Here is a 54947-nt window from a genome sequence, read left to right as displayed (position 1 = left end):
TGATCGGGTTGGGCGAAACGCAGAAAGGCCCCGGAAACCGGGGCCTTTTGCAGAGGTCGACCAGGGAGGGGTCTAGGAAAGCGTTAACTTAAGCCAGCAAGTCCCGCAGCCGCGCCTGGGACTCCTCGGGGATTTCCGCCGAGCCGATCCGGCGGAGCAACTCCTCCATGGATTTGGGCGTCGGCGGCAGCGCCCCGGCAATGATGGCGGCGGCAAAATCTGCGGCGCGATTGCGTTCGGCCTCCATGGGCTGCTCGTCGGACGCCGCCTTCTGCTGCGGCAGCCCGCGGTCCCGGTCGCCCGGACGAGCGCTTGAGGGCGACTTCTGTGTGCTGTCGGGCAGCACCGTCCGTTCGCCCATGGCGGGGCGGTGGCGGTAGTCGCTCAGATGTGTTGTGCCCGATGAGACGGGCTCTATGGCGAGGCTCGTAACCATGGCCTTTCCCCGAATGCACCTATTCGGAGAAACCCTAGCCTCGCCCTCTTATAGTCGCGTAACCAGCGCGTTGCGCATTTGATTCAAATGCCTGGCGCTACAAGGCCCTGTTGATGGCGATACCCTTGGCCGACGCGGCCGGATCGGTTGCGACCTTGCCGGCTGAGCCATATGTCCTGGCACGGTTCTGCTGGCCGACCATGCGCGCGACATCGGTCAGCACATCTTCGGTAACCGTCTTGGCCGTGGCGAGGACCCTCAGGTTCTCCGCCATCTGGGTGGCGAGGCTTTCATGGCCGGCGCGAAGCCGCGCCAGAGCCGCGGGCGCTTCGGCGGTCAGGCGTGTGCCCTGGCGCTGGATGGCCCGGGCAAAGGTGACATAGTCCTGCGCCAGGCGCGCCTTGTCGGGGGTCAACTGCCCTGCCTGGCGCAGATGTCCGGCGCGGAGCAGGGTGGTCTCCTGGTTCATCACATCGACCAGGGCCGCCAGGGCCTGTTCGGCATGGGTGCACAGCTCTTCGGCCGGAAGGGCATCAAGAGCGGCAAGGCGAGCGGCAGCGGTCATTTTCCGTACACTCCGGAATTGGCAACAAGGTTGGTATGGGTCAGGCCCTGGCTGGCGTTGGCAGCTTCCTGCAGGGCGATCATCTGGCTCATGAGCTCGTCGGCGATGCCGACGCCACCGCTCTGCGCAATGGTGTTGGCGAGCTGCTCGGCTTGCATGGAGCGCCATGTCTCCTCGCCGAAGCCGCCGCCGAAATTCTCATCGGACTTGATCGAGGCGAACATTTCCTTGGTCAGCGTGTTGAGAAAGACGCCTTCAAGTTCCTCAGCCTGGCTGCGGATGCGTTGCAGCTGACTGGGCGGGAGGCTGGAGCCGGTCGCGGCAATCATGGGCATCACAGCACCTCGATCTCGGCCTGCAGGGCACCGGTGGCCTTGATCGCCTGAAGGATAGCAATCAGATCGCGCGGCGATATTCCCAGGGCGTTCAGCCCGTCGACCAACTGCTGGAGGGTCACCGATTCCTCGACGACCTGCAGGGCGGTGTCAGACTGGTTGACGTTGAGATTGGTGTTGGGCTCCACCGCGGTCTGGCCCAGGCTCAGCGGATTGGGCTGCACCACCTGCGGATTCTCGGCAATCGTAACTGTGAGATTGGACTGGGCGACGGCTACGCTGGACACGCGCACATCCTTGCCCATGACGATGATGCCGGAATTCTCGTCGATGACGATCTTGGCGGGTTGGTCGGTCTGGACGATCAACTGCTCGATGTCGGTCAGCAGGTCGACAATGTTCCCGTTGAAATTGCGGGGCAGGGTGAGGCGGACCGTGGCCGGGTCTTCCGGCACGGCCGTAGGAGCGCCGATGAAGTCATTGACCGCCAAGGCGATGCGTCGTGCGGTGGTGAGGTCGGGATTGCGCAGTGCCAGGCGCAGGGAGGTTTGCGAGCCGAGGTGGAAATCGATCTCCCGTTCGATCAGGGCGCCCGAGGAGATGCGGCCGGTGGTCGGTACGCCGGAGATGACGGCGGCCGCGTCGCCCTGGGCGCTGAAGCCATTGATCAATACCGGGCCCTGGGCGATGGCATAGACTTCTCCATCTGCGCCGAGCAGCGGGGTCACTAGCAGCGTGCCGCCCTGGAGGCTGTCGGCGTCGCCGAGCGCGGCCACCGATACATCCATGCGCGAGCCCTGTGTCGCGAAGGGAGGCAGATTGGCGGTGACCATGACGGCCGCGACATTGGCCGTGCGGACGTTTTCGCCCTGGGTATTGACGCCCAGGCGCTCAAGCATCGACTGCAGTGACTGCTTGGTGAAGGGCGAATTGTTGAGGCTGTCGCCGGTTCCGTTGAGGCCCACGACGAGGCCGTAGCCCACCAGCTGGTTCTCGCGGATGCCCTCCATGTCCACGATATCCTTGATGCGCGCGGGGGCGGCATGGACCTGGGCGATCGGCGCGACGGTCAATGCCGCACTCAGGATCGTGGCTGCGATGGTGCGAAACAGGCGCATAGGCATTCATCCCCGAATGATGCCGCCCCATCCCCATGGCGCGGCCTTCGCGGAGAGCAATGCCAGAAGCGTGCCAGTTGGGCGCTGATCGCGCAAATCGCGGATTTTAAACGCTTTTTCTGATCCCCTTGTGTGGCCGTTGCCGTTCTGGTCGTGGCGGGCTGCAATTCTTGCCGGGCATGTTAAGGGCTTGTTAACCCCGGTGGGCAGATTTTGCCGGTACCGCAAAGCCCAAGTGAGTCAGGACCCTTGCGCATAGACGCCACCAATCGATCCAGCGGTGTTGCTGGCCGGACCGCCGTCGGCAAGGCCGGCAGCGGCCCCGCTTTCGTGCCCGCCGGCGAGCAGGGCGCGGCCCGCGCCAGCAGCACGGCGCCGGTTGCGCCGGCGGCTGGGCTGGATGCGATCCTGGCGCTGCAGGCCGTGGGCGATTTCACCGAAAGCCGGCGCAAGGCCATCAAGCGCGGCACCAGACTGCTCGACCTGCTCGAGGAGATGAAGGCGGACCTGCTGGTTGGACGGCTGGGCCCGGAACGCCTGGATGCAATGGTGCACCAGTTGACCACGCTGCGTGAGCGGGTGGAGCCGGAAATTGACGCCGTGATCGACGATATCGAGCTGCGGGTGCGAGTGGAACTGGCCAAGCTCGGGCGCTTTCCCCAGATTTGATCGGCCGCGACAGGGCGATACGTCATCAAGATGTTGTGGCTTTTGGGCTATGTGCCTGACGCCGCGACAATTCCTCTCGTTAACGAGAGGTAACTTGTTTGCTTGCCCGGGCGCGGCGGGGCGCATATATAGGCCGCCAAGGGCGCATTGGAGTTGAGTCTGCTGATGTCTTCGGTTGAACTTACGGATTATCGACCCAGCGAGGACGAGCCGTTCATGAACCCGCGCCAGCGGGAATATTTCCGGAACAAGCTTCACGCTTGGAAGGACGAGATCTTGCGCGAAAGCCGCCTGACTCTCGAGAACCTTCAGGAAGAAAGCCAGAACCATCCCGACATGGCCGACCGAGCCAGTTCAGAAAGCGATCGCTCGCTGGAACTGCGGACCCGCGATCGCCAGCGCAAGCTGATCGCCAAGATCGACGCGGCGCTCAAGCGCATTGACGATGGCACCTATGGCTATTGTGAGGAAACCGGCGACCCGATCGGGCTGGCCCGCCTCGATGCCCGCCCCACTGCGACGCTGAGCCTGGAAGCCCAGGAACTGCATGAGCGGCGCGAGAAGGTCTATCGCGACGAATAACGTCCGCCGCACCGAAATGCCGAAAGCCCGCAGCAATGCGGGCTTTTTGTTTGGCTGGAAGGATTCGTGCTCGATGGTGCCGTCGCCCGCCGGGGCACAAGCCCAAAACCGGGCGGCGATCAGTTTCAAGGCGCGAAGCCCCGCTTGAACTCTACCCTTGTGCCGTGAAACAGGGTCTCTCCGACATTGAGGACGGAGTGCAGGTCCTGGGGTGGCATTTGCAGCACCAGCGGCATGTCGAAGGTCTTGGGGATGGGCAATTGCACCTCGTTTCCGGCCGCGTCGAAGTCCCGGAGGGGGGCCAGGCGGTCGATAATGAACAAAGATGGATAGCGGTGGTGGTGCAGCGGTTCGGGGGCGCCGGGGCGCAGTGTGACCGAGAGGACGCGGATGTGGTCGTCCTCGTAAAGCACGTCATGATTGTCCGGGGCGGCCGTCACCGCATCCTGGTCCGGGGACCAGTCGGCGGGTTGGTTCTGGCCCTGGCTGGCGTCGAGAAATGTCATGGCTGGTTCCTCCCTAAGAGAGCCGGCCAAAGGTGACATGCCCGGCTGGGCCGGTCCCAAAGCGGATGCAAAAAGTTCCAAAGCGCTATGCGGGCATCCCCGCCAGCCGGAGCCCGTCGAGGATCGGCTCGATCCTGCCCGGGATCATGGCGGGCTGGCCGGCGCGGATGCTGCCCAGCGTGACACGCGGCGACAGGCGCATGAGGTCGGCAAGGCGGCGCTGCGCTTCGGCCTGCCGACCCAGATGTGCATTTGCGGCGATCAGCATCCAATGGGAAGCATCGAAATGGGGATTGACCGCCAGCGCATGGCCGGCATGGGCCAAGGCCTGCTCGTATTGGCCGCGGATGACGTCAATCATGGCAAGGCCACACAGGGCGAAGCGGGTGTCGGGATCGAGCGGGGCCATGGCCAGCACGTGGCGCAGATGCATTTCCGCCTCTTCCAGCGTGCCGCAATGGACGGCCATGATCCCTGCCACGGCAGTGACAAAGGGGTCATTGCGATTGGTCCGCGCCGCCTCCCGGGCGACGGCAATGGCGGCCGGGTAATCCCGCCCCACCTGCATCAGGCACATGGCGCATTGCGCCGCCAGCCGGGCATTGCCGCGTGCATGCTGCAGGCATCGGCGGGTCAGGGTCAGGCACTGCTCGACATCGTCCGTCCCCAGCGGCTCCCAGCCCATGGTGTGACGGTGTTCGAGCGCCCAGGCGGCGTGGCAGAGAATGGCGGCGTTGTCGGGTTCGCTCTCCAGCGCCTGTTGCAAGAGCGCGAAGGCGCGTCGATTGGCGGGCTCCGACTCATGGTCGAGATCGGCCTTGGCGCGCAGGAAAATGTCATAGGCGGCGACGCTTGCAGGCCGCTCCTGGCGGGAGCGAACCAGTTCGCTGGCGCCGACCGAGGGAGCTACGCGGGCGGCCACCGCCTCTACGATCCGGTCCTGCACGGCAAAGACGTCGTCCAATTGCCCGTCGAAGCGCTCCGCCCAGATTTGCGTGCCGCTGACGCCATCCACCAATTGGGTCACCAGCCGCAGGCGCTGCCCGTCGCGCCGCAGGCTGCCTTCGAGCAGGTAACGCACGCCCAGATCGCGGGCGACGTCCCGGCTGTCCATGGTCCGGCCACGATAGGTGAAGGCGATGTTGCGGGAGATCACGGAGAGGCTTTGGAAACTGGTAAGGGCCGCGATGAGGTCGCTCACCATGCCTTCGGCGAAATAGCCCATATCGGCGTCCCCCTCGCCATGGGTGAAGGGCATCACGACCAGGCCCGGCCAGTCCGCATTTTCCGCGACTGAGGGACGGTCGAAGGAAAACCGGTAGCCCAGTGCGGGCACGGTAACGATCCAGTCGCGGCCGTCGTCGCGGCGCCCCAATAGTCGCCGCAATTGCGAAACCTGAACGGAAAGATTGGCTTCCTCGACAAACAGGCCGGGCCAGGCCCGATCCATCAGTCGGGGCTTGGACACCGTTTCGCCATTGGCCTCAGCAAGCGCGGCGAGAAGCAGGATGGCCCTTTGCCCGACGCGCACGACCTGGCCGGCCTGACGCAGGGTCAGACCGGCCAGATCGAGCTCGAAATCGCCAAACCTCACCAGGTCTTTCATGGCGCAAGGCTAGCGAGAAAGCCGCCGGTGGGGAAGCGATCAGGCCCCGCCGGTCCGATCCAGGTTGCGGTCGTGCAACGCCTGGACTTCCGGCGTCATGGCTTCGGCGAAATCGGCCATTTCGATCACCGGGCGAATATCGATGTCGCTGTCGGTGAACATGGGGTTGGGGCAGCGTTTCACCCATTCGACCGCCTCATCCATGTCGCGGACTTCCCAGATCCAGTAGCCGGCGACGATTTCCTTGGTCTCGGCGAAGGGGCCGTCGATGACCGAGCGGTTCGAACCGGAAAAATGCACGCGCTTGGCGTGTTTGGTGGCCTTGAGCCCGTCGCCGCCGAGCATGATGCCGGCATTGATCAGTTCCTCATTGTACTTGCCCATGGCCTCGAGCAGTTCGGTGGTGGGCATGATGTCCTGCTCGCTGTCGGCAGTGGCTTTGACGAATACGACGACACGCATTTCAGTCTCCTTGAGCACCGAGGGCGAAATTGCCCTTCTGCCGAGCCGACGAGTGGTCGCCAGGGGCTTCGACATTTTTCCCGGCCGATTTTCGCGCTTTGCCCGAGAAAAGCAAAGCGGGACCCGAAGGTCCCGCTGTTCTTGTACCTCTGGGGTGGAATCAGAAGCCGATGACGGTGGTGATGCCCGACTGGTTGTCGCCATTCTGCAGGCATTGGGCGTTGGTGGCCTCGCCGAACTGGAACAGTCCGCAGCTATTGTTGTTGCCATTCTGCTCGATGGTGCCGGTGTGGCCATTGCCTTCCTGCCAGATCAGGCCGTGATTGCCCGAACCGTTCTGGTTGAAGCCGGCCGAATTGCCCGAGCCGTTCTGGTAGCCATTGGCGCCGGTGGCCGACAGGCCCTGCATGAGCGAGAACATCTGCAGACCCATGCCGAGGGCCTGTGCCTGGTCGGGGTCGGTGGGGGTGAAGCCGATGGCGATCTGGCCGCCGGCCATAGCCGGGGTGACGGCCAGGCCAAGCATGGCGGCGGTGAGTGCGGTGGCGATGGTCCTGGTGAAGGAAGTGGTCATTCTGGTTCTCCCAAGTGGATTTGTCTGCGGTCCCTGAATGCTGGGTTTTCCAGCGCTTGACCGTGACCCTAGCGGGGGCGTCCTGAACCGATGCGGAGCACCTCGTTCAGACAGCGTTCAGCGCGGGCGAACGGACAAAAAAAGCCCCGCCAAGGCGGGGCAGTGGGGAAGGATGGGGGAGGCGCGCTCAGGTGAGCGTGGCCAATGGGGTTGAGCAGTCGAGCTGCTTGCCGTTTGCGGTGATGACGAAGTCGATGTCGACATCGGCGCCGGCATTGACCATGACCTTGCCAAGGGAAAGGGCGGTGCCTGCGGCGGCCGAGAACTGGCCACCCTGCCGGATATTGGTGGAGCCGCCCGCGCCCTGGCTCTTGAGGGCGAAACGGTATTCTCCCGAAAGGGCCGTGGGGCTTTGCAACACGCCTTCAATGGCGAGCATGCCGTGCTCGGTGACCGTATTGATGCCGCAGGCAAGGTCACTGCCCTGGGGGGACGAATTGGCGTTGGCCGCGGCGCCGGCAATGCCGAGGGCCGCGATGGCGACGAGGCCAATGCGAAGCGTTGAGTGAAACATGGGGAAGTCCTCCTCGAAAGGGGTGGGGGCCGGCGGGTTGCCGGCCCATGCGGGAGGCGTTACGGGCACACCTGCACGAAGGCGCTCACATTGTTCGAGCCGTGCTGCACCAGATTGGCATTGCAGCCATTGCCCACCTGCACGCCGGCGGCGACATTGCCATTGCCGTCCTGGGTGAGGATGGCGTTGTGATTGTCGCCGAACTGGCCGACTCCGGCCTCGTTGTTCCAGCCGTCCTGCCAGACATCGCCATAGTTGTTGTTGCCGTCCTGGCCGATGCCGGAGACATTGTTGCCGCCGTTCTGGTTGGAAATGCCGGTATTCCAGTTGCCGTTCTGGTAGGCGCCGAAGGTGTTGTTCCAGCCGGTCTGGCTGCCACCGACCGCATTGCCGAAACCGTATTGCTCGATGAACAGGCCGTTGGCCATTGCCGGGGCGGCGGCGCCGATGATGGCGGTGGCGGTCAGGGTGGTGATGAGAAGCTTGCGGATCATTTTGTCGTCTCCTTGCTGGGGCTGCGGTCCCTCCGACCGCGTTGTTGATGGAGACTGTTCTAGGGGAGTGATCCGGAACCGCGCCTGAAGCAGCGATTCAGACTGGGTTCATCAAGTAAAAGGCGACGGAAGTGATTCCGCCGCCTCTCCTATCCAGTTGAATTTGTTCAGAAACTATCTGCCGTAGCGGGACTTGAGGTGGGCCTTGAAGTGATCGGCATTGAGCGGTTCGCCGGTGGCGCGGGTGATCAGCTCGGGGGTTGAGTAGCGCGAGGCCTGAGACCAAACCTTATCGGCCCGCCACTGGTTGATGGCCGCGAAGTCGCCCTCGCGCATCTGCGCGCGCATGTCGGGGAGGTCCTTCTGCATGGCGGCGGCAAGCTGGGCGGCGATCATGGCGCCCAGCGTATAGCTGGGGAAATAGCCGAAGGCGCCGCCGGGCCAGTGCACGTCCTGCATCGGCCCGTCCTTGGGGTCGTTGATGGTCGAGATGCCAAGATATTCGGTCATCCGCGCATCCCAGGCCTCGGGGATCTGGCTGGCTTCGAGCTTCCCCGAGACCAGTTCCTGCTCCAGCTCGTAGCGCAGGATGACATGGAGAGGGTAGGTGACCTCGTCGGCGTCGACGCGGATATAGCCGCGTTCGACGAAATTGACCTCATTGAGCACGTCGGCAATGTCCCAGCCGGGGATGGCGTCATCGCCCAGATGCTGGTGCACCAGGGGCAGCATGAACTCCCAGAATTCCGGGCTTCTGGCGAGCTGCATTTCCACGAACAGGCTCTGGCTTTCATGCATGCCCATGCCGCGCGCCTTGCCCAGCGGCCAATGCGACCATTCCTTGGGCAGGCCCTGCTCGTAAAGGGCGTGGCCGGTTTCGTGCAGCACGCCCATCAGCGAGGGCAGGAACTGGTCGGTGCGGTAGCGCGTGGTCATGCGCACATCGGTAGGCACGCCGCCACAGAAGGGGTGGTGTGACACGGCCAGCGAGCCATGGGTGAAGTCGAACCCGACGGCGCGCATGGCGGCCAGGCCCAGCTCGCGCTGCTTCTCGATGGGGAAGGGCGCGTTGAGGGACTTGCGCGGTCGCTGCGCCAGGCGATCCTCCTGCACCGACAGGGCGGTGGGCACGAAGTCCTTGAGGAAAGTCTTCAAATCGGCAAAGACGGCGTCGATCTCGGCGGTGCGGTTGCCGGGATCATATTGATCCATCAGGGCGTCGTAAGGCGCCAGACCAGTCGCGGCGGAGCGCAGGGCCGCTTCTTCGCGCACGAGGCCGATGACACCTTCGAGCGCCGGCAGGAACGAATCCCAGTCGCCCTTGGCGCGCAGCTCGCGCCACAATTGCTCGGAGCGCATGGTGGCCGCGGTGCGGCGCTCGACGAATTCGGTGGGCAGGCAGGTGGCGTTGACATAGCTCCGCTCGAACTCGGCCAGGGCCCGCTGCTGGTCCTCGTTGAGGTCTTCGTTGCGTGCTGCATCGATCCAGTCGGCAATCTGCGGCGCGGTGGCCTGGGCGTGATACATGCCGGCCAGATTGGCCATGGCCTCGGCGCGCTTTTCCCCGCCGCCGACAGCCATGTGGGTCGCTTCATCCGCCCCGAGAATGCTGAGGGCATGTTCGAGCGCCTCGAGCTTGCGGCCGAGATCATCGAGTTTCTGGAAAGACATGGCAGGCTCCTGAATGGGACCGCCGATGTCTTTCATAGCTGGGTGAAGGGATCAAGACTTGGTGTCTGGTGGACCTTTGTCCGAGCGCTTGGCGCCCGCAGTGCCAAGGGCTACGCCAATGGCGATGCCAATGCCGACGCCCAGGGCGATGTTGTCCAGGGCTACGCCAATGGCGATGCCAATGCCGACGCCCAGGGCGATGTTGTCCAGGGCCACGCCAATCCCTGCCCCAATGGCGATACCCACAGCGATACCGGTCGCAAGGTTCATAAGCGTCCTCCTTGTCATGGCTAACCCATAGCGATGGAAGGTGGTTGCCGAAATGGGGAGAGGCGCAGCCGGGGAAGCTGCGCCTCGTGGGGGGTGGGGACCGAGCCTGGGACAGCAGGCCCCCGGGAGAAGGCCCGGCGCGTTCTGCGTCGCGGGCCGTGCCGTTCCGTTCTGGAGCGGCCGGGGTAAGCGGCGGCGCGGATGGGGGAGTGCGCCGCCGAGGGGAAGGCTGCCTAGAAGGGCAGGATGGCGTCCATCACCTGCTGGCCATAGCGCGGCTGCTGCACATCGGTGATCTGGCCGCGGCCACCGTAGGAGATGCGGGCTTCGGCGATCTTGGTGGAGGGAATGGTGTTGTTGGCCTGGATGTCGGAGGGCCGGACGATGCCAGCCACGATCAGGTCGCGGACCTCGAAGTTCACCCGCACTTCCTGCCGGCCCTCAATGACCAGATTGCCATTGGGTAGAACCTGGGTGACCACGGCGGCCACCGAAGTCTCGAGCGCCTCGCTGCGGTTCACCGAGCCATTGCCGGCGTCCTTGATGCCGGAGTTGAAGTCGATGGCGGCCTGCGGATCGACATTGAGATCGGCCGAGGAGGTGGCGTTGGAGAAGACGGCGCCGAACAGGCCGCCCATGCCGGCGCTGTTGGTGGAATTGCGCGAGCGCTGGGTGTTGTTGTTGATCTGGGCGCTGTCGTCGATGGTGACGAGGACGGTGAGGATGTCGCCGACGCGGTGGGCGCGCTCGTCCTTGAAAAAGCCCTTGGCCGAGGTGCGGTACAGCGAATTGGCCTGGTAGGTATCGGCGATCGGCTCGGGCATGGGCATGCGCACCGGCTGGTATCCAGCCGTGGTGGTCGGGTCGGCGATGGCCGTCAGCACGGGGGCCTGCCCGACATTGGCGAGGCGGTCCATGGTGTTACAGCCGGCAAGCGCGGCGGCCAGGGTCAGGATGGTGGCGATCTTGGCGATGTTCATTTTCATCTGTCCCTGAATTAGAGGCCGGCAAGGGTAATGGGGGCGGCGGTGACTTCCACCGCGCCCGGCGCCACCACGGTGGCGCTGATGACGCGGCGGGACACCAGGTTCAGGACCTGAAGCGGGGCGCCTTCGGCGGCGCCGGTGACGGCCTGGCCCTTGACGGTCAGGGTCATCGGACCCTGGCGGTAGTAGATGGTGACGAGGTCATTCTTGGCGACGGCGAGCGGCACGCTGACATCGCTGGCGCGCAGCAGCATGCCGTCGCGGCTCTGGCGGTTCAGCGCCATGCCGACCAGCTGGTCGAGGCCGGCTACGCCCTGGGCGTCGGCCTGCTGGATGGGCAGGGGGCGCATGACGATATGCTCGGGGCGCAGGACGGTGCCGGCGGGCAGGCCGGCCAGCAGGTGCGGCGCCTCGATGCTGATCTCGATGCTGCCCGAGATGTCGAGCGGCCGGTCGATGCCGGCAAGCTGGAAGCGAGCGGAGAAGGTGCCATTGCCGGGCAGGTAACGGAGATTGTCGAGGCGGGCCGGCACGCCGGTGGCCGCTACATTGATCGGATCGACGGGCGTGGCGAACAGGGTATTGGCGCTCATGCCTTCGCCCAGGATGCCGCGATTGCGCAGGTCTTCGGCGATCAGCCCGGCCAGCAGGTCGTGATCGACGACGGCGGCGGCGCGGGAAACGCGGACCTGAGCCAGCCCGTTGACTTCGAAGCGGGTCAGGCCGATGCGGGCGGTGGCCGAACGAATGGCGGCGAGGTCGACATTGCCGGTGGTGCCGGGCATTGGCGAGCGGAACAGGGGCTGCTCGGCCAGCACGCCGGCATCCTCGAACATGTCGCCGACGGTAACGACCGGGTCGTTGACGGTGACATCGGCGCGGAGCACCGGGGCAGCGAAGGCAGTCGTGGCCGAGAGGGACAGCGTCAGGGCCAGGACGAGGGAGCGCATTGTCTTCATCATCAGTCTCCTCAGCTCAGCTGGCTGGTGGCCTGCATCATCTGGTCGGCGCCGGAGATGACGCGGGCGTTCATCTCGTAGGCGCGCTGGGCGGCGATGAGATCGGCGATCTCGGTCACCGAGTTCACATTGGCCATTTCGAGATAGTTCTGGAGCAGGTCCCCGGCGCCGTCGGTATTGGGGACGCTGACCTGGGCCGGACCGCTGGCAGCGGTCTCGAGGAAGAGGTTGTCGCCCATGGATTCGAGGCCCGACTTGTTGACGAAGCGGGCGAGCTGCAACTGACCAATCTGGGTCGCGGTGGTGTCGGTGCCAATGAAGGCTTCGACGGTGCCGTCGGGGGCGATGGATACGCCGCGGGCATTGCCTGGAATGGTGATGCCCGGATCGACCGGATAACCACTCGAGGTCACCAGCGTGCCCTCCGCGTCGCGCTCGAAGGAGCCGTCGCGAGTGTAGCCGGTGCGGCCGCCGGGCAGCTGGATCATGAAGAAGCCTTCGCCGCGGATGGCGACGTCCAGCTCACCCTCGGTCAGGTTCACCGAGCCCTGGCTCATGACGCGCGGCGTGGAGACGGTGCGCACGCCCGAGCCGATTTCGAGCCCGGCAGGCACCAGCGTGCCCTGGTCCGAGGTCTGCGAACCGGCGCGGGTGATCTGCTGGTAGAGCAGGTCCTGGAACTCCGCACGCTGGCGCTTGTAGCCCGTGGTGCGCATGTTCGCGATATTGTTGGAAATGACTTCGACATTGCGTTCCTGGGCGCCCATGCCGGTCGATGCGATATAAAGTGCTTTCATGGCGGAAGGTCCTCAGGTTCAGGCGTTGGCGTCGCCCAGGCGCTGGATGGCATTGCGGCGCATGTCATCCTGCTTCTGGGCCAGGGAGGCAGCGGATTCGTAGGCTCGCTGCACGCGGATCATTTCGGCCATTTCGGTCACACCCGAGACGTTGGAGCGCTCGACGTGGCCCTGCATGGCACGGGTGGTGGTGTTGGCCTGCGGCTGGCCGCCGGAATAGAGGTTGAGGCCCTCGCGCTTGAGGTCCTGGGCATTGGCGAATTCGACAATGCGGAGCTGGCCCTTCGCGCCGGCGCTGGATGAGACCGTGCCGTCGCTGGCAATGGTGATGCCGACCTCATCGGGGCCGAACTGGATCGGGCCGCCAGTGCCCAGCACCGGATTGCCGGACTGGTCGACCAGCGTGCCCTGATTGTTGAGCTGGAAGGAGCCGGCCCGGGTCCAGCGTTCACCGCCGGCGGTCTGCACGGCGAAGAAGCCGTCGCCGTTAAGGGCGACGTCGAGCTCGTTGCCGGTCTGCACGATGGCGCCGCCGGTCATGTCATGCATGGTGGCCCAGTCCTGCACATAGGACAGGGGCTGGTCGAGCGAGGGAAAGTCATTGTCGCGGGCGACCGGCATCACATATTCCTCGAACAGGATCTGCTCTGCCTTGAAACCAGTGGTGTTGAGGTTGGCGATATTGTTGGCCACCACGTCCAGCTGGCGCTGCAGCGCGATCTGCCGACTGAGGCCGATGAGTTGCGCGTTCTCGATCATGACAATCCCCGGTTTGGTCCCCGAGACAGCCTGCTTCCCCAAGCCGGTTGCCTCACCCGTTTACTTTGCAGAAACCGTGCCAAGGCAACAATTTTAATAAAATCAATGACTTGAGAAATTGCGCCTGCTAACCAGCGGCAGACATTTCCGTCGCAATCGGCAAAAGCTGCCCGGCAAAATCTGCCGGTTCAGGGCACTTCGTAACCATTCGTTAACCAACTGCGCCTTAGCTGGACAGCAAGCCGGAATCGACCGGAAATGCAGGCGTTTGGTAGGGCCTATTCATGGCTGCGGAAGCAGAAGCGGGAACGGAAGCGCCGGCCAAGAAGGGCATTCCCAAGCTCTTCATCATCATCGGGGCGGCCGCCATCGTGCTGCTGCTGGCCGGTGGGGGGCTGTTCTTCTTCCTGTCGTCCTCGGGCGGCGGAGAGGCCGCTGCCGACGGGCATGGCGGCGCCGAAGCGGGCGCGGAAGCCCATGATACCTTTATCTTCAACCTGCCGCCGATGATGGTGAACCTCAATTCGGAGGGGCAGGACAGCCCCTCGTTCATGAAGCTCACCATCGCCCTGGAGGTCGCTGATGAACACATGATGACCGAAATCCAGCCGCGGCTGGCCAAGGTCATCGACGCCTTCCAGGTCTATATGCGCGAACTGCGCAAGAGCGACCTCGAAGGGTCGGCCGGTATCTACCGGCTCAAGGAAGAACTGCTGCGCCGGGTGAACCTGGCCATCTATCCCGCCCATGTGGAGAGCGTGCTCTTCAAGGAAATCCTGGTGCAGTAATGGCGGGGCCGAGCGATCAGGACAAGCTGAGCGACGACTGGGGGCTGGACGATATCGGCACGGCCGCCGATCCGGCCGCCGGCGCGGTGGTCGATGAAAGCGACATGAGCGAGGAAGAGCGCGCTGCCGCTGCCGCCGCCGAATGGGCCGCCATGCTTGAAGGTGGCGATGGCGACGGGGAAGGCGGCGCCGATCGCGTCCTCAACCAGGACGAAATCGACAGCCTGCTCGGCTTCGATGCCAGTGCAGGCAGCAATGTCGAGCTGACGGGCGTGCAGGCGCTGATCAATTCGGCGCTGGTCAGCTATGAACGCCTGCCGATGCTGGAGATCGTCTTCGACCGCCTGGTGCGGCTGGCGACGACCTCGCTGCGCAATTTCACCAGCGACAATGTCGAAGTGACGATGGATTCGATCTCCTCGGTCCGCTTCGGCGACTATCTCAATTCCATCCCGCTGCCGGCCATTCTCTCGGTGATCAAGGCCGAGGAATGGGAGAATTACGGCCTGCTCACGGTCGATTCCAACCTCATCTATTCGATGATCGACGTGCTGCTCGGCGGGCGCCGCATCGGCGGCAATATCCGCGTCGAGGGGCGGCCCTACACGACCATCGAGATGGCGCTGGCCCGCAAGATGATCGAGATCATCCTCGAGGACACGCATCGCGCCTTCGAGCCGGTGACCCAGATCAATTTCAAGCTCGAGCGCATGGAGACCAATCCGCGCTTTGCCGCCATTTCGCGGCCGGGCAATGCTGCCATTTTGATCGAGCTGCGCATCGAAATGGATGATCGCGGCGGCAAGATCGAAATCCTCCTGCCCTATGCCACGATCGAGCCGATCCGCGAACAGCTGCTGCAGATGTTCATGGGTGAAAAGTTCGGTCGCGATCCGATCTGGGAAGGGCATCTGGCCACCGAGATCTTCCAGGCCGATGTCGAGATCGAGGCCGTGCTGCACGAGCAGCAATTGCCGCTCTCCCGCCTGCTCAACATGAAGCCGGGCCAGACGCTGATGTTCGAGCGCAGCCCGAGCGATCCGGTGCGGCTACGGTGTGGCGATGTCGAACTGACCGAGGCCATCATGGGCCATATCGGCAATCATGTTTCCGTGCGGGTCACGCGCCCGCTCAACCCGCCCAAGGTCACCATGGCGGCCTTTGAGGCAATCGACGAGACGATGGAAGGACGATGATGTTCGGGCTGCCTCTTGGACTATTTGTGGAAGGCGCTGTGGCAATCCTGCTGGCCCTGACCATCGGCTATTGCGTCATCCTGAACCAGCGCCTCCAGCGCCTGCACCAGGACAAGGATGCGATGCGGCAGATGGTGGCGGACCTCGTCAGTGCCACCAATCTGGCCAACCAGGCGATCAAGGAGCTGAAGTCGACGGCGGTCGAGGCCGACCTGTCGCTGACTGCGCGCCTCGAAGAGGCCGAGCGTTTCGGTGTCGAGCTGGCAAACCATGTGACTGCCGGTACGGTGCTGATGGAGCGCATTGCCAAGATCACCAGCGTCGCTCGCCACAGCCAGGCCATCGAACCGGTCGAACCGCCGAACAAGGTGCAGAACGCGCTGCAGCAATTGTCCGAGCGCGTGCGTAGCCGCGGAGCGGCCGCGTGACCAATATCCGCCTGCTTCCGGTCGTCATCCTGGCGGTCGCCGCGCTCCTGGTGCTCAAGACCATCGGACTGGTGACCAATGGCGGCTATGTGCTGACCGGGGTGAGCATCGCTCAGGCGGCCGGCGGCGGCGGGTCGGGTGCAGCGCCTGGCGAAACGGTGACGCTTCCGGGCGAGCCGACCATAGAGGACGCCAGTCCCACCCTGAGCGACGGTACACCCACGCTGGGCGAGTCCGCGTCTGGCGCTGAAGGCCATGGCGCTCCGGCGGCCGAGCATGGGTCGTCAGGCGAAGGCGAGGCAGCAGCACAAGGCGATGCCGCCGCCGATGGCGGTCACGGTGAGACCCCCAGCAATGTCGTCGCTGCCGAGAATGCGTGCGACCCGCGACCCGTGTCCGAAAAGGGCGAGGAGGACACCAGCGAGGGCCAATTGACGGTCATTCCGGCGGACTGCCCGCCGCCCGGCGATGCCCAGCCGCTGATGCTGACGCCGGATGGGGTGACGCCGCTCGGCGCCGGAGGATCAACGCTCACCGAACAGGCACTGCTTGAGCGTCTGTCCAACCGGCGGACCGAACTGGACAGCTACGAGCAGGAGCTGGCGATGCGCGCCTCGCTGGTCGAGGCCGCGGAAAAGCGGATCGAGGAGCGGCAGCAGACCCTGGAGGCGCTCGAGGGGCAGATTGCCGCGCTGGTTGAACAGCGCAAGGAAATGGAGGAAGGCCAGTTCGCCGGCATCGTGGCCATGTATGAGACCATGAAGCCCAAGGACGCGGCCAACATTTTCAATGCGCTCGACATCGAGGTGCTGTTGCGCGTCGCCAAGATGATGAGCCCGCGCAAAATGGCGCCCATTCTTGCCGAGATGGACACGATGCGCGCCCAGGAGCTCACCGTGCGCATGGCCTCGGCCAGCGCCGACCCGCTCGACCAGATGGCACCGGAAGACCTGGCGGCGCTGCCCCAGATCGTCGGACAATAGGCAATTGCCGCCCATCCCCTTAGGGGGGTGTTAAGTACCCACCGCTAGGGTTGCACGCACAGGGCATCCGTCCGTCCAGAAGGCGGCGGGTCCTGGAGTGTTGTAACCCTCGCGTTTTGAGGATTTCGGGGCATTTCGTCCCGCCCCCAATCGCGGCAAGATGCGTCGGGCGGGCAGAAGGCCGGTGAAGACCGCAATCAAGTCAGGCTGGCAGCGGACATTCCTGTCCTTGGCTGCCGCAACAATGGTCAGCATGCTGACTGTTGTCGCGCCTGCTTTTGCCGTCGACCAGGGCCAGCTCTTTGCGACGGAAGAAGACGGTTTTGGCCGCCTGATCCTCAGTTTTCCGGCGCTGGACGAACTGCCGCCCTATCAGTTCAAGATCGACAACAACGTGCTTTCGGTCGAGTTCGAGGACCCGGTGGATATCATCCTGCCGGACGTTGCCACGACCATGCCGAATTATCTTTCGGTGGCGCGGCAGGATCCGGATGGGCGCGGATTGCGGCTGGGGCTCAAGCGCGGCTTCAATTTCAACCGTATCGAAGCCGGCGAGCAGCTGTTCATCGACCTTCTGCCATCGACCTGGCAGGGCATGCCGCCAGCGCTGCCCCAGGAGGTCATCGACGAACTGGCCGAGCGCGCCCGCCTGGCCGCCATCCAGGCCGAGCGCGACCGCAAGGCCCGCATGGCGGCGGAACTGGACCCCAGGGTCGATGTGCGCGTCGGCCGCAATGCCACATTCCTGCGCGTGCAGTTCGACTGGACGGTGCCCACCGAAGCGGCCTTCACCCAGAAGGGGGCGGTGGGGGCGGCCACGTTCGAGTGGCCCGTGGGCATCGATCTCAGTGCCTTGCTGACCAATCTGCCGGCCGAGCTGGTTTCGGCGCAGGCGGGTAGCTCGGCGGATGGCTCGGCCGTGTCGTTCATCTTTGCCGAGGGCGTGACGCCGCGCTTTTACGCCATCACACCCTCGCAATATGTGCTCGATATCGACATTGCCGGCCAGGGCCTGCCGGAACTGAGCCGTGCCGAATTGACCGCAGCGGCCGAGCAGGCGGCGGCGCAGGCGGAGGCGAATGCACCCGAGGAACCGCAGATTGCGGCCCTGCAGCCGGCCGCGGCCGAGACCGTAAGGCCATTCATCAATGTCCTGGGCAATACCGTCCGCGTGGTGTTTCCGTTCGAGCAGGACACGCCTGCAGCGGTGTTCCGGCGCGGCGATACGGTGTGGATGATCTTCGATACGGTCAGTGGCATCGAGCCGCCGGCCGGTTCGCCGGAAATGGATGATATCGCGCAGGATTTCAGCGTGGTTTCCTCGGGCGACACGCAGGTGGTGCGGATCGACCTGGCGAAGGACCGTCTGGCGACGCTGGGGTCGGAGGGCATGGCCTGGGTGCTGTCGCTTGGCGACATGATGTTGAGCCCGACCGAACCCATGGACCTGTCGCGGCGGCGCGATATCGAGGGCGATTTCGAAATGGTGGCGGACATCGTTCGCCCCGGCCGCGTGCACGAATTCCGCGACCCGCTGGTCGGCGACGTGCTGGAGGTTGTCACGGCCTTTCCGCCGGCGCGCGGCCTGACGCGAACGCTGGACTATGTGGACTTCTCCGCCCTGCGCAGTGTGCATGGGCTGGTGATCAAGCCCAAATCCGCCAATATCGAAGTTGCCATCAACAGCCCCGAGGCGGTGATCTCTGCCATTGGAGGGCTGACGGTTTCGGCCATCGATGCGCTGCGCAATACCGGTTCGGAAGCGCAGGAAGCGGCGCGCGCCGGCTATGTCGACCTGGGATCGCTCGAGCAGCGCAGCCCGCCGGCCTTTGTGGAAACACGCGACGCGCTGGAACTGGCAGCGGCGGCCAGCGAAGGGCGCGACCGCGACATTGCCCGGCTCAAGCTGGCCCAATATTTGGTTGCGAACCGGCTCGCGCTTGAGGCTGTCGGCGTTCTCAAGGTTCTGCAGGACGAACTCAAGGCGGTCGATCTGACCCGCGAGATTCGCAATACGCAGGCTATTGCCGACGTGCTTGCGGGACGGCCGCGCGATGCCCTGCAATTGCTCAATGCGGCCTCGCTGGACCAGGAGGTGGATGCCTTGTTCTGGCGCACCATCGCCCGGGCGGACACGCAGGACTATCGTGGTGCACGCTTCGACGCCATGCAGGCGCGCGCCATTGCCGACAGCTATCCCGAATGGGCGCGGAACCGCTTCCGGCTGGCTGCGACGCGGGCGGCGGTCGAGACCGATGATGCCGCGCTGGCCCAGCGCATGCTGGACTCCATCGACTTTGCCAGCCTCAGCATCGAGGACGCATCGCTTCATCACCTGCTTTCGGGCCGGATCGACGAGATCGAAGGCCGGAACCAGGAGGCGCTCGACACCTATGGGCAGGTGATCGCCTCGGAAGTGCGGCCGACGCGGGCCGAAGCGGTGTTTCGCACGCTGCAGCTGCTCGATAAGGAAGGGCGGCTGGACCTGGCCAAGGGCACGCAGACGCTGGCTGCGGAGACGCTCCTATGGCGCGGCGATGCGCTGGAAGCGGACATGCAGACGCTGCTGGCGCAGCTCTATTTCCGCAATGGCGATTATCGGCAGGGCTTCGAGACGGTGAAATCGGCCGTCGCCAATTACCCGGAAAGCCCGCCGGTCAATGCGCTGCGGGATCAGGCGCAGTCGATGTTCGCGGACCTCTTCCTCAACGGGCTGGCCGATTCCATCGGGCCGGTCGAGGCGCTGGCCATCTACTACGACTTCCAGCACCTGACGCCGCCGGGGGCCCGGGGCGACGAGATGATCCGCAACCTGGCGCGGCGCCTGGTGCGCGTCGACCTGCTGCCGCAGGCTGCAAGCCTGCTGCAATACCAGCTCGACAATCGCCTGCGCGGGGTGGCGCGCACCCAGATTGCCTCGGACCTGGCGGTGATCTACCTGGCCGACCGCAAGCCGCAGGATGCCATGCGGGTGCTCAACGACACGCAATTGCCCGGCCTGCCGGAGTCGCTGCAGCGGCAGCGGCGAATTCTGGAGGCGCGGGCCATGATTGATGGCGGCCGCGACCAGCTGGCCCTCGACCTGATCAGCAATATGGACGGCAAGGACGTCGAATTGCTGCGCATCGACGCGCACTGGAAGGCGCGGCGCTACAGCCAGGCGGGCGAGATGATCGAGGCCATCTACAGCAACGAGCCGGAGGGCAAGCCGCTCAACTATGTGGCGCGGATGAGCCTGATCAAGGCGGCGGTGGGCTATGTGCTGGCGGGCGACGATTTCGGCCTGTCGCGCCTGCGCGCCAAGTTCGGCGAACTGATGGTGGCGTCGCCCGAATGGCGGATGTTCGACTATGTCACCGGCCCGATCCAGGCGACAAGCCTCGAGTTCAAGCGGGTGGCCGCAGAGGTCGCGGCGGTGGACAGCCTTTCGGCCTTCCTCTCGTCCTATCGCGAGACCTATGCCGGCGAGGGTGCGCTGACCCCGCTCAATGCCAGCAAGCCCGATGCGGGGCTGGCGTCGCTCTAGAACTCCCGTTCTGATTAAATCAGAACGGGAGCTCTATCTCTTTGTTTTGTCACGCTTTCGAACCGCAAAAGTGGTGTCCACTTTTGCTGAAAGCGCTCTAGCCCGAAAAGCTGCGGACCAGTGAGCCGGCGACCAGGTACCAGCCGTCGACCAGCACGAAGAAGATCAGCTTGAAGGGCAGGGAGATGACGACCGGCGGCAGCATCATCATGCCCATGCTCATCAGCACCGAGGCCACGACCATGTCGATGACCACGAAGGGCAGGAAGAGCAGGAAACCGATCTCGAAGGCCCGGCGCAGTTCCGAGATCATGAAGGCGGGCACCAGCAATTGGAGCGGTATGGCCTCGGGCTCGGCGGGTGGCTCGGCTTCGGTCAGGTCGTAGAAGAGCTCGAGATCCTTGTCGCGCACATTGGCGCGCATGAATTCATGCAGCGGTGCGGCCCCGGCATCGAAGGCCTCGGCAAATTCGATCTGCCCGGCCATCAGCGGGGCGATGCCCTGCTCATAGCTCGCCTGCAGGGTGGGCTGCATGATGAAGAGGGTCAGGAATAGGGCCAGCGAGACCATGACCGTGTTGGGCGGCGCGGTCTGCAGGCCAATGGCCGTGCGCAGCAGGGAGAGCACCACCACGATGCGGGTAAAGCTCGTCACCATCACGAGGATCGAGGGCGCCAGCGAGAGCAGCGTGATCAGCCCGATGAGCTGGATCGCGCGTTCGGTCAGCGTGGTCTCGTCGCCGAAATCGATGGAGAGGTTCTGGGCGTAGGCGCGCCCGGTCAGGGCCAGCAGCACGCCCGTGGCGACCAGAAAAGGCAAGGCGCGCCGCCACAGGCGCGCGCGGGCCGGTTCAGGGTCGGTTGGCAGGGGTGCCGGTCTCGTGCTCAAGCGCGTCGCCTTCGCTCGCCTCGTGGTTCCCGTCCTCTTTAGCTGAGTCGGCACCGGGCACGGCCGAAATGTCCGGGTTATGCCCGATCACGGTGGGGTCCTGCGTGGTCACCGGGCGGAGCAGGCCCGTATGGCGCAGCGAACGGGTGGCCTTTGGGGCTGCCGTGGCGGGCGCAGGGGGCGTGGCGATCTCGGGCTCGGCCTCCACGGCGGGTTCGGTTGGACGCGCGGTGGCGAGGGCCGGCTTGCGGGCGCCGAGAGTGGGCAGGGTGCGTCGCGCCGGAGCGGACTGGGGTGCCTCTGCGGGGACGGGAATGCCGGTTTCGACCACCAGATCCTGCGGGCCGCCGATGAGGACGAGATGTTCGACGTCGTCGCGGCGGATGATCAGCAATTGCCGCTTCTGGTCGACCGACAGGGTGTCGATCACGGCCAGGCGGCGATTGCGGCCGCGGGCGACATTGCCCGAGACGTTCGACACGAGCCGGAGCAGCCAGGCCGCGAGCAGAATGAGCACCAGCACGATGCCCAGGGCAAAGATCATGGTCAGTATGGTGTTGCCGCTGCCGCCAAACAGGCCGGTGATGAATTGCACTGGCAAGGTCTCCAAGGGTATTCCGCCAAGACAAGGCACATAGCGCGATTCCGGAGGTGGCAATAGCGCTGAGGTGTCACAGGTCGGCACTTCCTGCCTATCGCGCCCGTCTTGTGCGCAAAATGCGACAGGATTTGGCCCTTCGCACCGGGTTGGTTAACGCTTGATTAACCATTCACCCGGCAAGAATTGCCCAATTGCAGCGATTGCGGGAGTTCGGCCCATGGGCCTCATGGACATGCCAGTCTTTTCGGCCCTGACCGACAAGATGCGCTGGCATCAGACCCGTCAAGGCCTGCTGGCCGAGAACGTCGCCAATGCCGAAACGCCCGGCTATCGCGGCCGCGATCTCAAGCAATACGACTTCGCCGACCGCCAGGGGATGATGCAGTCCTCGGCGATCGTCACCTCCGTGACGCAGCCCATGCATTTCTCCGCCTCTTCTGGAGAGGGGGCGGCCTTCGATGCGCAGCGCATGGCCAATTTCGAGATCACGCCGGAGGGGAACGGGGTGTCGCTCGAGGACGAGATGATGAAGGTCACGACCAATATGATGGACTATCAGGCCGCGACCTCGCTCTACCAGAAGTCCATCCGCATCCTGCGCGTTGCGCTGGGCAAGAACGCATAAGAGGTAGGCCATGGACTTCAACTCTTCGCTTCGCATCGCCGCCACGGGCCTGCATGCGCAGACGGCCCGGATGCGGGTGATCGCCGAGAACATCGCCAACGCGGATTCGGCCGGCACCAAGCCGGGCGAGGAGCCCTATCGCCGCCGCATCCCCACCTTCCAGACCAGTTTCGACGCCGATGTTGGCGGACGGGTCGTGGAAGTGGGGCGGCTGGCCTATGACATGAGCGACTTCACCTCGCGCTTCGAGCCTGGCCACCCGGCGGCCGATGCCAATGGCTATGTGCAATATCCCAACGTCAACACGCTGATCGAGACGGTGGACATGCGCGAGGCCCAGCGCAGCTACGAGGCCAATCTCAACGTGGTCACCGTGACCCGCCAGATGCTCGGGCGCACGCTCGACATTCTGCGCGGCTGATAAGATCGAGAGGGCGCCCAAATGGCCATCAATACCCCGTTCAACGCCGCGGCCGCCGCCTATGGCAATGCCAGCCGGCTGATCAACCAGGCCGCCAAGCCCAATGCAGACCTGACGGCCACGGCGCCATCGGCGGGCGGGAACTTCGCCGATCTGCTGGCCCAGAATGTCCAGGGCGTGGTCGACCAGGGCAAGGCGGCCGACCAGATGGCCATGGACATGGTCAGCGGCAAGGCCAATGTGGTGGACATGGTGACGGCGCTCAGCGAGACCGAAATGGCCATCGAAAGCATGGTCACCATCCGCGACCGGGTGATTTCCGCCTATGAGGAAATCATGCGGATGCCGATCTAGGCTGTTTGCGCACCCACTGCATGTCACCCCGGCGAAGGCCGGGGCCCATCCTGAGATGTAGGGGAAAACACAGCCGGCGGCGCAGGTCGCGATACCTCGGGATGGGCCCCGGCCTTCGCCGGGGTGACAGCCGGTGGTAGGCTAGTCAGCGAATCGAAGGACGATCATGACCGGCGCAGAAGTGCTCGACATTGCCAGCCAGGGGATATGGACGCTGATCATCGTGTCCATGCCCATGATGCTGGTCGGGCTGATTGTCGGCGTGGTCATCGCCCTGTTCCAGGCGCTGACGCAGATCCAGGAAATGACCCTGGTCTTCGTGCCCAAGATCATCGCCATCTTCGTGACCATGCTGATCACGCTGCCATTTCTTGGCGCCACCATGTCCGGTTTCATGGACCGGGTGGTCGACATGATCATCGTGGGCGGCTGACGCGGTGACGATCAGCCTGGACTGGCTGCCGGCCACCGCCTTTACCTATATCATCCTGTTCGCGCGCATCGCCTCGATGCTCATGCTGATGCCGGCGCTGGGCGAGCAGACCATTCCGGTGCGCATGCGTCTCAGTTTCGCGCTGGCCCTGACGCTGGTGATCTTTCCGCTTTTGAGCGGTGTCATACCGGCCATGCCGCCCAGCCTTGCGGGCATGGTGGGGCTGCTGTTCCACGAACTGGCGGTGGGGCTGATCATCGGCGCCATCGTGCGCATTACCGTGATGGCCACCCAGGTGGCCGGTACAATCGTGGCGTTCCAGACCGGCCTTTCCGGTGCGCTGGCGGCAGACCCCACGCAGGCCGGCGTCCAGGGCGCGGTGTTTTCGAGCTTCCTGTCCTTTCTCGGCATCACGCTGATCTTTGCCACCGACCTGCACCACATGGCGCTGGCGGCGATCTATGACAGCTACATGGTGTTCTCGCCCACCGACCCGCTGATGTTCGAGGATGCGGCGCAACTGGCCGTGCGCGCCGTCTCCAGCGCCTTCTCGGTCGGCGTGCAGATGGCTGCGCCGTTCATCGTCTTCGGCCTCGTGTTCAACCTCGGCTCGGGCATCCTGGCGCGGCTGATGCCGCAATTGCAGGTCTATTTCATCCTGACGCCGGCCAATATCATCGTCGGGCTGCTGCTGTTCGCGATCCTGCTGGCGATGATGATGGGATGGTATCTCACGGCGTTCGAGAACCATCTGGCGATGTGGAGGGGCTAGCTCATGTCGGATGACGCCCCCGAACAGGACTCCAAAACAGAAGACCCTTCCCAAAAGAAGCTCGATGACGCCCACAAGAAGGGCGATGTCGCCAAGAGCCAGGAGGTGACGACCTGGTTCATGCTGCTGGGCTCGGGGATCGTGTTTGCCATGCTCTCTCCCTGGATCAGCAGCCAGCTGAGCCAGTCGCTCAGCCTGATCATGATGAATGCCGACCAGTTCGACGTGGAGGGGTCCGGTTTCGCCGACTTCTTCAACGGAATGGCCTTCGCCATTATCGGCGTGGTGGTGGTGCCGCTGCTGGTGCTGATGGTGTGCGGCGTGCTGGCCAATCTGGTGCAACACCGCCTTGTCTGGTCGGTTGACCCCATCACCCCCAAGCTCTCCAAGGTCTCGCCCATTGGCGGCGCCAAGCGCCTGTTCTCCGCCGATGCGCTGGTCAATTTCGGCAAGGGGCTGATCAAGATCGTTATTGTGGGCGCCATCGTGGTGGCGGTGTGCTGGCCCGAGCGCGACCGACTCGACACGATGATGACGGCCGACCCGATCATGATCCTGATGGATTTCCAGGAGATCGGGATCAAGATCTTCGCCTCGGTGCTGGCGGTGATCACCGCCATCGCGGCTGCCGACTATTTCTACGTTCGCCAGAAATGGTGGAAGCGGCAGATGATGACGGTCCAGGAGACGCGCGAAGAATACAAGCAGATGGAGGGCGACCCGCATGTGAAGGGGCGCCTGCGCCAGTTGCGGCAGGATCGGGCCCGCAAGCGCATGATGGCCGCCGTGCCTGACGCGACCGTGGTCATCACCAACCCGACCCACTTCGCCGTCGCGCTCAAATATGACAAGTCGATGGCGGCACCCAAATGCGTGGCCAAGGGTGCCGATGCCGTGGCGTTCCGCATCCGTGAGCTGGCCAAGCAGAGCGATGTGCCGATCGTCGAAAATCCGCCACTTGCGCGTGCTCTGTTCGCCTCGGTGGAGGTCGACGAGACCATTCCGGGTGAACACTTCAAGGCGGTGGCAGAAGTCATCGGCTTCGTGATGCGCCTCAAGCGGCCGGGCGGCGGCTGGCGGCCGAGCGCGTAGCGTTCCCGTTGTCTGACTGAATCAGGAACGGCGCTCTATCTCCTTGTTTTGTTGCGCTTTCGAACCTCGAAGGTGAAATACACTCTGACTGAAAGCGATCCGGCCCTGGGGCGGGCGTCAAGCCCAAGGGCGGTATGGTCGGAGCGATGGCAAGAACGCCTCCATCCACGGCAAAAAGCCGCTTCGCACTCCCCTGCGGGCGGTCCATTTGCTAGACCAATCCTGATGTCCCGATTCGGGACGGCCCGAATTGCGCTGGAGCAGTAGAACCATGGCATCGACGCCGCTCGGCGATGACAGCTATCCCGAACCGGTCCTGGACGCGGGGCGCGGCGGAGCCGGGCTATGGCGCGTGGTCGTGCTCGGCCTGGTGCTGGTGGTGGTGGCCGTGGTGTTCTCGCTGTTCGGGGACCGAATTCCGTCCGAACTGGTGATGACCTTTGTGGGCGTGCTGGCCGTCGCCGGCGTGTTCTTCCTGTTTGGCCTGGCCGCGGGCCTGTTCCGCTTTGCCGGCAGCGAAGACCGGCGCACGCTCAGCCACGCGGTGGTCGACAGCCTGCCATTTGGCGCCGTGATCGCCGATCGGGAAGGCAAGATCACCTATGTGAACCATCATTATGGCAGTTTCCCCGGCGCCATGACCAATGGCGTGCCGGTGGGCGTGCCGCGCCTGTTTTCCGGCTATGCGGATGCGGGCGAGGCGATCTACCGGCTGTCGCGGGCGGCGCGCGACGGGCGCAGCGCCATCGAAGATATCCGGGTGCCCGGCGGGCTGGGCGGATCGCAGGCCGAGGCCAACCGGGTGTTCTGGTATCGGGTTTCGGTGCGGCCGCTGCCGCAGACCGATGATGCGCGCAAGCCGCTGGTGGCCTGGTCAGTCGAGGACATCACCCGCGATCGCGAGAACAATGAGACCGCGTTCCGCGATCTGCAGCGCGCCATCGATTATCTCGATCATTCGCCCTCGGGCTTTTTCTCGGCCGATGCGCATGGCCGCATTCAATATCTCAACTCCACCCTGGCCGACTGGCTCGGCTATGACCTGGCCGAATTCAATGCCGGGCAACTCGCGCTTTCCGACATCGTGCGCGGCGATGGCGCCTCGCTGCTGATGCGGGGCAGGGGCGACGGGGAAATCCGCACCGAGGTCATCGATATCGACCTCGTGCGCCGCAATGGCACGGCGCTGCCGGTGCGCCTGCTGCATCGCGCCGCGCGGCTGGCCGACGGGGAACTGGGTGAAACGCGGACGCTGGTGCTCGACATGTCGAGTGCGCCGGATACGGAAGAAGAATTGCGCGCCGCCGAAGTGCGGTTTTCGCGCTTCTTCAACGACACGCCGTTCGCCATTGCCACGCTCGATGGCGAAGGCCGTATCGTGCGCACCAATGCGCCGTTCGGGCGGATCTTCCATTGGTCGGGCGAGGACAAGAGCCTCGAATTGCAGCCGCTTGGCGACCTGATCGGCGAGGCCAGCCGGGACAAGCTGGTGCGTGCACTGGCGGACGCGACCGCACAGCGTTCGGAAGTCGAGCCGGTGGACGCGGTGCTCAGCGCCGAAGGCGACCATGCGGTGCGGCTCTATATTTCGGCTTCCGAGGTCAGCGCCGGTTCGCCCGAGCAGGTCAATGTCTATGCGCTGGACATGACCGACCAGCGCAAGCTCGAGGCCCAGTTTGCCCAGAGCCAGAAAATGCAGGCCGTGGGCCAGCTTGCGGGCGGCGTGGCGCACGACTTCAACAATCTGCTCACCGCCATTATCGGTTTCTCCGACCTGCTGCTGTTGAAGCACAAGCCGGGCGATCCCAGCTTTAACGAGCTGATGCAGATCAAGCAGAACGCCAATCGCGCAGCGGGCCTCACCCGCCAGCTGCTGGCCTTCTCGCGCCGCCAGACCTTGCGGCCGCAGGTGCTGGAGCTGCCGCTGATCGTTGACGACCTGACGGTGCTCTTGAAGCGCATGATCGGCGAGAAGAACAATCTCTCCGTCGAGCATGGCCGCAATATCTGGCCGGTGCGCGCCGACGTGGTGCAGCTCGAACAGGTGATCATCAACCTGGTGGTCAATGCCCGCGACGCCATGCCCAATGGCGGTTCGATCACCATTCGCACCGCCAATGTCACCGAGGCCGAGGCGGCGGGGATGAAGTTCGAGGGCATGGTGCCGGCCGACTATGTGCTGATCGATGTCGAGGATACCGGCACGGGCATGAGTCCGGAGGTGCTGGCCAAGATCTTCGAGCCCTTCTTCACCACCAAGGAGCTGGGCAAGGGGACCGGGCTGGGGCTTTCCACGGTCTATGGCATCGTCAAGCAGACCGAGGGCTTCATCTACCCGGTTTCGACCGTGGGCGTGGGCACGACCTTCAAGATTTTCCTGCCGCGCTATGTGCCGACGCCGGAAGAGGCGGCGGCCAAGGCAGCGAGCGCTGCAGCGCCGGCCAAGGACCTCACCGGCCATGAGCGCATTCTCCTGGTCGAGGACGAGGAAAGCGTGCGCGCCTTCTCGGCCCGGGCGCTCAAGGCCACCGGCTACGAGGTATTCGAGGCCGATGGCGGCGAGGAAGCGCTCGAAGTGCTCGAAGACCTCGACTACGAGGTCGATCTCATCATCTCGGATGTGGTGATGCCGGAAATGGATGGCCCGACCATGCTCAAGGTCATCCGCGAGAAGATGCCCAGGCTGAAGATCATTTTCGTTTCCGGCTATGCCGAGGAAAGTGTGCGCCGCGACATCGAGGACGACCAGAGCGTCGACTTCCTGCCCAAGCCCTATTCGCTCGACCAGATCAATTCCAAGGTCAAGGAAGTGCTGGGGCGAATGGACAAGAGCGAGTAGCCAATCGTCGGACCAAGTGGGACATTAGCTGCTGGTCAGGGCGCGTTTGTTCAGCACGTGGTGCTGTCACCCCACCCTCATTCCCTCCCCATCAAGGGGAGGGAGGCGCAGGGCCGAGGCGCCGGTGTTCATCGTCTCCCTCCCCCTTGTGGGGAGGGATCAAGGGTGGGGGTTCTCACCCAAGAGAGTTGAGGTCGTTCAATGACCGTCGTCCCACGCATCGAAGGCCAGGCCGAGCTCAATGTGCTGGGCGAGCCGCTGCAGCCCTGTTCGCATGATCCGCTGACCGGCTATTTTCGCTCCGGCTATTGCGCTGCGGGGGAAGAGGGCGCGGCGGTGCACCTGATCTGCATCGCGGCGACGGAGGCATTCCTCGCCTATTCGAAGAGCGTCGGCAACGATCTCTCGACACCGCGTCCGGAGTTCAATTTTCTGGGGCTGGTGGCGGGCAATCGCTGGTGCCTGGTGGCCGCGCGCTGGGCGCAGGCGCACAATGCCGGCAAGGCGCCGCGGGTGTTCCTGCGCTCGACGAACCAAAAGGTGCTGGACCTGATTCCGCTGGAATTTCTCAAGGCTTACGCGCTGGATTTGAACTAGAGCATTTCCCGTTCTGATTGAATCAGAACGGGAGCTCTATCTCTTTGTTGTGCCACGCTTTCGAACCGCAAAAGTGGTGTCCACTTTTGCTGAAAGCGCTCTAGGGATTCAGCCCTGTTCCGCCGCAAGCAACCGATCCAGGCTCCGGAAACTCATCTCCATGCCCTCGGCCATGCCCGTTGCGGCAACCATGTCGCGATGGGCGAGGGACGTGTAGGTCAGCGTGTTGAGCAGCCTGGTGCCGCGACCGTCGAGTTCGAAAGCGAGCTCGGCGCGATAGGCTGGGCCCATAACGCCGCCGTCGAACACTTCCTGGCTGTCGATATAGCGGATGGCGTCGATCTGGCTGATGTCGCCCGAGACCGCGAGGAAGCCCTCGCCACCGGGGCCGTGCCACTCGAAGCGATAGGAGCCGCCCGGACGGGCATCATAGGCGCAAACCGGCATGGTCCAGCCGTCGGGGCCGGTCAGCCAGCGGCGGATGAGGCTGGGCTGGGTGTAGCAGGCATAGACCAGATGCGGCGGCGCGGTGAAGCCGCGGGTAATGACGATCTGGGTGTCGGTAGGCGTTGTGACCGAGAGGGGATCGCCAAACTGCATCAGGAATGCTCCTAGTTTTTCCCCGCGGCGGCTTCGAGGCGCTGCAACTCGTCGAGGAGATCGTCGAGGCGGCCGAACTGGGCCTGCCAGTATCTGCGATATTCGATCAACCAGCCGGTGGCCTCTGCCAGCGGTTGGGCCTCGAGATGCACCGGCCGCTTCTGGGCGTCACGGCCGCGCGATACCAGGCCGGCCTTTTCGAGCACCTTGAGGTGCTTGGAGATGGCAGGCTGGCTCATGGCGAAGGGCTCGGCAAGGGCCATGACGGTCACATCGCCCTCCTGGGCCAGCCGCGCCAGGATGGCCCGCCGCGTGGGATCGGACAGGGCATGGAAGGTGGCGTCAAGGCGCGCCGCATTGCTCATTGCAGAGGAGTCCGTTACAAAACCATTCAGTTATTTGTACGGTTTTCGCGCTGGCCGGGTCAAGCCGTGCCGCCGGGTATGGGCGTGCCGGGGGCCAAGAGGCCCTCATCGGCCAATGTGCTCCACAGCGCGGCGGGAATGCGGATGTCCCACCAGTCGAGAATGCCGTCCAGTTCGGCCGGCGACCGGGGGCCGGGCAGCACATTGCAGACGGCCGGGTGGGTGAGGGGGAATTGCAGCGCGGCGGCGGGCAGGGGCACGTTGAACGCCTTGCACACCGCTTCGATGGCGCGAACGCGCGCGACGACATCGTCGGGGGCCTTGGCGTAGTTGAACGTGTCGCCTCCCACCAGAATGCCGGAATTGAACGGACCGCCGACCACCACCGAGGCCTTGCGCTCGATGCAGGTGGTCATGAAGGGCGCCAGGGCCGTCTGTTCGAGCAGGGTATAGCGGCCGGCCAGCAGGAACACGTCCCAGTCGCCCAGACCGAAGGCGTCCATGCACACTTCCCACTCGTTGACGCCCAGGCCAATGGCCTTGACGGTGCCGCCGTCGCGCAGCTCGCGCAGGGCCCTGTAGCCGCCGGACGCCAATTGCGCCCAGAGCGGCTTGTTGCCCTCGACGCCATGGGTCGCGGCGCCGATATCGTGGACATAGAGGATGTCCACCTTTTCAAGGCCCAGCCGCTGCAGGCTGTCTTCGTATGAGCGCAGGATGCCATCGTAGGAATAATCGTAGAGCTGGTCGAAGGGCAGGGGATCGACCCAATTGCCCTTGTCCTGCCGGTCGGGGGAGACCGGGGTGAGGCGCCGCCCCACCTTGGTGGAGATGATCGGCCGGGGGCTGGCCTCGCGTACCACCTCACCCACCAGATGTTCCGAGCGTCCCAGACCATATTGCGGCGCCGTATCGACATAGTTGATGCCCACTTCGAGGGCATGGCGCGCCGTGGCACGCGCCTGATCGGCAGGCACCGCCGAGAAGATGCCGGCCAGGCTTGCGCCGCCCAGGCCCAGCGTGGTCATCGCCAGATCGGTCTGGGCAACGCGGCGTTTCTCGAAGCTGCGCGCGGTCATGTCATCCTCCCAAATGCTTGGAAGACAACTGACATGTTAGTTGAACGGAGTAAAGACGGGAGCCGCAGATCGGGTGGCCGTCACCTGTAGCGGGACGGGACTTTTCAATCCTGCCGCCTGCGGGCGGCCCACACGATCAGCGCAATGCCCGCCAATATCGCAAACAGGACGATGGCGAAGCCGGCATAGAGCCAGAATATGTCCATGGTCAGATCTCCAGAGCGCTCCGGAGACCATAGGGCGGTACCGGCGGCGCCGCTTGACGGAAATCAAGGGCGCCGCAGGCGGCTCTAGTAAAGGCCGTTGATGATGACCGGCTTGTCCTCTTCCACCCGCACGGGATTGCGCAGGGGCAGGCCGAACTGGCTTTCCTCGATTTCGAAGACGTCATCGGGCTGGGTGGAAATGCCGTCGGCAAAGCTCAGCGTCGCCGTGCCGAACATATGCACGTGGACGTCGCCGGGCTGGCAGAACAGGTCATATTTGAAGTGGTGATATTCGAGATTGGCGATGGTGTGGCTCATATTGTCCTCGCCCGAAAGGAACGGCTTTTCCCACAGCACCTTGCCGTCGCGGAAGATGCGCGACATGCCCTCGATATGGCGCGGCAGGTTGCCCACCCGCAGTTCGGGGCCGAAGGAGCAGGCGCGCAGCTTGGAATGGGCGAGGTAGAGATAGTTGATCCGCTCGGTCACGTGATCGGAGAATTCATTGCCCAGGGCAAAGCCCAGCCGGCGCGGCTGGCCGTGCTGGTCGATGACATAGATGCCGGCGATTTCCGGCTCCTCGCCGGCATCCAGCGCGAAGGCAGGCGAGGGGATGGGATGGCCGGGATTGACCACGATATGGCCATTGCCCTTGTAGAACCATTCGGGTTGCACGCCCTTCTGGCCAGCCTCGGGCTTGCCGTTTTCCAGACCCATGCGGAACATCTTCATGCTGTCGGTCAATTCACCGGCGGGCTTTTCGCCATTGGCCTTGTGCATCGCGTCGCGCGTGGCGGCGGAGCCCAGATGGGTGAGGCCGGTGCCCGTGACATGGAGATGGGCTGCATCAGGATGGTCGATCGGGGCCAGAAGCCGACCCTCGCGGGCCAGCGCCAGCTTGTCCACGACCTCGCCCAATCCCTTGCCGTCGATGGCCGCCGAAAGACCGCCCTGGCCGGCCGCAAGCGCTTGCTGAACCAGGTCATAGACGGTGGTGACGCCGTTGACGCGGTGCGTCTGCCCCTCGCGGGTGACGGCGACGGCGCGGTTTCCCTTGTCATCGTAATACTGGATCAGGTGCATGGGGCGGTCCTTGGAAATGAAGTTGGCGCATAAAACGTCCCCGGCGCACAACTGTCCAGTCAAAAATCATACTTTTGAAGCGCTGCAGACGCGCGCGACAGAATCGCCCTATCAGCGCAGAGCGCGTCTCCGGTGTCGTTCGGGAATGTTCTCATTTTGTCCCTTGACGGGATCGAAACAAAATGAGAACAAATAAAGCACGGACAGAACACATCAGGCATCAGCCACTCTCGTTGCATGGGCCTCGGGAGCGTGAAATAAGGAGACAGCATTATGGCAGCTTCGCCGCTTCGCGTTGTTGAGGGTGGATCGATGGACAAGGACAAGGCTCTCGCAGCCGCGCTGAGCCAGATCGAGCGGAATTTCGGCAAGGGCTCGATCATGCGCCTGGGCGAAAACGCCGCCATCGAGGTCGAGGCGATCTCGACCGGTTCGCTCGGTCTCGACATCGCGCTGGGCATTGGCGGCCTGCCCAAGGGACGAATCGTCGAGATTTTCGGGCCGGAAAGCTCGGGTAAGACGACGCTGGCGCTGCATGTCATCGCCGAAGCGCAGCGCAAGGGCGGCATTTGCGCCTTTGTCGATGCCGAACATGCGCTCGACCCGGTCTATGCCCGCAAGCTGGGTGTCAATGTCGACGACCTGCTGATCTCCCAGCCCGATGCGGGCGAACAGGCCCTGGAAATCACCGATACGCTGGTGCGCTCCGGCGCCATCGACGTGCTGGTGGTGGATTCGGTGGCGGCGCTGACCCCGCGCGCCGAACTCGAGGGCGAAATGGGCGACAGCCTGCCCGGGCAGCAGGCGCGCCTGATGAGCCAGGCCATGCGCAAGCTGACCGGCTCGATTTCCAAGTCGAAATGCCTTGTCATCTTCATCAACCAGATCCGCATGAAGATCGGTGTGATGTATGGTTCGCCCGAGACCACCACGGGCGGCAATGCGCTGAAATTCTACGCCTCGGTACGCCTCGACATCCGCCGCATCGGCGCGCTCAAGGATCGCGAGGAGATCGTGGGCAACCAGACCCGCGTCAAGGTGGTCAAGAACAAGCTGGCGCCGCCGTTCCGTCAGGTCGAGTTCGACATCATGTATGGCGAGGGTATTTCCAAGACCGGCGAATTGCTCGATCTGGGCGTCAAGTCCGGCATTGTCGAGAAGTCCGGCGCCTGGTTCTCGTGGGATAGCCAGCGATTGGGCCAGGGACGCGAGAATTCCCGCCAGTTCCTCAAGGACAATCCCGAAATTGCGGCCACCATCGAGCAGGGCGTGCGCGAAAGCTCGGGCCTGCTGGGCGAAGTTCTGCTGGTTGCCGGAGGCGAGGACGACGCGAGCAGCGACGATTGATCCTCCCGATCCCATGCAGTGATTTGAGGCACCGGTTCACCGGTGCCTTTTTTCTTGTCTTCTGGACGCTGCAGGCGATGCCGCAATGCTGGACAGGTCCAAGTGCTGCGGGATAGAAAGCCCCGGAAATTAGTTCTTTGGGCGCGGACGCGCCCGCTCGCCATGAAAGCCTCTGCATGACCAGCGTAAACGACCTCCGTTCGAGCTTTACCGGCTATTTTGCCCGCAACGGCCATGAGGCCGTGTCGTCGAGCCCCCTGGTGCCGCGCAACGATCCGACGCTGATGTTCACCAATGCGGGCATGGTGCAATTCAAGAACGTCTTTACCGGCGTCGAAAAGCGCCCCTATTCCACCGCCACGACAGCGCAGAAATGCGTGCGGGCGGGTGGCAAGCACAATGACCTCGACAATGTGGGGTTCACCGCGCGGCACCACACCTTCTTTGAAATGCTGGGGAATTTCTCCTTTGGCGACTATTTCAAGGACCGGGCGATCGAACTGGCCTGGAACCTGCTGACCAAGGATTGGGGCCTGCCCAAGGAAAAGCTGATGGTCACCGTCTATCAGGACGATGACGAGGCGATGGCGTTGTGGAAGAAGATTGCCGGCCTGTCCGAGGATCGCATCGTGCGGCTCGGCGCCAAGTCGAACTTCTGGCAGATGGGCGATACGGGCCCCTGCGGACCGTGCTCGGAAATCTTCTACGACCATGGCGACAAGATCTGGGGCGGCCCTCCGGGCTCGCCGGACGAGGATGGCGATCGCTGGATCGAGATCTGGAACCTGGTGTTCATGCAGTTCGAGCAGCATGCCGACGGTTCGCGCACCGGCCTGCCGCGCCCCTCGATCGATACAGGCATGGGCCTTGAGCGCATCGCGGCGGTGATGCAGGGCGTGCACGACAATTACGACATTGACCTGTTCAAGGCGCTGATCGGCGCCGCGGCCAATGCCACCAATGCCGATGTCAATGGCCCGGGCAACCGCAGCCTCCGCGTCATTGCCGATCATTTGAGGTCGATGAGCTTCCTCATCGCCGAAGGCGTGCTGCCCTCCAATGAGGGGCGTGGCTATGTGCTGCGCCGGATCATGCGCCGCGCCATGCGCCATGCGACCCTGCTGGGTGCTTCCGAGCCGGTCATCCACAAGCTGGTGCCGACCCTGGTGCGCGAGATGGGCCAGGCCTATCCCGAACTGAGCCGCGGCGAAGCGATGATCGCCGAGACGGTGCGGCTCGAGGAGGGGCGCTTCCTCAAGACGCTGGGCCGTGGCTTGCAGATCCTGGAAGCCGAGACCGCCAATCTGGGCGAAGGCGCCGTGCTCGATGGCGCCACGGCCTTCAAGCTCTACGACACCTATGGCTTCCCGCTCGACCTGACCCAGGACGCGCTGCGTTCGCGCAACATTTCGGTGGACCAGGCCGGTTTCGACGCCGCCATGGCGCAGCAGAAGGCCGAGGCCCGCAAGAACTGGGCCGGTTCGGGCGAAGCGGCGACCGATACCGTCTGGTATGGGTTGGCGGATCGGCTCGGCCCGACCGAATTCCTCGGCTATGAGACCGAGACGGCCGAAGGCGAGGTCAAGGCGCTGCTGGTCGATGGCGCCGAGGTGGATGCCATTGCTGCCGGGCAGGAGGGCATCGTGGTGGTCAACCAGACGCCCTTTTATGGCGAGAGCGGCGGCCAGGTTGGCGATACCGGCCTCATCAAGGGCGAGGGGGTCGTGGTCGACGTCCTCGATACCGGCAAGCATCACGGGGTCTTCGCGCATAAGGTGAAGGTGAGCGAGGGCACGCTCCGGCTCGGACAGGCGGTGGAGCTGCTGGTCGATCACGATCGCCGTTCGTCCATCCGCGCCAACCATTCGGCCACGCATTTGCTGCACGAGGCGCTGCGCATCGTGCTCGGCGACCATGTCGCCCAGAAGGGCTCGATGGTATCGGCCGAGCGGCTGCGTTTCGACTTCGTGCACACCAAGCCGATGAGCCCACAGGAAATGGCCGAGGTCGAGGACATCGCCAATGCCATTATCCTGCAGAACACGCCGGTCGAGACACGGTTGATGGGTGTCGAGGAAGCCAAGGATTCGGGCGCCCGCGCGCTGTTTGGCGAGAAATATGGCGATGAAGTGCGGGTGGTCTCCATGGGCGAGCCCACGGGCAATGGTCTGGGGTGGTCGGTGGAGCTGTGTGGCGGCACGCATGTGCGGCGCACCGGTGACATCGGACTGGTGTCGGTTGTCTCCGAAGGCGCCGTGGCCGCCGGCGTGCGCCGCATCGAGGCGCTGACCGGCAATGCGGCCCGTCACCGCGGCAATGCCAATACGGCGATCGTCGCTTCGGCCGCGGGTCTGCTCCGCTCCGGGACGCACGAGGTGCTCGACCGCATCGAGGCGCTGCAGGGCCAGCTCAAGAGCGCCGAAAAGGCGCTGGCCGATGCCCGGCAGAAGCTGGCGCTGGGCGGGGGCGGTGAAGCCGCCGGCGCCAATGAGACCGTCAATGGCGTCACCTTTGTGGGGCGCGTCGTCGAAGGCGTTGCTGCCAAGGACATCAAGTCGGTGGTCGATGCGGAAAAGAAACGCATCGGGTCCGGCGTGGTCGTCATGGTGCTCAAGGGCGATGACGGCAAGGGCACGGTAGCCATCGGGGTCACCGATGATCTGACCAGCCGCTATGCGGCCGGCACGCTGATCAAGTCGGCAACGGCTGCTCTGGGCGGGCAGGGCGGTGGCGGCCGGCCGGACATGGCCCAGGGCGGCGGCCCGGACGGCTCCAAGGCCAATGACGCCATTGCAGCCATCAAGGCGTTGATCTAGGCGCACAGTCATAGCTGCAAGCAGGGCCCCGGGGTCAAACCCGGGGCCCTGCTTTTTGGGCTATTGCCCGATGCGGAAGAAGAAGATGCGCGGCTTCCAGCGGATGGGCGTCTTTTCCGTGAGAACATTGAGCAGCCCCGCCCCGACCACGATCAGCATGCCGATGATGGCAATCCAGTCGGGATATTCGCCGAAGAAGAGTGCGCCGAACAGGATGGCCCAGATCAGCTGGCTATACTGTACCGGCGCTATCAGGTTGGCCGGCGTCTGCTTGCTGGCCTGGATCAGCAGCAGGCCGCCCATGCCGCCCAGAAGGCCGATGCCCAGCAGCACGCCGAGCTGGGCAGGTGTGGGCAGCACGAAGGTCGGGGCCATGAGCGCGGCATTGACGATGGCCGAATAGAGCACCTGCAGCCCCACCAGGCTTACGCGGCGCTCCTTCTGGGCCACGTGGCGCAGCACGGTGGTGGTGATGGCGCCCATGACGGCGCCGAGCATCATCACGAAGTGCCCGGTTTCCAGGGCGCGCAGGCCCGGCCGGATCACCAGCACCACGCCCATGAAGCTGATGAACAGCAGCACCCAGCGATGCAGCGCCACGTGTTCGCGCAGGACCAGCACCGAGAGCAGCGTGACGAAGAGCGGGGTGGTAAAGCCGATCGAATAGACATCGGCAAAGGCGATGTGGGTGAAGGCATACATCACGCAGGCGGTGCCGGTAATGGCGGTCAGGCAGCGCAGATGCACCAACCAGGGATGATGCAGCTTGTAGGCATCGCGCCAGCGCTCGCCGCGCTTGGTCAGCATGGCCGGAATGATCGAGAAACTGGTGGTGAAAAAAGCGATCTCGAAGACCGAGAGGGCGGGGCCCGTGGCCTTGATCAGCGCATCGGCGACGGAAAAACTGGCATAGGCCAGAAAGGCAAGAACGACGCCGAGGGGCATCAACATTATCCAAATCAGAAAGGAGCGGACTCAAAGGGAGGTGTACACACCATAAAGGCCCGGCCGACGTCCGTCATTGGGACAAAACGGGGATTTGCACCGGCGCGGTCAAGGCTCTGCGGCCGATCCCGCTATGTGTCCAGGGGCCCAGACGACCAGAAAGCGATTCTTCTGTCGGTGCGGAGGTTTTCGGGCCAGACTGGCAGACAATCGCCGCGGGCCGCATGGCAAGTCTGAACCGACCGTTCATGCTGGCTTCATCGTCGGCGTGGCCAAGTTGCGCGCGGTCGCCGGGTCGTGGCGACGCCAAGTTTCTGGAGGGCTATTTTGATGAAGATACTGGGCAAGGCGATAATGGGTGCCGCTTTGGCGCTGGGGCTGGCATTTCCTGCCGCTGCGGCCGAAAAGGCCATCATCGTGCTGGATGGATCGGGCTCGATGTGGGCGCAGATCGAGGGAGAGGCGCGCATCACCATTGCGCGCGAAACGCTCGCCTCGGTGCTGGCCGAACTGCCGGCCGATCTCGAACTGGGCCTGATGACCTATGGGCATCGCGAAAAGGGCAATTGCGCCGATATCGAGATGCTGGTCGAGCCCGCGGCGGGCAGCGGCGCTGCCATTGCCGCGGCGGCGGACGAGATCAATCCCAAGGGGATGACCCCGCTCAGCGACGCGGTGCGCATGGCCGCCGAAGCGCTGCGGTTTACCGAGGAAAAGGCGACGGTGATCCTGATCACCGATGGGCTCGAGACCTGCGAGGTCGATCCTTGCGCCCTCGGCAATGAACTGGAATCTCAGGGCATCGACTTCACCACGCATGTGCTCGGGTTCGGACTCTCGGACGAGGAGGGGCGGCAGGTCGCCTGCCTCGCCGAGAATACGGGCGGGAAATATCTCTCGGCGCAGAATGGCGACGATCTGGTTGCGGCGCTGACCGAAACCGTCGCCGAGGTGGCACAGGCCGCGCCGGAGCCTGCGCCTGCGCCGGAACCAGAGCCCGAACCGGCGGCGCTCGAGACCAATTTTACCATCGAAGCCGTGCTGGCCGAAGGCGGCGAGCCGCTGACCGACGCCAATGACGATGGCTTTGCCTGGACCCTGCGCCAGGGCGAGGAGAGCATCGACTACGGCTATGACATTCCGAGCAGGTTTGTCGAACCGGGCGAATACGAGCTGGAGGTGCGTTATGGCGAGGCTGCCGTAACCCTGCCGGTCAGCGTGTCGGCGGACGAACTGGCCGCCCCCTATGTCGTGCTCAATGCGGGCGTGGTGGTCCTGCGGGCTTTTGCGGCTGAAGGCCAACCCGTCAGCGATGGGGCTGCGCTCAATGTCTACTATCCCGGCGGCGACACCTATGGCTATGGCGAGGGCACGTTCCGCATTCCCGCCGGCGAAATCACCATCAAGGCCAGGGTTGGCGAAGGCGAGGTTTCCGAGACCTTCACCCTGGCGGCAGGTGAAACCGTCGAGAAGGACCTGATTGCCGGCGTCGGCCTGGCAGTGGTCAATGCCGCCTATGTCGAGGGCATGGCGGTGGAGGACGGCGGCATGGCCGTAAATGTGTTCAAGGCCGCCAAGGCGATCGATGGATCGCGCGAGGAAGTGGGCTATGGCTACGGCCCCGGCAATGAATATCAATTGCCGCCGGGCGACTACGTTGCGGTGGTGCGCATGGGTGAAGCCTCGGTCGAAGTTCCCTTCACCGTGGCCAGCGGTGAGCGGGTGGAGGTGATGGGCATTCTCGAGGCCGGGGTCGTGGCCCTGACCATGCCCGAAGCCGATGCGTTCAACCTCTATGCGGCCAAGAAGGACATTCAGGGCAATCGTGCCGAAGTCGGCTACGGCTATGGCGGGGAATACCAAACCACCCTGCCGAGTGGCGACTATGTGGTGGTCACCCGCTATGCCGATGACAGTGTCACCGAGACCCCGTTCTCGGTGACAGCCGGGGAGCGGACCGAGGTCACCGTCGAAAAGGGCGCTGCCAAGTCAAAGACCAAATAGGTCAGGCCGGACGGAATGGAGAAGGGCGCCCCGGTGGCGCCCTTTTTTCGTCAGTCGTCAAAGCTCACATCGCCGCCGCTCGATGTATCCACATCGCGCTGCTGCGGATTGCCTTCGACCTCGATATCGCCACCGCTGGAGGCCGCGGCGCGAACCCGCTCGGACAGGCGGGCGCTGATATTGGCGCCACTCGATGCCTGCAGATCGCCGGACTTTGCCTCCAGGGCGTCGGCGCTGATATCGGAACCGCTGGACGCGTCCAGGTTGATCGTTTCGGCGGTGCCCGAGACGGAAATGTCCGAACCGCTCGACGCATTGGCATCAAGCTGACGCAGCCGGGCGTTTTCGAGGGTAATGTCGGCGCCGCTGGACGCATCGAGTTTAAGAGTGTCCGCGGCAATGCCGTTGAGCGTGATGTCCGCGCCGGAACTGGCCGATGCCGCGTGCAGGGCAGGCAGGGTGATGTCCAGCGTGACCGCATTGCCGCTGTTGAACAGCATGCCGACCAGGCCGCCTTTCAGGATGAAATCGAGGAAATTGCTCTCGATGCGGGCGACCAGCACGCCGTTCTCGACCCTGAGGTCGAGATTGTCGAGGGCATCGGCGCTGCGCGAATGGGCGCGGATGCTGAAGCTGTCCGCCAGCGACACATTGGCATCGAGGCCGGTGGCGATGTCCACGCCGGTAAAGCCGGACAGATCGAAGGTCTTTTCCTGGGCCTGGGCAGAGCCGGACAGGGCGAGGCCGGCAAGGCCGGCGGCAAGCAAGGCGTTCCTGGTTTTCATTGATGCGTCTCCCTCTATGCGCTCAATGGGAGATGGGTGCGCGCCTGCCAGGTTCAAGCACCGCCGGGGCGGTGAATTTGACGGCGCCACCCTTGATAGGCACATCGATGTGACCTAGAGGGCAACAAAAAAGCCGGGGCAGATGCCCCGGCTTGGTCTTTGGCAGGCCGGCTGGCTTACGCCATGGCCTTCTGCAGGTTCTGGTCAATGGCATCGAGGAAGCCCAGCGTGGTCAGCCAGGGCTGGTCCGGGCCGACGAGCAGGGCCAGGTCCTTGGTCATCTTGCCTTCCTCGATGGTGTCGACGGTGACCTTCTCCAGCGTCTCGGCAAACTTGGCCAGTTCGGCATTGTTGTCGAGCTTGGCGCGGTGGGCGAGGCCACGGGTCCAGGCGAAGATCGACGCGGTCGAATTGGTCGAGGTTTCCTTGCCCTGCTGGTGCTGACGGTAGTGGCGGGTGACAGTGCCGTGGGCGGCCTCGGCTTCCACGATCTTGCCATCGGGCGTGGCGAGAACCGAGGTCATCAGGCCCAGCGAGCCGAAGCCCTGTGCCACGATGTCGGACTGCACGTCGCCGTCATAGTTCTTGCACGCCCAGACATAGCCGCCGGACCACTTGAGCGCCGAGGCGACCATGTCGTCGATCAGGCGGTGCTCGTACCAGATCTTCTTGGCTTCGAACTTGTCCTTGAACTCGGCGTCGTAGATTTCCTGGAAGATGTCCTTGAAGCGCCCGTCATAGGCCTTGAGGATGGTGTTTTTGGTGGAGAGGTAGACCGGCACGCCGCGGGCGAGGCCGTAGTTGAAGCTCGAATAGGCGAAATCGCGGATCGAGTCGTCGAGATTGTACATGGCCATGGCGACGCCTGCGCCCGGGGCCTGGAACACTTCGTGCTCGATGACTTCGCCATCTTCGCCGGTGAACTTGATGGTCAGCGTGCCCTTGCCGGGGAACTTGAAGTCGGTGGCGCGGTACTGATCGCCAAAGGCATGGCGGCCGACGATGATCGGCTGGGTCCAGCCCGGCACCAGGCGCGGCACGTTCTTGCAGATGATGGGCTCGCGGAAGATCACGCCGCCCAGGATGTTGCGGATGGTGCCGTTGGGCGACTTCCACATCTTCTTGAGCTTGAATTCCTCGACGCGCTGCTCGTCGGGGGTGATGGTGGCGCACTTGATGCCGACGCCATGCTTCTTGATGGCATTGGCGGCGTCCACGGTCACCTGGTCATTGGTGGCGTCGCGGTTCTCGACCGAGAGGTCGTAATATTCGATCGGCAGATCGAGATAGGGATGGATGAGCTTGTCCTTGATCGCCTGCCAGATGATGCGGGTCATCTCATCGCCGTCGAGGTCGACGACCGGGTTGGCGACTTTGATCTTGCTCATCGAATTGCTCCCTTGCAAATGCTGTTTCGGGCCCTTGGCCGAGTTCGGCCGCCCGTATAGCACCGCCAGCGCAAAGCGCAAAGACGGGCTCGGCAAGGGGCCTTGCCGGATAGGGCGGAGCTATTTCGGCGGCAGCGACTTTACGAAGGCGTGGGCGCGGTCGATCCATTCGCCGAGCGCGAAATCCTCCTCGATCGCGTCGCCAGAGACCACCACGAAACCCGTCATGGTCTTGCTGCCCATGGTCATGATGCCGGCGCCGGGCAGGGCGAGGGCCTTGTCCATCCCTTCCTTGCCCACGCGCACCAGCAACGAGCCGTCCTTCATCGGGCCCACCAGCATGTTGCCCTCGAGCATGAAGGCAATGCCACCGAACATCTTCTGCTCGCGGATGGCGGCATTGGGCAACAGGTCCCGGATGCGGTTTGCCAGCTCCTCCGACGCCATGCTCATCTGTGTGTCTCCGGTCGGTAGGCGGAATGGTGGGGGATGTGGTCGTCGATCAGGTCCCAGCCGGCCTGGCTGCGGGCAAAGATCAGCTGGTTGGGCACGTACCAGTCGTTCTGGCCGGCAAAAAGACCCACCGGAACGATGCGGAAGGCTGGAGCACGCGACGACTCGGCGAAGATGGTGGTGCCGCATTCGGGGCAGAAGTGACGGGTGAAGTTCGCCCCCGAATCAGCTGGCCGCACGAAGCTTTTGGTTGCTCCGGTGACTTTGGTTGCAGCCACTGGGAACAGAACGATGGAGGAGTGTCCGCTGCCCGACGCCTTCTGGCAGTTCTGGCAGGCGCACTGGAACATGGAGACCGGGCGCCCCTTGATGGCGAGGGTGACCGCGCCGCAATCGCAGCTGGCCGCGAGATCGAGTTCAGGCAGGTCATGGGTGCTCATGGGCGGCAGGCTGGCATGCGGCTCGCGGGGCCGCAAGCACTGCTTGCCAAGTGGCGTTCGCAGGGTGACAGTGCCGCGCCCGGGGAGGGACCATGGCGCTGCATCCCGATTTTCCATTGACGACCGACCGGCTGCGCCTGCGACCCTTCACCCGGGGGGATGTCGATGCGGTATTCGGCTATCGCGGTCGTGAGGATGTGGCGCGCTATCTCTTCGACCCGCCGCTCAGCCGCGAAGAATGCGCCCTGGCGATCCAGCAGCGCACCGCCCAGACCGGCTTTGCCGAGGAGGGAGATCGGATCGTGCTGGCCGTCGAAACGCTGGACGATGGGAAGCTGGTGGGCGAGGTGTCGCTGATCTGGCGGTCGGTGGACGCGCGCCAGGGCGAGATGGGGTGGATTTTTCATCCGGCGTTCCAGGGGCGGGGTTATGCCAGCGAAGCCGCCAATGCCATGCTCGACCTTGGCTTTACCGGCGGCGACCTGCATCGCATCTTTGCCCGCTGCGATGCACGCAACGAACCCTCCTGGCGCCTGATGGAGCGCCTGGGCATGCGCCGCGAAGCGCATTTCCGCGAGCACGCCCTGTTCAAGGGCGGGTGGGACGAGGAATTCTACTATGCCATCCTGCGCAAGGAATGGCTCTCGCTCCGTCATTCCGTCGCCGACTGAGGGGCCGTCAGCACACCGTCAAATTGGCAAGATATTCTCCCGTTCCGCAGGAACCGGACTCGGCCAGGCACGTTTCCGGCTTGGTGCGTTCGGGATGCTGGGAGGAAGCCGGATCATGTCGTCATTGCGTCTGCCTGTGGAAACCGACCGCCTGCTCCTGCGCCCCTTCGAACGTGGCGATATCGAGGCGGTCGGCCGCTACCACATATTGCCCGCCGTGCAGCGCTACATGGTGCGCCCCACCCGCTATATCGAGGATGTCGCTGCCGCCATCGCGATCATGCGCAAGCAGGTTGAGCTGCACCGGCCCGGCGACACGCTGACCCTGGCCATGGTGCGCAAGGGGGACCACCAGCTGGTCGGGCAGGTGAGCCTCAACTGGTCCGACGCAACCGCGGGGCAGGGCGAGGCCCGTTTCGCCATCGACCCCGCTGAGAGCGGCAAGGGCTATCTCACCGAGGCACTGACCGCGCTGTTCGACCTTGCCTTCGATCATTTCCGCATCCACCGGCTGATGGTACGCTGCGATGGGCGCAGCCATCATTCCATCAAGCTGATGCAGAAGCTCGGCATGCGGCTCGAGGCGCATTATCGCGAACACGCCCTGTTCCAGGGGGAATGGGACGAGGAGCTGCATTTTGCCGTGCTCGACCGGGAGTGGCGCCCCAGCGCCAAGGTACACCACCTGCCCGTGCGTGACCGCGTCGCCTGATTTGCCCGAACGCCGCATTTGGGCTATGTCGCCGCCAGTTTCAGCGGATTGACGGCATATGGCAGGCACCGACAGCTCACTTCCCATCACCCTGGCACCGACTCCGGCCATTATCCTGTGCGAGCCGCAGCTGGGTGAGAACATTGGCGCCGCCGCCCGTGCCATGGCCAATTTCGGGCTTTGGGACCTGCGCCTGGTGCGCCCGCGTGACGGCTGGCCCAATGAAAAGGCCATCGCCTCTGCGTCGCGCGCCGACCATGTGCTGGAGCGTGTCCGCGTTTTCGAAACCCTCGAAGAGGCCATGGGCGATCTGACGCTGGTCTATGCGACCACTGCCCGTTCGCGCGATATGCAGAAAGAGGTCTATGGGCCGGAAGAGGCCTCGCAAGCCATGGCCGCGCATATCGGCACTGGGCAGAAGGCGGGCCTGCTGTTCGGTCGTGAGAAGTGGGGCCTGCTCAATGACGAGGTGGCCATGGCCGATGCCATCGTCACCCTGCCGGTGGAGGCCGCCTTTGCCTCGCTCAACATCGCCCAGGCGGTGCTGCTGATGTCCTATGAGTGGCGCCGGACCAGCGAGGCGGGAAGGGCATTGCCCTTTGGCGACAATCTGGCGGAGGCCGCGCCGCGCAGCGAATTGGTTGGCCTGTTCGAGCATCTCGAAGGCGTGCTCGACCAGACCGGGTTCTTCACCACGCCGGACAAGCGTCCCAGCATGGTCAACAATCTGCGCACCGCGCTCACCCGCGGCCGTTTCACCAGTCAGGAAATCCGCACCCTTCGCGGGGTGATCTCCTCCATCGACCGCCGCCACGAGCGGCCCAATCCCAACCGGATGAAGAAGATCGAGGACACCGGGGCGGAGGAGTAGCGCAGCCTTCTGAGATCACCTTCCACCCGGCAATCACGTCGGGCAGAAGAGGTTCATCTCTTTCCCCTTTGACCCTTCATCGCCGAAATGCGATGAGCGATGCACCATGAGTGCACCCGCCCCTTCCGAGCCCTCCAAGCTCGCCTTCACCTATATCGGTTTCCGCTTTTTCTGGCTGACCACGCTATTGGTCAGCTTTGCGGTGCAGATCATGTCGGTCTCCATCGCCTGGCAGATCTATGATGTCACCGGCAATGCCTTCCTGCTGGGGCTGGTGGGGCTCTGCCTGTTCCTGCCGGCGCTGCTCCTGATCCTGGTCACGGGCCTCACCGCCGACCGCTTCAACCGGCGTGGCATCATGGCGGTGTGTCTCAGCGTCGAATTGCTCTGTGCGCTGGGTTTCCTGGCCCTTGTCAATGTCGAGGCGCATGAGGTCTGGCCGATCTTCGTCATTCTCGTCGTCCTGGGCACCGCCCGGGCCTTCTGGGGCCCCGCCGCGCAATCACTGGCGCCAAACCTGGTTCCCCCCGAAGCCCTCTCGAACGCCATCACCATCAACGCCTCGGCCTGGCAGTTCGCGTCCATTACGGGTCCGGCCGCGGGCGGGCTGCTCTATGGTCTCTCGCCCAGTTTCGCCTTCGGCACCGGGGCGGCGCTGCTGATCTGCGCCGTCGTGACCGTGCTCCTGATCCCGCGTCCCGCCCGGCGGGAATCGCATCAGGCGACGAGCCTTGAAACCATGTTCGGCGGCTTTCGCTACATCTTTTCCAACAAGGTGGTGCTGGGCGCCATTTCGCTCGACATGTTCGCCGTGCTGATGGGCGGGGCCGTGGCGCTGCTGCCGGTCTATACCAAGGATATCCTGCATGCCGGCCCGACCGAGCTGGGCCTCCTGCGCGCCGCCCCGGGCATGGGCGCCATCGTCATGGCCTTGTGGTTGACCCGCTTCCCGGTGCGCGACCATGCGGGCAAAATCCTGTTCCTGTTCGTGGGCCTGTTCGGGGCCTTCACTGTCGTCTTCGGCTTCTCGACCACTGTCTGGGTGTCCATACCGGCGCTGGCGCTGGTCGGCGCCTCGGACATGGTCAGCGTCTCCATCCGCGAGACCATCATGCAGCTCTGGACACCCGAAGAGGTGCGCGGGCGCGTCAATGCGGTCAATTCCGTCTTCATCGGCGCCTCCAACGAGCTGGGCGAGTTCCGCGCCGGCACGGTGGCGCATCTGCTTGGGCCGGTGCCTGCCGTGGTCATTGGCGGTTTCGGCGCCATGGCCGTGGCCGTTATCTGGAGCCGCATCTTTCCGCAATTGCGCGAGCAGCGGCATATCGACAAGCGCATGGCCTGAGCCTGGTGCCGCCGACTTGACCGCCGTCAAGACGGCAAGCCCTCTCGCGCATCAAGCTCGTCAGGCATCGTCAACCGGGGCCGCGTGGTCCCTGGATCGGTGCGTGATTGACGAGGAGGCTCAATTGCGACGAACAAGTCTGGCCATCGCTGGCGTTATGCTGGGAATGATGGCGAGTGCATCCATTGCCCAGGATACCGGGATTGGTTCCGATGCGTACACGGCCGCCTGCGCCGTCTGTCACGGATCGGACGGAAAAGGCGGCGGCGAATTCGCTGACATCCTGACCGTGAAGCCACCCGATCTGACGGTGCTGCGTGCCAATAATGACGGCGTGTTTCCCTATCTCGATGTCTTCCAGGTCGTGGATGGTCGCACAACCATCCGTGCCCATGGGACATCCGCCATGCCGATCTGGGGAAACACCTTCAAGCAGGAGATCGGTGAGTCTGCCGGGCCTTTCGGCTCCGAACTCCTGGTGCGCGCCAGGATCACCGCCCTGGTGGACTATATCGAGTCTATCCAGCAATAGCGGCAAAGGGCGCGCCCCGGCGTGCCCTTCGTCCTTGACTCCCCGGCCTCGGCCCTCTAAGACGCGGCCACCTATTCCGGCCTTCGGGCCCATAGGCGCACCCGGGATTCTCTAAAGGGAGTCTGTCGGTCCTGGTGAAAGCCAGGGCAGAGGAGGGCGCGATCCATTCAACCGGTCCCTGGGACGCATGGCCTTTTCCAACGAAGGGTCTGCGACCGTTCGGGGCCAAGCTTATGAAAAGGATACGCGATGTCGAAGCGTCATTCCGTAAAGTACAAGATTGACCGCCGCCTTGGCGAAAACATCTGGGGCCGTCCGAAGTCCCCGCTCAACGCTCGTGCCTATGGCCCCGGCCAGCACGGCCAGCGCCGCAAGGGCAAGCTGTCGGACTATGGTCTGCAGCTGCGCGCCAAGCAGAAGCTCAAGGGCTATTACGGCTCGATCACCGAGAAGGGCTTCCGTCGTCTCTATGACGAAGCCAACCGTCGCAAGGGCGATACCGGCGAAAACCTGATCGGCCTGCTCGAGTCGCGCCTGGACGCCATCGTCTACCGCGCCAAGTTCGTGCCGACCGTGTTCGCTGCCCGTCAGTTCGTCAGCCACGGCCACATCCTGGTCAACGGCAAGCGCGTCAACATTCCGTCCTACCAGGTCAAGGTCGGCGACAAGGTCGAGATCCGTGAGCGCTCCAAGCAGCTCACCGTCGTTCTCGAGGCCGTTCAGCTCGCCGAGCGTGACGTTCCGGACTATGTGGAAGTCGACCACAACAAGATGACCGCGACCTATGCCCGCGTCCCGACCCTGTCGGACGTGCCCTATCCGGTCCAGATGGAACCGAACCTGGTCGTCGAATTCTACTCGCGTTAATCGCGACGACGAAGCTACCGAATTGGAAAGGGCCGCTCCTTGGGAGCGGCCCTTTTTTTGCCGGGTCGAAGGTTGCCCATACGGACACCGCCTCGGGTCCAAGCACGCTCTGTTGTCCCTGCAAGCGCGGTTCCGGCCTCGGACGTTGTCGCAGGTCGCTCCAGCAATTGGCGTTCGTTTGGGCTGGTGCTCGGGGCGGGCCACGGACGGGCAGGTGTGATGGGCGGCTCCCACCAACACCAACAAACAGGCCGCCCCGAAGGGTGGCCTGTTTCGTTTCGAGGGACCTAGATGGTCGCTTCTTCGCCAAGCTCCTCCTTGATGGGCATCTGGTCCTTGGGAATGAAGCTCTCGAAGCGCTTGAGGCGCATATAGATCGACTGCAGTTCCACGATGGTGGTCCAGGCCCGGGCAAAGAACTGGAACGAGCTGGCCACCTGGCCGAAGGCCTGCTGGACCTGCTGATAGATGCCCAGGGTGATCGTGCCGGCCAGGATCGAGGGTGACAGGGTCAGGAGTGGCACATAGCCGGCCACCTGAAGGTAGGCGTACCGCGCCAGGTTGAAGTAGGTGTAGTGGAAGTACAGCCGGAAGTAGTTGCGCTGCACGTTGGCGAAGAGCTCGCGGAAACTGGGGGGCGCGGCGCGCTCCTCATTGTCCTCGCCATAGACCAGCTCCTTGCGCAGGGCCGCTTCCACCTTCTGGTTTTCGAAATTGAGGCCAGGCAGGCGAATGCCCACGATCCACAGCAGCCCCGTGCCAAAGGCGGCAACGACCAGCGCGACCCACACCAGTCCACCGGGGACGTCGCCAAACACCGGCAATTCGGTGATGTGCTGCGACAGGCCCCACAGGATGGGCAGGAACACCACCAGCGTCAGGAGCGAGTCCAGGAAGCTCGTGCCAAGGTCTTCGACGATGGAGGCGAAGCGCATGGTGTCTTCCTGGACGCGTTGCGCTGAGCCTTCCACGGTGCGGACCTTGCGCCAATACTCCATGTAGTAGGAGGTCATCGCCTTGCGCCAGCGGAACACGTAGTGCGAGTTGAAAAAGGCCAGCATGACCAGGAAGATGATATTGGGCAGCAGCACCGCCATCAGGGTGATCACATAGGGCCAGTAGGTCTCCGGCGCGACCGAGCCCGGATTGCTCAGGGCGCCCTGCAACACGTTGAAGAAGCCGCCTTGCCAGTCGTTGATGAAGGCGCTGAGCTGGACCTGGCTATAGGTCGCCAGGAACAGCACCGAGCTTCCGACCACGCTCCACCAGTACCATTCGTTGCGCTTGTAGAAATACCAGAAGGCACAGAAGGCCGCCGTGCAGAGCAGGATGTACCAGTATTCCCAGATGCGCGATCCATTGAGAAAATTGGTGTCCTCGGTGACACAGTTGGCGGCAACGGCCGCCGCCTCGGGAATGGCTGCCTGTTCGGTTGCTGGCGCCGGTGCCGTCGGGTCCGTTGCCTGTGGGCCGCCTTCGGGGGCAGGCAGGGCGTTGGGATCAGGCGCGACTGGTGTTTCGGCCATGGGCACCTGGTCGGGCGAGCAGATCGCCGGGGCCAGGAAGCGATCGATACTGATCACGCCGCGCACGGGTTCTCCGGCCAGCTGAAAGATCAGCGTGGTCAGCAACATCCACAGGACGGCCGAGGAGAAGAAGATTTTCGGATCGGGGAAGAAGGAGCGGAACACCGGGAGACTCCAGGGTGTCGAAAGGGTGGTGTCATCTAACTGTGGCAAACGGCTTAAAACAAGGACGGGAAGTTAAGCTTTGGTAAGGTTCTGCCGTTGTCCCCCGGGCGTTCTTGCGTTCCGTCCGCAGGCGCTGCAGTCGAGCCCGATCCCAAACAAGAAAGTGGCACCGGCCTTCCCATCCGGCCACGGGGACGGTATCAGCTACGCAAACGTTCCAAAGAGAGTTTCGCCATGACCTCGGTGATGGAAGCCCCCGCCAAGGCGGACGACGACGCCGACACCGGTGCCCACCCGATCTATGCCCATGCGCCGCGCTCGGTGGAGTTCAACAAGCTGCGCAAGCGCCTGATCCGCAATACCCGCGAGGCGCTGGACAAGTTCGGCATGGTGCGGCCGGGGGAGAAATGGCTGATCGCCCTGTCCGGCGGCAAGGACAGTTATGGCCTCTTGGCGCTGCTGCTGGATTTGAAGTGGCGCGGCCTGCTGCCGGTCGAACTGCTGGCCTGCAATCTCGATCAGGGGCAGCCGAACTTTCCCAAGCATATCCTGCCCGAATTCCTGACCGGGCTCGGCATCGAACACCGCATCGAATACCAGGACACCTATTCCATCGTCACCGACAAGCTTCCGGCCGGCGCGACCTATTGCTCGCTCTGCTCGCGGCTCAGGCGTGGCAATCTCTACCGCATCGCGCGGGAGGAGGGGTGCACGGCGCTGGTGCTCGGCCACCATCGGGACGATAGCCTTGAAACGTTCTTCATGAACCTCTTCCATGGCGGCAAGCTCGCGGCCATGCCGCCCAAGCTGGTCAATGACGAGGGCGATCTCGAAGTGCTGCGCCCCCTCATCTATTGCGCCGAAGAAGACCTGCAGCGCTTTTCCGATGCAATGCAGTTTCCCATTATCCCTTGCGACCTCTGTGGTTCGCAGGACGGGTTGCAGCGCAATGTCACCAAGGCCATGCTGACCGACATGGAACGCGCCATGCCAGGGCGCAAGGATGTGATGATCCGCGCGCTGGGCAATATCAATCCCAGCCATATGCTCGACCCGCGCCTGTTTGATTTCGCGGGCCTTTCCTTCAAGCCAAAGGACGCCTGACGCCATGAATATCGACCGCCTCGCCGCCATCCTGAAACAGGCTGCGCAGGAGGAGATCATGCCGCGCTTCCGGCGGCTGGACGAAGGCACGATCAAGACCAAGACCGGCGCATTTGACCTCGTCACCGAGGCCGATGTCGGCGCCGAGCGGGTCATCACCGCCGCCATCAATGCGCATCGCCCCGATGCCATCGTCATCGGCGAGGAAGCGGTTTCGGCCAATCCGAAATTGCTCGATACCAATTTCGAGGATCGAATCGTGATCTACGTCGATCCCGTTGATGGCACTGCCAATTTTGCCGGCGGGCTGCCGCTCTTTGCGGTCATGGCATCGGTGGTTCAAAATGGCGAGACGGTTGCCGGCGTGATCTATGATCCGGTGGGCGACGACGTCGTGATGGCCGAACGCGGCTGCGGCGCCTGGCAGGTCTTTCCCGATGGCCGCACGCTGCGGCAGACCTTTGCTGCGGCAGTGCCGCTGGCAGAAATGGGGGGCCTTGCCTCCACGGCCTTTCTCCCGCCGGAACAGCGCCGCGCCGTCATGGGCAATCTGAGCCAGGTCAAGATGACCGCGAACTATCGCTGTGCCGGGCACGAATATCGCTATGCGGCCGGCGGCAATGTGCATTTCATGATGTATGCCAAGCTGATGCCCTGGGACCATGTGGCCGGTGCGCTGATCATGCGTGAGGCGGGCGCGCATGTGGCCAAGTTCGATGGCTCGCCCTATCGCCACACCGATCTGGATGGTGGCCTGCTGGTGGCCTCGGACGAGGAGAGCTGGAACGCGCTGCGCCGCGAGGTTTTTGCGGTCTAGGATTGTCGAAGGGCGCGATGCTGGTTCGTCACATTGGCAGTGACCACAGGAGAACCATATGTCCTTTCAGGCCTATCTCGACGCCGTCGAAACCAAGACCGGCAAGACGCCGCGCCAGATCGTCGAAGAAGCGAAGTCGAGAGGTTTCGATGATCCCAAGGTCAAGGCCGGCCAGATCCTGGATTGGCTCAAGGCGGATTATGCCCTGGGCCGCGGGCACGGCATGGCGCTGGTGCATGTCATCAAACGCGGCCCCGAGATCGACCTGAAACATGTCGGCACCGCCGGTGTGCACCGGGATGAGAGCAATATGCTCTGGCTCGACGGCGCGGCAACTAGGCCGCGCTGAGGGCCCGCGCTGCTGCCTCGATCGCGCCTGATCCGTGGGGGATGCCCAGCGCGCACAGCCCTGCCTCCATGGTGCCGAGCACACCCATGACCATATGGGCGTTGACGTGACCCATATGGCCGATGCGCAGATAATCGCCATAGGCCGGTTCCTGCGGCAGCGCCATGCCAAGGCCGATGCCCAGCGTCACCCCGGCTTCGGTCTCGAGCCAATGCCGCAGGCGGCCGGCGCCGCCATTGGGAATGGTGGCGGCGGTGACGGAATGGCCGCGTGCCTCCGGCTCGGCCACGTTCAGCCCGATCCCCGAGCCGTCCGCGCCCCAACTGGCAAAGGCCGCCCAGATGGCACCGGCCAGCCGCTTGTGTCGTGCCCACGCGGCCTCCAGGCCTTCCTCGTCGAGAAGCATCTTGAGCGCTTCGTGCAACCCGTAGAGATGCTGGGTCGGTGGCGTGCCGCCGAAATACTGCCAATAGGCTTCGGCATGGACGCGCGGGGTGATGCTCCAATAGGGCGTCGCCAGGTCGGCTTGTTGCGCGGCCGCAAGCGCCTTGTCGGAGAACCAGAGCAGGGCCAGCCCCGGCGGCAGCATCATGCCCTTCTGGCTGGCCCCGATCAGCACGTCGATGCCCCAGTCGTCCATGCGCAGCTCGTCGCAACCCAGCGAGGCAATGGCGTCGACTGCCAGCAGCGCGGGGTGGTCCGCCGCGTCGATGGCATTGCGGATGGCGGCCAGGTCGTTGCGAGTGCTGGAGGCCGTATCGACATGGGTGACCATGACATATTTGATCCGCCGGTCCTTGTCCGCCCTTAGGGCCTCTGCGATCCGGACCGGATCGGCGGGCCGACGGCCGAAGTCGAGCAATTGCACGTCCACGCCCATCCGTGCTGCCGCGTTCGCCCAACCCATGCCGAAGACGCCACTGGCGATGGCCAGCGCCTTGTCGCCGCGCGAGAACATGTTGGTCAGCGCCGCCTCCCAGCCGCCATGGCCGTTGGCGATGTAGATGGCGGCATGGTGCCGCGTGCCCGCCAGCCGCTTGAGCCCGGCGAAGACGGTGTGGGTGATCTCGATGATGTCGCCCTCATAGATATTGGGCGAGGCGCGATGCATGGCGTTGAGCACCCGGTCGGGAATGACCGAGGGGCCCGGAATGGCGAGATAGGTACGACCGGCGGTGAAGGACATGGAGAATCCAGGAAGGCGGGACCGGGTAAGACTATCCGGCCGGTTGGCTCTGGCAAGCGGGGCGTGTGCATGGCGGCTTGCCACGACTCATAAGTCTGTGCTTATGTGTTGGTCATGAGCGAAACAGAAATCTTCAAGGTCCTGTCCGACCCCACGCGCCGCGCCATTCTCGAGCGGCTGGCCGCCGGCGAGATGACGGCCACTGACCTGCGGGAAGGCTTTGCCATCACGCAGCCGGCGATGAGCCAGCATCTGGCGGTGTTGCGCGGGGCGGGGCTGGTCACCGAGCGTCGCGCCGGGCGCTATGCGCATTACCGGGTCGACCCGGAGGGTTTCGCGCCGCTGCATGGCTGGCTGGCGCGCTACAAGGCCTTCTGGCCGGGCCGCATAGAGAACTTGAAGGACGTTCTGAGGGAGATGGATCAATGAGCGACGAGGACGAAATCGTGTTCGAGACGGCTCTGGACGCCCCGCCCGAAAAGGTCTGGCGGGCGCTGACCGTGCCCGAATATCTCGAGCGTTGGCTCGATCGGCCCGCCAATACCGAGATCGACCGTGTGGCGTCGGATGAGAACCGCTCCCTCACCTATCGCTGGCGCGAAGCGGTTCCCGGCGCGGCGGGGCCAGAAGAAAGCTTCGTCACCTTCGAACTCACGCGACAGGCGGACGGTGGCACCTGGTTTCGCCTGACGCACCGGTCGGCCGCCGCTCCGGTGGCAGCCAACACCAATGAACCGGGTCCTGCGACGCTGATGCGCGCCGCCTGACCGCTTCGTCACAAGCCCACACCGACAGAGCCCAAGGAGGTCGCCGATGCGCGATATGATGCAACTCGTCCCCATGGTCGTTGAAAATTCCAGCCGGGGCGAACGCGCCTTCGATATCTATTCGCGGCTGTTGCGCGAGCGGATCATCTTCGTCAACGGCCAGATCGAAGACAACATGGCCTCGCTGGTCAGCGCGCAATTGCTGTTCCTCGAGGCCGAGAATCCCAAAAAGCCGATCTATCTCTATATCAACTCGCCCGGCGGCGTGGTGACATCGGCGCTGGCCATGTATGACACGATGCAGTTCATCCGCGCGCCCGTCGGGACGCTGTGCATGGGCATGGCAGCTTCGGCGGCGACACTGATCCTGGCGGCCGGCGAGGCCGGGCAGCGCGCCGTCCTGCCCAGTGCCTCGATCATGCTGCACCAGCCCTCAGGCGGGTTCCAGGGCCAGGTGACGGATATCATGATCCATGCCGAGGAGAGCCTCCGGCTCAAGCGCCGCACCAATGAAATCTACGCAAAGCATTGCGGCCGGAGCTATGAGGAGGTCGAGACTGCGCTGGAGCGCGATCGCTTCATGGCTCCCGAAGAGGCCAGGGCCTGGGGCCTCATCGACCATATCTATGCCGATCGCTCCCAATTCGAGCTGCCCGCGACCGATGGCGAGGCCTAGCTGGTCATCCCAAACGACGGACCACGCGGCCGGGCCGCGTGGTCGCGATCACAGGATCGACGCAGACGCTAATGCGCCTCCATCACCGGTTCGCCCTTGGGCCCGGCATATTGTTCGCCGACGCCGAACAGGCGGCCCTTTTCGGCAATCAGGATGAACACCAGGGCTATCGCGCCCATGGAGAAATAGCCCGCGGCGGCCGGTATGGTGGTGCCGTTGAAGAGCTGGCCGATATAGCCCCCGATCAGCGCACCGCCCACTGTCTGGATGAAGCCGAAGACCGAGGCAGCCGTGCCGGCGACCGCGCCCAGCGGCTCCATCGATAGCGAATTCATGTTCGAGGCGGACCAGCCGAAGGAGAACATGATGATGCACAGAAGGCCGAAGAACAGCCAGAGCGGCAGGAAGCCGGAAAGCGCAAAGGCCAGCCAGATGCCCGACACGCCGGTGAAGGTCAGCATGGCCCCGTGCGACAGGCGCCGCATACCCAGGCGCCGCACGACCCGGGAATTGGTGAAGGACGACACCGCCATCAGCCCGGCCATGGCGGCAAAGGCCACCGGGAAATAGACGCCCAACCCGTAGATATCGACATAGATCTGCTGGGACGAGCTGATGAAGCCGAACAGCGCCCCGAACAGGAAGGTGCCGGCGAGGCCATAGGAGATGGCGACGCGGTTGGTGAAGACGATGCGGAAGCCTTCGACAACGCCCTTGAGGCTCAGGGGGCGGCGCCGGTCGAGCGGCAGGGTTTCGGGCAGGCGGAAGAAGGTCCAGAGCCAGAAGGCGAGGGCGAGCGAGCCCATGAAGATGAAGATGGCCTGCCAGGGTCCGGTCAGCAGCAGGATCTGCCCGATGCTGGGCGCCAGGACGGGAATGGCCATGAACACCATGAAGACCAGCGACATGACCTCGGCCATCTCGCGGCCCGAATACCGGTC

Annotated in this window: 60 protein-coding genes (1 of these 60 only partly in view); 30 read left to right on the top strand and 30 right to left on the bottom strand. The window is 64.1% G+C overall.

The features are described 5' to 3' along the window. Positions 1-88: 88 nt before the first annotated feature. From K1X15_RS11560 to K1X15_RS11545, 4 genes are all read right to left on the bottom strand, one after another. A complete protein-coding gene (locus tag K1X15_RS11560; RefSeq protein WP_220303751.1) occupies positions 89-436 on the bottom strand; it encodes a hypothetical protein in 348 nt (115 codons plus the stop codon). A gap of 97 nt (positions 437-533) precedes the next feature. Next, a complete protein-coding gene (locus tag K1X15_RS11555; RefSeq protein WP_220303750.1) occupies positions 534-1001 on the bottom strand; it encodes a flagellar protein FlgN in 468 nt (155 codons plus the stop codon). After that, the gene (locus tag K1X15_RS11550; RefSeq protein ID WP_220303749.1) at positions 998-1336 is read right to left on the bottom strand and encodes a rod-binding protein; all 339 of its coding nucleotides are present in this window, start codon (positions 1334-1336) and stop codon (positions 998-1000) included. Before K1X15_RS11550 ends, K1X15_RS11555 begins: the two co-directional genes overlap by 4 nt. Then, positions 1336-2454, bottom strand: coding sequence for a flagellar basal body P-ring protein FlgI (locus K1X15_RS11545; protein ID WP_220303748.1), 1119 nt, complete (start codon positions 2452-2454; stop codon positions 1336-1338). The genes K1X15_RS11550 and K1X15_RS11545 overlap by 1 nt, the downstream gene beginning before the upstream one ends. 249 nt (positions 2455-2703) lie before the next feature. Between K1X15_RS11545 and K1X15_RS11540 the strand changes: the two genes are divergently transcribed. Together K1X15_RS11540 and dksA are read left to right on the top strand one after the other, a co-directional pair. Then, entirely contained in the window at positions 2704-3123 is a 420-nt protein-coding gene (locus K1X15_RS11540) for a flagellar assembly protein FliX (RefSeq protein ID WP_220303747.1), read from the top strand. A gap of 165 nt (positions 3124-3288) precedes the next feature. Continuing rightward, positions 3289-3705, top strand: a complete 417-nt coding sequence (gene dksA, locus K1X15_RS11535) for an RNA polymerase-binding protein DksA (RefSeq protein ID WP_220303746.1) — start codon at positions 3289-3291, stop codon at positions 3703-3705. Between the two features lie 125 nt (positions 3706-3830). Here the strand turns inward: dksA and K1X15_RS11530 are convergent, their stop codons facing one another. The 12 genes from K1X15_RS11530 to flgF all read right to left on the bottom strand — a co-directional run bounded on the left by K1X15_RS11530 (position 3831) and on the right by flgF (position 13360). Then, on the bottom strand, positions 3831-4211 hold the full coding sequence (locus K1X15_RS11530) for a hypothetical protein (RefSeq protein WP_220303745.1): 381 nt from the start codon (positions 4209-4211) through the stop codon (positions 3831-3833). A gap of 85 nt (positions 4212-4296) precedes the next feature. After that, the gene (locus K1X15_RS11525) at positions 4297-5817 is read right to left on the bottom strand and encodes a winged helix-turn-helix domain-containing protein (RefSeq protein WP_220303744.1); all 1521 of its coding nucleotides are present in this window, start codon (positions 5815-5817) and stop codon (positions 4297-4299) included. 39 nt (positions 5818-5856) lie between these two features. Then, positions 5857-6279, bottom strand: a complete 423-nt coding sequence (locus K1X15_RS11520) for a YciI family protein (RefSeq protein WP_220303743.1) — start codon at positions 6277-6279, stop codon at positions 5857-5859. Positions 6280-6439: 160 nt separating this feature from the next. After that, positions 6440-6853, bottom strand: coding sequence for a curlin (locus K1X15_RS11515; protein ID WP_220303742.1), 414 nt, complete (start codon positions 6851-6853; stop codon positions 6440-6442). A 187-nt stretch (positions 6854-7040) separates the two neighbouring features. Continuing rightward, positions 7041-7427, bottom strand: coding sequence for a curli-like amyloid fiber formation chaperone CsgH (csgH, locus tag K1X15_RS11510; RefSeq protein WP_220303741.1), 387 nt, complete (start codon positions 7425-7427; stop codon positions 7041-7043). Positions 7428-7486: 59 nt separating this feature from the next. Beyond that, positions 7487-7921 (bottom strand): curlin, encoded by a 435-nt coding sequence (locus tag K1X15_RS11505; RefSeq protein WP_220303740.1) that lies wholly within the window; start codon positions 7919-7921, stop codon positions 7487-7489. 174 nt (positions 7922-8095) lie between these two features. Continuing rightward, positions 8096-9592, bottom strand: coding sequence for a carboxypeptidase M32 (locus tag K1X15_RS11500; RefSeq protein WP_220303739.1), 1497 nt, complete (start codon positions 9590-9592; stop codon positions 8096-8098). A 51-nt stretch (positions 9593-9643) separates the two neighbouring features. Further along, positions 9644-9862, bottom strand: coding sequence for a glycine zipper domain-containing protein (locus K1X15_RS11495; RefSeq protein ID WP_220307655.1), 219 nt, complete (start codon positions 9860-9862; stop codon positions 9644-9646). A gap of 233 nt (positions 9863-10095) precedes the next feature. After that, the gene (flgH, locus tag K1X15_RS11490) at positions 10096-10842 is read right to left on the bottom strand and encodes a flagellar basal body L-ring protein FlgH (protein WP_220303738.1); all 747 of its coding nucleotides are present in this window, start codon (positions 10840-10842) and stop codon (positions 10096-10098) included. A 17-nt stretch (positions 10843-10859) separates the two neighbouring features. Further along, on the bottom strand, positions 10860-11810 hold the full coding sequence (gene flgA, locus K1X15_RS11485) for a flagellar basal body P-ring formation chaperone FlgA (RefSeq protein ID WP_220303737.1): 951 nt from the start codon (positions 11808-11810) through the stop codon (positions 10860-10862). A gap of 8 nt (positions 11811-11818) precedes the next feature. Next, positions 11819-12604, bottom strand: a complete 786-nt coding sequence (gene flgG, locus K1X15_RS11480) for a flagellar basal-body rod protein FlgG (RefSeq protein WP_220303736.1) — start codon at positions 12602-12604, stop codon at positions 11819-11821. Positions 12605-12622: 18 nt separating this feature from the next. Continuing rightward, positions 12623-13360, bottom strand: a complete 738-nt coding sequence (flgF, locus tag K1X15_RS11475; RefSeq protein ID WP_220307521.1) for a flagellar basal-body rod protein FlgF — start codon at positions 13358-13360, stop codon at positions 12623-12625. Between the two features lie 287 nt (positions 13361-13647). On the opposite strand from flgF, the gene K1X15_RS11470 reads away from it, so the two are divergent. The 5 genes from K1X15_RS11470 to K1X15_RS11450 all read left to right on the top strand — a co-directional run bounded on the left by K1X15_RS11470 (position 13648) and on the right by K1X15_RS11450 (position 20284). Beyond that, positions 13648-14151, top strand: coding sequence for a flagellar basal body-associated FliL family protein (locus K1X15_RS11470; RefSeq protein ID WP_220303735.1), 504 nt, complete (start codon positions 13648-13650; stop codon positions 14149-14151). Then, the gene (fliM, locus tag K1X15_RS11465; RefSeq protein ID WP_220303734.1) at positions 14151-15347 is read left to right on the top strand and encodes a flagellar motor switch protein FliM; all 1197 of its coding nucleotides are present in this window, start codon (positions 14151-14153) and stop codon (positions 15345-15347) included. The genes K1X15_RS11470 and fliM overlap by 1 nt, the downstream gene beginning before the upstream one ends. Before the next feature lie 38 nt (positions 15348-15385). Then, a complete protein-coding gene (locus tag K1X15_RS11460) occupies positions 15386-15775 on the top strand; it encodes a DUF6468 domain-containing protein (RefSeq protein WP_220303733.1) in 390 nt (129 codons plus the stop codon). Continuing rightward, entirely contained in the window at positions 15772-16758 is a 987-nt protein-coding gene (locus K1X15_RS11455; RefSeq protein WP_220303732.1) for a MotE family protein, read from the top strand. The genes K1X15_RS11460 and K1X15_RS11455 overlap by 4 nt, the downstream gene beginning before the upstream one ends. A gap of 184 nt (positions 16759-16942) precedes the next feature. Continuing rightward, entirely contained in the window at positions 16943-20284 is a 3342-nt protein-coding gene (locus tag K1X15_RS11450) for a tetratricopeptide repeat protein (RefSeq protein ID WP_220303731.1), read from the top strand. Between the two features lie 97 nt (positions 20285-20381). Here K1X15_RS11450 and fliP read toward each other — a convergent pair whose 3' ends face one another. Then, positions 20382-21173 carry a flagellar type III secretion system pore protein FliP gene (gene fliP / locus K1X15_RS11445; RefSeq protein ID WP_420828339.1) on the bottom strand — a complete coding sequence of 264 codons (792 nt, stop codon included), beginning with the start codon at positions 21171-21173 and terminating at the stop codon, positions 20382-20384. Continuing rightward, a complete protein-coding gene (locus tag K1X15_RS11440; protein ID WP_220303730.1) occupies positions 21136-21768 on the bottom strand; it encodes a flagellar biosynthetic protein FliO in 633 nt (210 codons plus the stop codon). The genes fliP and K1X15_RS11440 overlap by 38 nt, the downstream gene beginning before the upstream one ends. Before the next feature lie 223 nt (positions 21769-21991). Here K1X15_RS11440 and flgB point away from each other — a divergent pair, with 223 nt between their 5' ends. The 8 genes from flgB (at position 21992) to K1X15_RS11400 (ending at position 28907) form a co-directional block, all read left to right on the top strand. Next, a complete protein-coding gene (gene flgB / locus K1X15_RS11435) occupies positions 21992-22399 on the top strand; it encodes a flagellar basal body rod protein FlgB (RefSeq protein WP_220303729.1) in 408 nt (135 codons plus the stop codon). A 10-nt stretch (positions 22400-22409) separates the two neighbouring features. Continuing rightward, positions 22410-22820, top strand: a complete 411-nt coding sequence (gene flgC / locus K1X15_RS11430) for a flagellar basal body rod protein FlgC (RefSeq protein WP_220303728.1) — start codon at positions 22410-22412, stop codon at positions 22818-22820. A 21-nt stretch (positions 22821-22841) separates the two neighbouring features. Beyond that, positions 22842-23174 (top strand): flagellar hook-basal body complex protein FliE, encoded by a 333-nt coding sequence (gene fliE / locus K1X15_RS11425; protein WP_220303727.1) that lies wholly within the window; start codon positions 22842-22844, stop codon positions 23172-23174. Positions 23175-23340: 166 nt separating this feature from the next. Next, positions 23341-23607 carry a flagellar biosynthesis protein FliQ gene (gene fliQ / locus K1X15_RS11420; RefSeq protein ID WP_220303726.1) on the top strand — a complete coding sequence of 89 codons (267 nt, stop codon included), beginning with the start codon at positions 23341-23343 and terminating at the stop codon, positions 23605-23607. 4 nt (positions 23608-23611) lie between these two features. Continuing rightward, positions 23612-24379, top strand: coding sequence for a flagellar biosynthetic protein FliR (gene fliR, locus K1X15_RS11415; protein ID WP_220303725.1), 768 nt, complete (start codon positions 23612-23614; stop codon positions 24377-24379). A gap of 3 nt (positions 24380-24382) precedes the next feature. Beyond that, positions 24383-25471, top strand: coding sequence for a flagellar biosynthesis protein FlhB (flhB, locus tag K1X15_RS11410; RefSeq protein ID WP_220303724.1), 1089 nt, complete (start codon positions 24383-24385; stop codon positions 25469-25471). Positions 25472-25742: 271 nt separating this feature from the next. Continuing rightward, positions 25743-28310 carry a cell cycle histidine kinase CckA gene (cckA, locus tag K1X15_RS11405; protein WP_220303723.1) on the top strand — a complete coding sequence of 856 codons (2568 nt, stop codon included), beginning with the start codon at positions 25743-25745 and terminating at the stop codon, positions 28308-28310. A 201-nt stretch (positions 28311-28511) separates the two neighbouring features. Continuing rightward, complete coding sequence (locus tag K1X15_RS11400) at positions 28512-28907, top strand: DUF2237 family protein (protein ID WP_220303722.1); 396 nt, start codon at positions 28512-28514, stop codon at positions 28905-28907. A gap of 108 nt (positions 28908-29015) precedes the next feature. Here the strand turns inward: K1X15_RS11400 and K1X15_RS11395 are convergent, their stop codons facing one another. From K1X15_RS11395 to araD1, 4 genes are all read right to left on the bottom strand, one after another. After that, on the bottom strand, positions 29016-29507 hold the full coding sequence (locus K1X15_RS11395) for an SRPBCC domain-containing protein (RefSeq protein WP_220303721.1): 492 nt from the start codon (positions 29505-29507) through the stop codon (positions 29016-29018). An 11-nt stretch (positions 29508-29518) separates the two neighbouring features. Beyond that, on the bottom strand, positions 29519-29872 hold the full coding sequence (locus tag K1X15_RS11390; RefSeq protein WP_220303720.1) for an ArsR/SmtB family transcription factor: 354 nt from the start codon (positions 29870-29872) through the stop codon (positions 29519-29521). Positions 29873-29931: 59 nt separating this feature from the next. Further along, complete coding sequence (locus K1X15_RS11385) at positions 29932-30951, bottom strand: aldo/keto reductase (protein WP_220303719.1); 1020 nt, start codon at positions 30949-30951, stop codon at positions 29932-29934. A gap of 290 nt (positions 30952-31241) precedes the next feature. Beyond that, positions 31242-32240 (bottom strand): AraD1 family protein, encoded by a 999-nt coding sequence (gene araD1, locus K1X15_RS11380; protein ID WP_220303718.1) that lies wholly within the window; start codon positions 32238-32240, stop codon positions 31242-31244. Positions 32241-32513: 273 nt separating this feature from the next. On the opposite strand from araD1, the gene recA reads away from it, so the two are divergent. Both recA and alaS read left to right on the top strand, forming a co-directional pair. Beyond that, the gene (gene recA, locus K1X15_RS11375) at positions 32514-33587 is read left to right on the top strand and encodes a recombinase RecA (RefSeq protein ID WP_220303717.1); all 1074 of its coding nucleotides are present in this window, start codon (positions 32514-32516) and stop codon (positions 33585-33587) included. Positions 33588-33763: 176 nt separating this feature from the next. Continuing rightward, positions 33764-36403, top strand: a complete 2640-nt coding sequence (gene alaS, locus K1X15_RS11370) for an alanine--tRNA ligase (protein WP_220303716.1) — start codon at positions 33764-33766, stop codon at positions 36401-36403. Between the two features lie 60 nt (positions 36404-36463). On the opposite strand, the gene K1X15_RS11365 is transcribed toward alaS, so the two are convergent. Beyond that, entirely contained in the window at positions 36464-37348 is an 885-nt protein-coding gene (locus K1X15_RS11365) for a DMT family transporter (RefSeq protein ID WP_220303715.1), read from the bottom strand. Positions 37349-37678: 330 nt separating this feature from the next. Here K1X15_RS11365 and K1X15_RS11360 point away from each other — a divergent pair, with 330 nt between their 5' ends. After that, positions 37679-39352, top strand: coding sequence for a vWA domain-containing protein (locus K1X15_RS11360; protein ID WP_220307519.1), 1674 nt, complete (start codon positions 37679-37681; stop codon positions 39350-39352). Between the two features lie 50 nt (positions 39353-39402). Here the strand turns inward: K1X15_RS11360 and K1X15_RS11355 are convergent, their stop codons facing one another. From K1X15_RS11355 to K1X15_RS11340, 4 genes are all read right to left on the bottom strand, one after another. Continuing rightward, on the bottom strand, positions 39403-40137 hold the full coding sequence (locus tag K1X15_RS11355) for a head GIN domain-containing protein (RefSeq protein ID WP_220303714.1): 735 nt from the start codon (positions 40135-40137) through the stop codon (positions 39403-39405). A 176-nt stretch (positions 40138-40313) separates the two neighbouring features. Then, positions 40314-41525, bottom strand: a complete 1212-nt coding sequence (locus K1X15_RS11350; protein WP_220303713.1) for an NADP-dependent isocitrate dehydrogenase — start codon at positions 41523-41525, stop codon at positions 40314-40316. A 120-nt stretch (positions 41526-41645) separates the two neighbouring features. Next, a complete protein-coding gene (locus tag K1X15_RS11345) occupies positions 41646-41978 on the bottom strand; it encodes a TfoX/Sxy family protein (protein ID WP_220303712.1) in 333 nt (110 codons plus the stop codon). Beyond that, positions 41975-42418 (bottom strand): GFA family protein, encoded by a 444-nt coding sequence (locus tag K1X15_RS11340; protein WP_220303711.1) that lies wholly within the window; start codon positions 42416-42418, stop codon positions 41975-41977. Before K1X15_RS11340 ends, K1X15_RS11345 begins: the two co-directional genes overlap by 4 nt. Positions 42419-42510: 92 nt before the next feature. Here K1X15_RS11340 and K1X15_RS11335 point away from each other — a divergent pair, with 92 nt between their 5' ends. From K1X15_RS11335 to rpsD, 6 genes are all read left to right on the top strand, one after another. Continuing rightward, positions 42511-43089: a GNAT family N-acetyltransferase gene (locus K1X15_RS11335; protein ID WP_220303710.1), complete on the top strand. Its 579-nt coding sequence runs from the start codon at positions 42511-42513 to the stop codon at positions 43087-43089. Positions 43090-43204: 115 nt separating this feature from the next. Then, a complete protein-coding gene (locus tag K1X15_RS11330; RefSeq protein ID WP_220303709.1) occupies positions 43205-43801 on the top strand; it encodes a GNAT family N-acetyltransferase in 597 nt (198 codons plus the stop codon). A gap of 58 nt (positions 43802-43859) precedes the next feature. Continuing rightward, positions 43860-44672, top strand: a complete 813-nt coding sequence (locus K1X15_RS11325; RefSeq protein WP_220303708.1) for an RNA methyltransferase — start codon at positions 43860-43862, stop codon at positions 44670-44672. Between the two features lie 106 nt (positions 44673-44778). Next, the gene (locus K1X15_RS11320) at positions 44779-46017 is read left to right on the top strand and encodes an MFS transporter (protein ID WP_220303707.1); all 1239 of its coding nucleotides are present in this window, start codon (positions 44779-44781) and stop codon (positions 46015-46017) included. Between the two features lie 16 nt (positions 46018-46033). Beyond that, positions 46034-46549, top strand: a complete 516-nt coding sequence (locus tag K1X15_RS11315) for a c-type cytochrome (RefSeq protein WP_240549471.1) — start codon at positions 46034-46036, stop codon at positions 46547-46549. Positions 46550-46798: 249 nt separating this feature from the next. Further along, positions 46799-47416 carry a 30S ribosomal protein S4 gene (rpsD, locus tag K1X15_RS11310; protein ID WP_220303706.1) on the top strand — a complete coding sequence of 206 codons (618 nt, stop codon included), beginning with the start codon at positions 46799-46801 and terminating at the stop codon, positions 47414-47416. 287 nt (positions 47417-47703) lie between these two features. On the opposite strand, the gene K1X15_RS11305 is transcribed toward rpsD, so the two are convergent. After that, entirely contained in the window at positions 47704-49107 is a 1404-nt protein-coding gene (locus K1X15_RS11305; protein ID WP_220303705.1) for a putative transporter, read from the bottom strand. A 246-nt stretch (positions 49108-49353) separates the two neighbouring features. On the opposite strand from K1X15_RS11305, the gene ttcA reads away from it, so the two are divergent. The 3 genes from ttcA to K1X15_RS11290 are packed head-to-tail and all read left to right on the top strand — an operon-like array spanning position 49354 to position 51377. Further along, positions 49354-50211 carry a tRNA 2-thiocytidine(32) synthetase TtcA gene (gene ttcA / locus K1X15_RS11300; RefSeq protein ID WP_220307517.1) on the top strand — a complete coding sequence of 286 codons (858 nt, stop codon included), beginning with the start codon at positions 49354-49356 and terminating at the stop codon, positions 50209-50211. Between the two features lie 4 nt (positions 50212-50215). Beyond that, positions 50216-51028 (top strand): inositol monophosphatase family protein, encoded by an 813-nt coding sequence (locus tag K1X15_RS11295; RefSeq protein WP_220303704.1) that lies wholly within the window; start codon positions 50216-50218, stop codon positions 51026-51028. 58 nt (positions 51029-51086) lie between these two features. Continuing rightward, complete coding sequence (locus K1X15_RS11290; RefSeq protein ID WP_220303703.1) at positions 51087-51377, top strand: DUF4287 domain-containing protein; 291 nt, start codon at positions 51087-51089, stop codon at positions 51375-51377. On the opposite strand, the gene K1X15_RS11285 is transcribed toward K1X15_RS11290, so the two are convergent. Then, a complete protein-coding gene (locus K1X15_RS11285) occupies positions 51364-52563 on the bottom strand; it encodes a pyridoxal-phosphate-dependent aminotransferase family protein (protein WP_220303702.1) in 1200 nt (399 codons plus the stop codon). The two genes, K1X15_RS11290 and K1X15_RS11285, sit on opposite strands and share 14 nt — an antisense overlap. A 114-nt stretch (positions 52564-52677) precedes the next feature. On the opposite strand from K1X15_RS11285, the gene K1X15_RS11280 reads away from it, so the two are divergent. From K1X15_RS11280 to K1X15_RS11270, 3 genes are read left to right on the top strand one after another with little or no spacing between them, the layout of a single operon-like run. Then, complete coding sequence (locus tag K1X15_RS11280) at positions 52678-52992, top strand: ArsR/SmtB family transcription factor (RefSeq protein ID WP_220303701.1); 315 nt, start codon at positions 52678-52680, stop codon at positions 52990-52992. Further along, positions 52989-53330, top strand: coding sequence for an SRPBCC family protein (locus tag K1X15_RS11275; protein WP_220303700.1), 342 nt, complete (start codon positions 52989-52991; stop codon positions 53328-53330). Before K1X15_RS11280 ends, K1X15_RS11275 begins: the two co-directional genes overlap by 4 nt. Before the next feature lie 46 nt (positions 53331-53376). After that, a complete protein-coding gene (locus tag K1X15_RS11270; protein ID WP_220303699.1) occupies positions 53377-54006 on the top strand; it encodes an ATP-dependent Clp protease proteolytic subunit in 630 nt (209 codons plus the stop codon). Positions 54007-54074: 68 nt separating this feature from the next. Here K1X15_RS11270 and K1X15_RS11265 read toward each other — a convergent pair whose 3' ends face one another. Next, positions 54075-54947, bottom strand: partial view of a multidrug effflux MFS transporter gene (locus tag K1X15_RS11265; protein ID WP_220303698.1) — the 3' portion only. The gene runs 384 nt beyond the window's last position; 873 of the gene's 1257 nt are visible here — the last part of the coding sequence; its start codon lies beyond the right edge, outside the window — the gene reads right to left on this strand; it ends in the stop codon at positions 54075-54077.

The sequence above is a fragment of the Devosia salina genome (assembly GCF_019504385.1).
GTDB classification, from domain to species: domain Bacteria; phylum Pseudomonadota; class Alphaproteobacteria; order Rhizobiales; family Devosiaceae; genus Devosia; species Devosia salina.
This window is presented reverse-complemented; position numbering and strand designations above follow the sequence as displayed.

Excerpts from the sequence above, each read along its gene's own strand:
- recA (WP_220303717.1), top strand. The coding sequence starts at position 32,514 with ATGGCAGCTTCGCCGCTTCGCGTTGTTGAGGGTGGATCGATGGACAAG.
- K1X15_RS11365 (WP_220303715.1), bottom strand. The coding sequence starts at position 37,348 with ATGCCCCTCGGCGTCGTTCTTGCCTTTCTGGCCTATGCCAGTTTTTCC.
- araD1 (WP_220303718.1), bottom strand. The coding sequence starts at position 32,240 with ATGCACCTGATCCAGTATTACGATGACAAGGGAAACCGCGCCGTCGCC.
- K1X15_RS11515 (WP_220303742.1), bottom strand. The coding sequence starts at position 6,853 with ATGACCACTTCCTTCACCAGGACCATCGCCACCGCACTCACCGCCGCC.
- dksA (WP_220303746.1), top strand. The coding sequence starts at position 3,289 with ATGTCTTCGGTTGAACTTACGGATTATCGACCCAGCGAGGACGAGCCG.
- K1X15_RS11280 (WP_220303701.1), top strand. The coding sequence starts at position 52,678 with ATGAGCGAAACAGAAATCTTCAAGGTCCTGTCCGACCCCACGCGCCGC.
- K1X15_RS11285 (WP_220303702.1), bottom strand. The coding sequence starts at position 52,563 with ATGTCCTTCACCGCCGGTCGTACCTATCTCGCCATTCCGGGCCCCTCG.
- flgA (WP_220303737.1), bottom strand. The coding sequence starts at position 11,810 with ATGATGAAGACAATGCGCTCCCTCGTCCTGGCCCTGACGCTGTCCCTC.
- K1X15_RS11320 (WP_220303707.1), top strand. The coding sequence starts at position 44,779 with ATGAGTGCACCCGCCCCTTCCGAGCCCTCCAAGCTCGCCTTCACCTAT.
- K1X15_RS11560 (WP_220303751.1), bottom strand. The coding sequence starts at position 436 with ATGGTTACGAGCCTCGCCATAGAGCCCGTCTCATCGGGCACAACACAT.
- K1X15_RS11330 (WP_220303709.1), top strand. The coding sequence starts at position 43,205 with ATGTCGTCATTGCGTCTGCCTGTGGAAACCGACCGCCTGCTCCTGCGC.
- K1X15_RS11390 (WP_220303720.1), bottom strand. The coding sequence starts at position 29,872 with ATGAGCAATGCGGCGCGCCTTGACGCCACCTTCCATGCCCTGTCCGAT.
- K1X15_RS11525 (WP_220303744.1), bottom strand. The coding sequence starts at position 5,817 with ATGAAAGACCTGGTGAGGTTTGGCGATTTCGAGCTCGATCTGGCCGGT.
- K1X15_RS11350 (WP_220303713.1), bottom strand. The coding sequence starts at position 41,525 with ATGAGCAAGATCAAAGTCGCCAACCCGGTCGTCGACCTCGACGGCGAT.
- K1X15_RS11400 (WP_220303722.1), top strand. The coding sequence starts at position 28,512 with ATGACCGTCGTCCCACGCATCGAAGGCCAGGCCGAGCTCAATGTGCTG.
- K1X15_RS11395 (WP_220303721.1), bottom strand. The coding sequence starts at position 29,507 with ATGCAGTTTGGCGATCCCCTCTCGGTCACAACGCCTACCGACACCCAG.
- K1X15_RS11470 (WP_220303735.1), top strand. The coding sequence starts at position 13,648 with ATGGCTGCGGAAGCAGAAGCGGGAACGGAAGCGCCGGCCAAGAAGGGC.
- K1X15_RS11545 (WP_220303748.1), bottom strand. The coding sequence starts at position 2,454 with ATGCGCCTGTTTCGCACCATCGCAGCCACGATCCTGAGTGCGGCATTG.
- ttcA (WP_220307517.1), top strand. The coding sequence starts at position 49,354 with ATGGAAGCCCCCGCCAAGGCGGACGACGACGCCGACACCGGTGCCCAC.
- flhB (WP_220303724.1), top strand. The coding sequence starts at position 24,383 with ATGTCGGATGACGCCCCCGAACAGGACTCCAAAACAGAAGACCCTTCC.
- K1X15_RS11360 (WP_220307519.1), top strand. The coding sequence starts at position 37,679 with ATGAAGATACTGGGCAAGGCGATAATGGGTGCCGCTTTGGCGCTGGGG.
- fliE (WP_220303727.1), top strand. The coding sequence starts at position 22,842 with ATGGCCATCAATACCCCGTTCAACGCCGCGGCCGCCGCCTATGGCAAT.
- rpsD (WP_220303706.1), top strand. The coding sequence starts at position 46,799 with ATGTCGAAGCGTCATTCCGTAAAGTACAAGATTGACCGCCGCCTTGGC.
- flgC (WP_220303728.1), top strand. The coding sequence starts at position 22,410 with ATGGACTTCAACTCTTCGCTTCGCATCGCCGCCACGGGCCTGCATGCG.
- K1X15_RS11340 (WP_220303711.1), bottom strand. The coding sequence starts at position 42,418 with ATGAGCACCCATGACCTGCCTGAACTCGATCTCGCGGCCAGCTGCGAT.
- K1X15_RS11345 (WP_220303712.1), bottom strand. The coding sequence starts at position 41,978 with ATGAGCATGGCGTCGGAGGAGCTGGCAAACCGCATCCGGGACCTGTTG.
- K1X15_RS11275 (WP_220303700.1), top strand. The coding sequence starts at position 52,989 with ATGAGCGACGAGGACGAAATCGTGTTCGAGACGGCTCTGGACGCCCCG.
- K1X15_RS11495 (WP_220307655.1), bottom strand. The coding sequence starts at position 9,862 with ATGAACCTTGCGACCGGTATCGCTGTGGGTATCGCCATTGGGGCAGGG.
- K1X15_RS11270 (WP_220303699.1), top strand. The coding sequence starts at position 53,377 with ATGCGCGATATGATGCAACTCGTCCCCATGGTCGTTGAAAATTCCAGC.
- fliM (WP_220303734.1), top strand. The coding sequence starts at position 14,151 with ATGGCGGGGCCGAGCGATCAGGACAAGCTGAGCGACGACTGGGGGCTG.
- K1X15_RS11335 (WP_220303710.1), top strand. The coding sequence starts at position 42,511 with ATGGCGCTGCATCCCGATTTTCCATTGACGACCGACCGGCTGCGCCTG.
- K1X15_RS11295 (WP_220303704.1), top strand. The coding sequence starts at position 50,216 with ATGAATATCGACCGCCTCGCCGCCATCCTGAAACAGGCTGCGCAGGAG.
- flgB (WP_220303729.1), top strand. The coding sequence starts at position 21,992 with ATGGGCCTCATGGACATGCCAGTCTTTTCGGCCCTGACCGACAAGATG.
- K1X15_RS11520 (WP_220303743.1), bottom strand. The coding sequence starts at position 6,279 with ATGCGTGTCGTCGTATTCGTCAAAGCCACTGCCGACAGCGAGCAGGAC.
- K1X15_RS11325 (WP_220303708.1), top strand. The coding sequence starts at position 43,860 with ATGGCAGGCACCGACAGCTCACTTCCCATCACCCTGGCACCGACTCCG.
- K1X15_RS11385 (WP_220303719.1), bottom strand. The coding sequence starts at position 30,951 with ATGACCGCGCGCAGCTTCGAGAAACGCCGCGTTGCCCAGACCGATCTG.
- flgH (WP_220303738.1), bottom strand. The coding sequence starts at position 10,842 with ATGAACATCGCCAAGATCGCCACCATCCTGACCCTGGCCGCCGCGCTT.
- alaS (WP_220303716.1), top strand. The coding sequence starts at position 33,764 with ATGACCAGCGTAAACGACCTCCGTTCGAGCTTTACCGGCTATTTTGCC.
- fliQ (WP_220303726.1), top strand. The coding sequence starts at position 23,341 with ATGACCGGCGCAGAAGTGCTCGACATTGCCAGCCAGGGGATATGGACG.
- K1X15_RS11530 (WP_220303745.1), bottom strand. The coding sequence starts at position 4,211 with ATGACATTTCTCGACGCCAGCCAGGGCCAGAACCAACCCGCCGACTGG.
- K1X15_RS11555 (WP_220303750.1), bottom strand. The coding sequence starts at position 1,001 with ATGACCGCTGCCGCTCGCCTTGCCGCTCTTGATGCCCTTCCGGCCGAA.
- K1X15_RS11355 (WP_220303714.1), bottom strand. The coding sequence starts at position 40,137 with ATGAAAACCAGGAACGCCTTGCTTGCCGCCGGCCTTGCCGGCCTCGCC.
- flgG (WP_220303736.1), bottom strand. The coding sequence starts at position 12,604 with ATGAAAGCACTTTATATCGCATCGACCGGCATGGGCGCCCAGGAACGC.
- K1X15_RS11290 (WP_220303703.1), top strand. The coding sequence starts at position 51,087 with ATGTCCTTTCAGGCCTATCTCGACGCCGTCGAAACCAAGACCGGCAAG.
- csgH (WP_220303741.1), bottom strand. The coding sequence starts at position 7,427 with ATGTTTCACTCAACGCTTCGCATTGGCCTCGTCGCCATCGCGGCCCTC.
- K1X15_RS11550 (WP_220303749.1), bottom strand. The coding sequence starts at position 1,336 with ATGCCCATGATTGCCGCGACCGGCTCCAGCCTCCCGCCCAGTCAGCTG.
- K1X15_RS11500 (WP_220303739.1), bottom strand. The coding sequence starts at position 9,592 with ATGTCTTTCCAGAAACTCGATGATCTCGGCCGCAAGCTCGAGGCGCTC.
- cckA (WP_220303723.1), top strand. The coding sequence starts at position 25,743 with ATGGCATCGACGCCGCTCGGCGATGACAGCTATCCCGAACCGGTCCTG.
- K1X15_RS11505 (WP_220303740.1), bottom strand. The coding sequence starts at position 7,921 with ATGATCCGCAAGCTTCTCATCACCACCCTGACCGCCACCGCCATCATC.